General features: G+C 61.2%; 43 protein-coding genes and 1 pseudogene (2 of these 44 cut by a window edge). 24 read left to right on the top strand and 20 right to left on the bottom strand.

Annotated features, from left to right (window positions below; translation table 11 throughout):
- The 3 genes from NA645_RS09670 to NA645_RS09660 form a co-directional block, all read right to left on the bottom strand.
- Positions 1-911, bottom strand: the 5' portion of a protein-coding gene (locus NA645_RS09670; protein WP_256048599.1) for an ABC transporter substrate-binding protein. The gene continues 397 nt to the left of window position 1, outside the view; only the first 911 of its 1,308 coding nucleotides appear in the window; it begins with the start codon at positions 909-911; its stop codon lies off the left edge, out of view.
- 297 nt (positions 912-1,208) lie between these two features.
- Positions 1,209-2,114 carry an AraC family transcriptional regulator gene (locus NA645_RS09665; protein WP_256048598.1) on the bottom strand — a complete coding sequence of 302 codons (906 nt, stop codon included), beginning with the start codon at positions 2,112-2,114 and terminating at the stop codon, positions 1,209-1,211.
- Between the two features lie 173 nt (positions 2,115-2,287).
- Positions 2,288-3,247, bottom strand: a complete 960-nt coding sequence (locus tag NA645_RS09660) for a carbohydrate kinase family protein (protein WP_256048597.1) — start codon at positions 3,245-3,247, stop codon at positions 2,288-2,290.
- A 343-nt stretch (positions 3,248-3,590) separates the two neighbouring features.
- On the opposite strand from NA645_RS09660, the gene NA645_RS09655 reads away from it, so the two are divergent.
- From NA645_RS09655 to nahK, 3 genes are all read left to right on the top strand, one after another.
- Positions 3,591-4,778 (top strand): porin, encoded by a 1,188-nt coding sequence (locus NA645_RS09655; RefSeq protein ID WP_256048596.1) that lies wholly within the window; start codon positions 3,591-3,593, stop codon positions 4,776-4,778.
- A gap of 318 nt (positions 4,779-5,096) precedes the next feature.
- Complete coding sequence (nosP, locus tag NA645_RS09650) at positions 5,097-6,260, top strand: nitric oxide-sensing protein NosP (RefSeq protein WP_336605258.1); 1,164 nt, start codon at positions 5,097-5,099, stop codon at positions 6,258-6,260.
- Entirely contained in the window at positions 6,190-8,856 is a 2,667-nt protein-coding gene (gene nahK, locus NA645_RS09645; RefSeq protein WP_256048595.1) for a hybrid sensor histidine kinase/response regulator NahK/ErcS', read from the top strand. The genes nosP and nahK overlap by 71 nt, the downstream gene beginning before the upstream one ends.
- A 146-nt stretch (positions 8,857-9,002) precedes the next feature.
- Here the strand turns inward: nahK and NA645_RS09640 are convergent, their stop codons facing one another.
- The 3 genes from NA645_RS09640 to NA645_RS09630 all read right to left on the bottom strand — a co-directional run bounded on the left by NA645_RS09640 (position 9,003) and on the right by NA645_RS09630 (position 13,186).
- On the bottom strand, positions 9,003-11,711 hold the full coding sequence (locus tag NA645_RS09640; protein WP_256048594.1) for an AAA domain-containing protein: 2,709 nt from the start codon (positions 11,709-11,711) through the stop codon (positions 9,003-9,005).
- A 206-nt stretch (positions 11,712-11,917) separates the two neighbouring features.
- Positions 11,918-12,583, bottom strand: coding sequence for a response regulator transcription factor (locus NA645_RS09635; protein ID WP_256048593.1), 666 nt, complete (start codon positions 12,581-12,583; stop codon positions 11,918-11,920).
- A gap of 45 nt (positions 12,584-12,628) precedes the next feature.
- Positions 12,629-13,186 carry a PQQ-dependent catabolism-associated CXXCW motif protein gene (locus NA645_RS09630; protein ID WP_256048592.1) on the bottom strand — a complete coding sequence of 186 codons (558 nt, stop codon included), beginning with the start codon at positions 13,184-13,186 and terminating at the stop codon, positions 12,629-12,631.
- 391 nt (positions 13,187-13,577) lie between these two features.
- Between NA645_RS09630 and NA645_RS09625 the strand changes: the two genes are divergently transcribed.
- Positions 13,578-14,243, top strand: coding sequence for a response regulator transcription factor (locus tag NA645_RS09625; RefSeq protein WP_256048591.1), 666 nt, complete (start codon positions 13,578-13,580; stop codon positions 14,241-14,243).
- A gap of 225 nt (positions 14,244-14,468) precedes the next feature.
- Here NA645_RS09625 and NA645_RS09620 read toward each other — a convergent pair whose 3' ends face one another.
- Both NA645_RS09620 and exaA read right to left on the bottom strand, forming a co-directional pair.
- Complete coding sequence (locus NA645_RS09620; RefSeq protein ID WP_256048590.1) at positions 14,469-15,113, bottom strand: pentapeptide repeat-containing protein; 645 nt, start codon at positions 15,111-15,113, stop codon at positions 14,469-14,471.
- A 145-nt stretch (positions 15,114-15,258) separates the two neighbouring features.
- The gene (exaA, locus tag NA645_RS09615; protein ID WP_256048588.1) at positions 15,259-17,130 is read right to left on the bottom strand and encodes a quinoprotein ethanol dehydrogenase; all 1,872 of its coding nucleotides are present in this window, start codon (positions 17,128-17,130) and stop codon (positions 15,259-15,261) included.
- 355 nt (positions 17,131-17,485) lie between these two features.
- Between exaA and pedF the strand changes: the two genes are divergently transcribed.
- The 6 genes from pedF (at position 17,486) to aldA (ending at position 26,220) form a co-directional block, all read left to right on the top strand.
- The gene (gene pedF, locus NA645_RS09610; protein ID WP_256048587.1) at positions 17,486-17,923 is read left to right on the top strand and encodes a cytochrome c-550 PedF; all 438 of its coding nucleotides are present in this window, start codon (positions 17,486-17,488) and stop codon (positions 17,921-17,923) included.
- Positions 17,924-18,094: 171 nt separating this feature from the next.
- Positions 18,095-18,844, top strand: coding sequence for a quinoprotein dehydrogenase-associated SoxYZ-like carrier (locus NA645_RS09605; RefSeq protein WP_256048586.1), 750 nt, complete (start codon positions 18,095-18,097; stop codon positions 18,842-18,844).
- A 60-nt stretch (positions 18,845-18,904) separates the two neighbouring features.
- Positions 18,905-19,834, top strand: coding sequence for a quinoprotein relay system zinc metallohydrolase 1 (locus tag NA645_RS09600; protein ID WP_256048585.1), 930 nt, complete (start codon positions 18,905-18,907; stop codon positions 19,832-19,834).
- A 759-nt stretch (positions 19,835-20,593) separates the two neighbouring features.
- Positions 20,594-22,114 carry an acetaldehyde dehydrogenase ExaC gene (gene exaC / locus NA645_RS09595; RefSeq protein WP_256048584.1) on the top strand — a complete coding sequence of 507 codons (1,521 nt, stop codon included), beginning with the start codon at positions 20,594-20,596 and terminating at the stop codon, positions 22,112-22,114.
- A 463-nt stretch (positions 22,115-22,577) separates the two neighbouring features.
- The gene (locus tag NA645_RS09590; RefSeq protein WP_256048583.1) at positions 22,578-24,764 is read left to right on the top strand and encodes a PQQ-dependent dehydrogenase, methanol/ethanol family; all 2,187 of its coding nucleotides are present in this window, start codon (positions 22,578-22,580) and stop codon (positions 24,762-24,764) included.
- Positions 24,765-24,783: 19 nt separating this feature from the next.
- Complete coding sequence (gene aldA / locus NA645_RS09585) at positions 24,784-26,220, top strand: aldehyde dehydrogenase (RefSeq protein ID WP_256048582.1); 1,437 nt, start codon at positions 24,784-24,786, stop codon at positions 26,218-26,220.
- A gap of 231 nt (positions 26,221-26,451) precedes the next feature.
- On the opposite strand, the gene NA645_RS09580 is transcribed toward aldA, so the two are convergent.
- Entirely contained in the window at positions 26,452-28,404 is a 1,953-nt protein-coding gene (locus NA645_RS09580; protein ID WP_256048581.1) for a sigma-54-dependent Fis family transcriptional regulator, read from the bottom strand.
- Positions 28,405-28,807: 403 nt separating this feature from the next.
- On the opposite strand from NA645_RS09580, the gene pqqA reads away from it, so the two are divergent.
- From pqqA to NA645_RS09540, 8 genes and pseudogenes are all read left to right on the top strand, one after another.
- Positions 28,808-28,879: a pyrroloquinoline quinone precursor peptide PqqA gene (gene pqqA / locus NA645_RS09575; protein WP_115028541.1), complete on the top strand. Its 72-nt coding sequence runs from the start codon at positions 28,808-28,810 to the stop codon at positions 28,877-28,879.
- 48 nt (positions 28,880-28,927) lie between these two features.
- On the top strand, positions 28,928-29,839 hold the full coding sequence (gene pqqB, locus NA645_RS09570) for a pyrroloquinoline quinone biosynthesis protein PqqB (protein WP_256048580.1): 912 nt from the start codon (positions 28,928-28,930) through the stop codon (positions 29,837-29,839).
- A 129-nt stretch (positions 29,840-29,968) separates the two neighbouring features.
- Positions 29,969-30,721 carry a pyrroloquinoline-quinone synthase PqqC gene (pqqC, locus tag NA645_RS09565; RefSeq protein ID WP_256048579.1) on the top strand — a complete coding sequence of 251 codons (753 nt, stop codon included), beginning with the start codon at positions 29,969-29,971 and terminating at the stop codon, positions 30,719-30,721.
- A 54-nt stretch (positions 30,722-30,775) separates the two neighbouring features.
- The gene (pqqD, locus tag NA645_RS09560; RefSeq protein ID WP_256048578.1) at positions 30,776-31,054 is read left to right on the top strand and encodes a pyrroloquinoline quinone biosynthesis peptide chaperone PqqD; all 279 of its coding nucleotides are present in this window, start codon (positions 30,776-30,778) and stop codon (positions 31,052-31,054) included.
- Positions 31,026-32,180 carry a pyrroloquinoline quinone biosynthesis protein PqqE gene (gene pqqE, locus NA645_RS09555; RefSeq protein ID WP_256048577.1) on the top strand — a complete coding sequence of 385 codons (1,155 nt, stop codon included), beginning with the start codon at positions 31,026-31,028 and terminating at the stop codon, positions 32,178-32,180. The genes pqqD and pqqE overlap by 29 nt, the downstream gene beginning before the upstream one ends.
- A gap of 38 nt (positions 32,181-32,218) precedes the next feature.
- Positions 32,219-33,429 (top strand): annotated as a pseudogene (locus NA645_RS09550) (S9 family peptidase); the annotation flags it as partial.
- Positions 33,430-33,545: 116 nt separating this feature from the next.
- Positions 33,546-34,709: an alcohol dehydrogenase-like regulatory protein ErcA gene (gene ercA, locus NA645_RS09545; RefSeq protein ID WP_256048576.1), complete on the top strand. Its 1,164-nt coding sequence runs from the start codon at positions 33,546-33,548 to the stop codon at positions 34,707-34,709.
- The gene (locus NA645_RS09540; RefSeq protein WP_256048575.1) at positions 34,693-36,387 is read left to right on the top strand and encodes a hybrid sensor histidine kinase/response regulator; all 1,695 of its coding nucleotides are present in this window, start codon (positions 34,693-34,695) and stop codon (positions 36,385-36,387) included. Before ercA ends, NA645_RS09540 begins: the two co-directional genes overlap by 17 nt.
- A 69-nt stretch (positions 36,388-36,456) precedes the next feature.
- On the opposite strand, the gene NA645_RS09535 is transcribed toward NA645_RS09540, so the two are convergent.
- Together NA645_RS09535 and xthA are read right to left on the bottom strand one after the other, a co-directional pair.
- Positions 36,457-37,830 carry a substrate-binding domain-containing protein gene (locus tag NA645_RS09535; RefSeq protein WP_256048574.1) on the bottom strand — a complete coding sequence of 458 codons (1,374 nt, stop codon included), beginning with the start codon at positions 37,828-37,830 and terminating at the stop codon, positions 36,457-36,459.
- A gap of 137 nt (positions 37,831-37,967) precedes the next feature.
- The gene (gene xthA / locus NA645_RS09530) at positions 37,968-38,780 is read right to left on the bottom strand and encodes an exodeoxyribonuclease III (RefSeq protein WP_256048573.1); all 813 of its coding nucleotides are present in this window, start codon (positions 38,778-38,780) and stop codon (positions 37,968-37,970) included.
- 145 nt (positions 38,781-38,925) lie between these two features.
- On the opposite strand from xthA, the gene NA645_RS09525 reads away from it, so the two are divergent.
- The 6 genes from NA645_RS09525 (at position 38,926) to NA645_RS09500 (ending at position 48,926) form a co-directional block, all read left to right on the top strand.
- The gene (locus tag NA645_RS09525) at positions 38,926-39,564 is read left to right on the top strand and encodes a GNAT family N-acetyltransferase (RefSeq protein WP_256048572.1); all 639 of its coding nucleotides are present in this window, start codon (positions 38,926-38,928) and stop codon (positions 39,562-39,564) included.
- A 194-nt stretch (positions 39,565-39,758) separates the two neighbouring features.
- The gene (locus NA645_RS09520; protein WP_256048685.1) at positions 39,759-41,435 is read left to right on the top strand and encodes an autotransporter assembly complex protein TamA; all 1,677 of its coding nucleotides are present in this window, start codon (positions 39,759-39,761) and stop codon (positions 41,433-41,435) included.
- Between the two features lie 29 nt (positions 41,436-41,464).
- Positions 41,465-45,124, top strand: a complete 3,660-nt coding sequence (locus tag NA645_RS09515) for a translocation/assembly module TamB domain-containing protein (RefSeq protein ID WP_256048684.1) — start codon at positions 41,465-41,467, stop codon at positions 45,122-45,124.
- A gap of 422 nt (positions 45,125-45,546) precedes the next feature.
- Positions 45,547-46,899, top strand: a complete 1,353-nt coding sequence (locus NA645_RS09510) for an alanine/glycine:cation symporter family protein (protein ID WP_256048571.1) — start codon at positions 45,547-45,549, stop codon at positions 46,897-46,899.
- A 52-nt stretch (positions 46,900-46,951) separates the two neighbouring features.
- Positions 46,952-47,452: a thiol peroxidase gene (gene tpx / locus NA645_RS09505; protein ID WP_256048570.1), complete on the top strand. Its 501-nt coding sequence runs from the start codon at positions 46,952-46,954 to the stop codon at positions 47,450-47,452.
- Between the two features lie 298 nt (positions 47,453-47,750).
- Entirely contained in the window at positions 47,751-48,926 is a 1,176-nt protein-coding gene (locus NA645_RS09500; protein ID WP_256048683.1) for an NAD(P)-dependent oxidoreductase, read from the top strand.
- A gap of 65 nt (positions 48,927-48,991) precedes the next feature.
- Here NA645_RS09500 and NA645_RS09495 read toward each other — a convergent pair whose 3' ends face one another.
- The 9 genes from NA645_RS09495 to NA645_RS09455 all read right to left on the bottom strand — a co-directional run.
- Positions 48,992-49,918, bottom strand: a complete 927-nt coding sequence (locus tag NA645_RS09495; RefSeq protein ID WP_131648750.1) for an EamA family transporter — start codon at positions 49,916-49,918, stop codon at positions 48,992-48,994.
- A 106-nt stretch (positions 49,919-50,024) separates the two neighbouring features.
- Positions 50,025-51,305 carry a TRAP transporter large permease gene (locus tag NA645_RS09490; RefSeq protein ID WP_197444972.1) on the bottom strand — a complete coding sequence of 427 codons (1,281 nt, stop codon included), beginning with the start codon at positions 51,303-51,305 and terminating at the stop codon, positions 50,025-50,027.
- Positions 51,306-51,833, bottom strand: coding sequence for a TRAP transporter small permease (locus NA645_RS09485; protein ID WP_197444973.1), 528 nt, complete (start codon positions 51,831-51,833; stop codon positions 51,306-51,308).
- A gap of 65 nt (positions 51,834-51,898) precedes the next feature.
- Positions 51,899-52,873: a TRAP transporter substrate-binding protein gene (locus NA645_RS09480; RefSeq protein WP_256048569.1), complete on the bottom strand. Its 975-nt coding sequence runs from the start codon at positions 52,871-52,873 to the stop codon at positions 51,899-51,901.
- 88 nt (positions 52,874-52,961) lie between these two features.
- The gene (locus NA645_RS09475) at positions 52,962-53,861 is read right to left on the bottom strand and encodes an SMP-30/gluconolactonase/LRE family protein (RefSeq protein ID WP_256048568.1); all 900 of its coding nucleotides are present in this window, start codon (positions 53,859-53,861) and stop codon (positions 52,962-52,964) included.
- A 40-nt stretch (positions 53,862-53,901) separates the two neighbouring features.
- Positions 53,902-54,726: an NAD-dependent epimerase/dehydratase family protein gene (locus tag NA645_RS09470; RefSeq protein ID WP_256048567.1), complete on the bottom strand. Its 825-nt coding sequence runs from the start codon at positions 54,724-54,726 to the stop codon at positions 53,902-53,904.
- A gap of 457 nt (positions 54,727-55,183) precedes the next feature.
- Positions 55,184-56,704: a tripartite tricarboxylate transporter permease gene (locus tag NA645_RS09465; protein WP_131648756.1), complete on the bottom strand. Its 1,521-nt coding sequence runs from the start codon at positions 56,702-56,704 to the stop codon at positions 55,184-55,186.
- Positions 56,705-56,713: 9 nt separating this feature from the next.
- Positions 56,714-57,202: a tripartite tricarboxylate transporter TctB family protein gene (locus NA645_RS09460; protein WP_131648757.1), complete on the bottom strand. Its 489-nt coding sequence runs from the start codon at positions 57,200-57,202 to the stop codon at positions 56,714-56,716.
- Between the two features lie 67 nt (positions 57,203-57,269).
- Positions 57,270-57,671 carry the 3' portion of a Bug family tripartite tricarboxylate transporter substrate binding protein gene (locus NA645_RS09455; protein WP_256048566.1) on the bottom strand. It continues 567 nt past the right edge of the window, so the window shows 402 of its 969 coding nt (coding positions 568-969); its start codon lies off the right edge, out of view; it ends in the stop codon at positions 57,270-57,272.

The following is a 57,671-nucleotide window of genomic DNA, read 5'->3' as shown; positions in this document are numbered from 1 at the left end:
ATGGCCAGTGCCCAGGAATACAACCAGGCCGAACCCTTATCGGTGTCTTCCTGCGGCGCGAAGGTGAAGCCGACTTTGTCGGCGACCCTGCTCTGCGAGGTGTCGGTGACGAAGGAGCCGGCCACTGTGGCATCGACCCACATGGCGCACTTGCCGGTGTTGAACAGCGCAAGGTTTTCGTTGAAGCCATTGCTGGACGCGCCCGGCGGCCCGTAGTTGCTCAGCAGGTCCACATAGAAGGCAGCGGCCTTGGTCCATTCGGGACCGTTGAATTCTGGCTGCCATTGCTCGTCGAACCAGCGCGCGCCAAAGGCATTGGCGACAGTGGTGACCAGCGCCATGTTCTCGCCCCAACCGGCCTTGCCACGCAGGCACATGCCGTACTGGTCTTGATCGGGCTTGTGCAACTTCTCGGCGAACTCGGCCATCTGCGTCCAGGTCGGACGTTCCGGTATCTGCAGGCCGGCCTGCTCGAACAGGTCGGTGCGGTAGTAGGTCATCGAGCTTTCGGCGTAGAAGGGCAGCGCATAGAGCGTGCCGTCGACCGACAGGCCTTCGCGTACCGAAGGGAACACATCGTCGAGATCGTAATCGGCGGGCAGGTTGGTCATCGGTGCCAGCCAGCCCTTGTCGCCCCACAGCGAGGCTTCGTACATGCCGATGGTCAGCACGTCGAACTGGCCCCCCTGGGTGGCGATGTCGGTGGTCAGGCGCTGGCGCAGTACGTTTTCTTCAAGTACGACCCAGTTGAGATCGATCTCGGGATTCTGTTGTTCGAAGGTCTGGGAGAGGCGCTGCATGCGGATCATGTCCGCATTGTTGACGGTGGCGACCGTGAGGGTTTCGGCCGCGTGGGTCGCGCCGATCATCGCAATACAGGTGGTGCCGAGCAGCAGTTTGACGATTTTCATCCTGGACTCCTCTTCCACGGCCAGGGCGGTGGAAGCGCTTATTGTTTTTGTTGTTGCTCGTGTACTGCGTACGAGCGTCTCGCGAGCATTACAACGCTCGCATCGAGGTGGTTACAAAGCCCTGACCGCACTTCGTTCGATACTTTTTTGTACTTTCATCTGATCGTGCTGGGTGCAGTGATATGCGGCTCGACAACGGTGAAGAGCACGGCGCAGCGGGGTTACCTATACAGAAAGGCAGCGCAAGCGGCGCCTCGGTAGTTGGGAAGCGACACCGCGAAGCGATGACGATGCGTATCAGCCGGCCAGGTTCTGCGCCGTCAGCCGCTGTTCGACCAGCCGGCGATAACACGACGGCGTCATGCCTTTTAGTTGCTGGAAGCGGCGGTTGAAATTAGAGAGGTTGTTGAAACCGGACTCGAAACAGACGTCGGTGACCGGCTTTTCGTTGTCCAGCAAAAGCTCGCAGGATTTGCTGATGCGCAGGCTGTTGACGAACTCGACATAGCAACGTCCGGTGGCGCGCTTGAAAAAGCGCGAGAAGTAGGTGGGCTTCATGCCCAGATGGCCGGCGACTTCTTCGAGCGGCAGTTCGCGCATGTAGTTATCGAAGATGTAGTTGACCGCCATGTTGGTGCGGTCGGCATGGTTCTCATCTCCAAGCTGCACCGAGGTGGTGCCGGAGAGCAGCTGGTAGTCGTCACAGCTCGCAAGCAGCTCGAGCATGATCAGGAAATATCCGAGACGGGTGGCGCCGCGGCTGTCAGCCACTCTCTGCATCAACCGACCGGCCTCAGTAATGGTGCGTCGGCAGCGGAACTCGATGCCATGGCGCGAGCGTTCGAGCATCGGCGCCAGGCTGCGCAGCTCTGAAAAGACGCTGTGGCCCGCTTCGAACAACTCATCGGTGAAATTGACCAGCATGTCTCGCTTGGCGACGATTTCGCCTTCATCGACTTGGCTGATCCAGTTGTGCGGCAGATGCGGGCCGGTGAGAAACAGACTGTCCGGGCCGAAGTTGCCTACGTAGTCGCCAACGAAGACCTTGCCGGTACTGGCGACGATCAGGTGCAGCTCGTACTCCTTGTGGTTATGCCAACGCACCAGATGGCAGGGGAAGCCGTGCTCCCGGTAGATCAGCGAGTTGCCGTGGTGGTCGTCCATCAGCTCGTAGGAGGGGTCGGAGATCTTCAGTCCTTTCATTGCACGCTGCGCCGTACGGTAATTATTGTCAGGAGGCTGGACGTTACGTAATCGATTGTAGGGTGCGCTATGCGCACCGAACGGCGGATGCCGGGAATGAGCTGCACCCGCGTTGCCGGTGCGCGGAGCACACCCTACGATGGCCGACCGGCGAAACGAAACAGGACTTATGGTTATAGACCTTGAACCAAATTCGGCCAGTCAATTTCGTATCGGTAGGGCAGGTCCGGCCCGGTGCGTGAACAGGTGATGGCCGCTGCTTGCACAGCGAATCCGAGCATCGCATCGAGTTGTTCGCGATCCAGTTCGGCAAGCCCCGCCGCGGTCTGGACACGCTGCTCATGCAGATAACTCAATAGCGCCGCCTGGAAGGTATCGCCCGCTCCGACGGTGTCGCGAACCACCGTAGGCTTTGCGGCTGCGTAGAGCTGACCATGCCTACGGCTGAACAGCTGCGCGCCTTCGTGACCACGTGTCAGCAATACCAGCTCACAGCGATCCTTCAGCCAGCCTTGGGCAAGACGCTCGGGTGCCTCGCCGGGATAGAGCAACGCGAGATCCTCGTCGCTGACCTTGATCAGGTGCGCATGCCTGGCGAATGCCTCAACGCGCTCGCGCCAGCGCGGCAGGCTGGGCTCGACGTTGAGGCGTACGTTGGGATCCATGGAGATCAGGCGCCGTTGGCTTTCACGCGCGACCAGCATCTGCAGGGTATCAGCGATCGGCGGCACGACCAGACTGTAGGAGCCGACATGAATGGCGCAGATATCGTCACCCAGCGGCTTGAGGTGCGCTTCCTCGATCAGACGGTCGGCGCAGCCTTCGCCGCGAAAGCTGTAGCGTGGCGAGCCGCCGGCGCCGAGCGCGACCATCGCCAGGGTGGTGGGTGCTTCGAACGGCACCAGGTAGGTATCGACCACGCCTTCGTCGCTCAGGATCTGGCGCAGGCGCTCGCCGAAGCTGTCGCTGGAAATCCCGCCCAACAAGGCTGCCGGCACGCCCAGCCTCGAAAGGCCGACGGCGACGTTGAAGGGCGAGCCGCCAGCAACCGCCTCCAGTGTCAGACGGTTGCTCGGGCCGTCTCCGGTCGCAGTGAATACATCGAACAAGGCTTCGCCACAGATCAGGTACATGACAATCGCTGCTGTTGTTGTTTGAGCCGAGCTTAGTACCCGCTCGGTTCTTCGGACAGTACGACGCGTCCGTCAGACTGATACGTTCTTGTCCTGATACTGGGTTCGTCTAATGGACCCAGACTCCCTAAGCCATGCAGCGGCCACTTGGCCACAAGCGCTACGGCGTAATACCAAAGCGCCAGTGCTCTCGATCAGCGCCGCCTGTGCTCGGGAGGCAATACGGATGACAGGGCCAAAGCACTAGCCATTCGCCGCCATCGCAGCGTATGGGCGCCCAGGTGGCCTTTCCATAATCGCTCCCCGTCACGACTGCCTGTCATCAAATACAGCGGAGAGCGCCATGCACAACAACAAGAAAGCCGTTTCCACCCTGCTGCCTCTGGCCCTGGTCAGTGCCGTTGCCATGTCGGTGAGCCAATCGGCATCGGCTGAGATCGTGCTTTACGACCAGGATGACACCCGCTTTTCCACCGATGGTTACTTCAACACCTTCTACGTTCATAGCGACGTCGACCGTGCCGGCGAGCAGTTCGACCGCAAGCAATCGCGGGTCAAGATGGGCTTCCTGCCCAACTACATCGGCTTCAATTTCAGCAAGCAGGTCGACGATCTCAAGCTCGGCGGCCGTTCTTCGTTCTGGGTGACCATCAACGACAGCGATACCAATGGCACCGAAACCGGCATCGACGTTCGCCAGTTCTACGCCACCGTATCCAACGATGCCTGGGGCGAGGTGCTGTTCGGTAAGGACTTCGGCCTGTTCGCCCGTTCCAACATCCTGCTCGACGAAATGCTCACCGGCTATGGCCAGGTCAGCGACACCCTGGGCCTGGTGGATGGCGGCGGCGTCTCGTTCGGCAACATCGGCACCGGCTATCCGTACCCGTTCCCGACATCCCAGGTCACCTACCGCTCCCCGGTGATGAGCGGGCTGCGCGTCGCTGTCGGCATCATGGACCCGGTGGACACTACCGAGGACACCAACTCCACCCTGGACAAGGCCTACCAGGAAGAGCCGCGTCTGGAAGCCGAGGTGACCTACCAGTTCGAGCTGGGCGGCACCCAGTTCTATAGCTGGATCAACGCCATGCAGCAGAGCTCGGACAACACCGACGACAGCATCGAGGACGTAACCTCCAAGGGCCTCGGCTACGGCGTGCAGGCGAAGATGGGAAGCTTCTCGCTGACCGCCTCGGGCTTCCAGGCCGAAGGCATCAATCCGTTCTTCACCAACAACGCCGGCGAAGCCTTGTTACGCGAGGTGGACAGCGATGGCTACTTGCTGCAGGGCTCCTACCGCTTCGGCAAGAACCGCATCGCGCTGTCCTACGGCAAGACCAAGGACGACGGCAACGGCCTGGGCACAGCCGCCGATTACGAGACCCGCGGCATCGCGCTGTTCCACGACATCAACGACAACCTCAAGCTGGTCGCCGAACTCAACGAGTTCGAGATCGCTGGACGCGATACCGGTGCCGTCGACGAAGATACCCGGACTTTCGCCGTAGGCGCCGCGCTGAGCTTCTGATCCCGGCGGCAAGAAAGGCTGGTACCCGTGAGGGCCAGCCTTTTTGTATTTCGTCTTCTTCAGTGCAAACGGTGCGCGGAGCGCACCCTACGCGGGCTCGAGCATTCGTAGGGTGCGCTCTGCGCACCGATTGAGTTGGCAACGTGCGGATGTTCGTGGCTCGCATAGCGCGCCACCCCGCGCCACCCGCGCACCAACCAAGTCACGTCAGGCCCCGCTACCTAGGCAGGTCTATTCCGGTACTCAAGTAGCATTTTCGTGCCCAATGCACTGACCAAGAATGTGGGCATCCGATACGGGTGGAACGGGAGGCGGTGCGTGAGCGAGCAACAGACGGAAACGATACGCACGGCAATGTCCGAAGCGCGGCTGGCCGAGACGGTGGCCCAAGACCTGGCGCGCCAGTTGATCCATCCGCACTTGGGTTTCGTGCTGTTCTTCTGCTCCGCCGAGTACGACCTGCCGGCGTTGGCCGATGCGTTGCAGCAGTACTTCGGTGGCGTGCGCCTGGTGGGCTGTACCTCGGCGGGCGAGATCACCGCGCAGGGCTACAGCCGCAGTTGCGTCAGTGCCATTGGCTTCGATCACCGCAGCTTCTCGGTTGCCTGCGAGCTGATCGACGAGATGGAGTGCTTCAGCCTGGTCGATGCCCAGCAGCTGGTGGAGCGATTGGGCAGCGTCTGTCGCAGCAATTCCCTGGCACCGATCAAAAACCACAGTTTCGCCCTGACGCTGCTCGATGGGCTCTCTAACCGTGAGGAACAAGTGCTCGCCGCGCTCAGTGCCGCCTTCGGCAGCATTCCGCATTTCGGTGGCTCGGCGGGCGACGACAACCACCTGGCCGACACCCACGTCTATTACGACGGCAAGTTCCACAGCGGCGCGGCCATCGTGGTGCTGATCAATACCTGGCTGGATTTCGAAGTGTTCACCACCCACCACATCCTGCCCAATGACGAGAAGCTGGTGGTCACCCGAGCCGACAGCAACGGTCGCCGCGTCTTCGAGCTGAATGCCGAGCCGGCCGCCGAGGAGTACGCGCGGCTGATCGGCGTGCCGGTCGCCGACCTCGACCACCGCCTGTTCGCCGCGCATCCGCTGGCGGTACGCATCAATGAGCAGTACTACGTGCGCGCGATCCAGAAGGTCAACGACGACCTGAGCCTGACGTTCTACTGCGCGGTGGAGAACGGCATCGTGCTGACGGCCATGCAGCCCGGCCCCCTGATGCCCAATCTCGAAGCGTTGTTCCGGCGGCTCGAACAGCGCCTCGGACCGCCGTTGCTCACCATTGGCTGCGACTGCTTCCTGCGCCGCCTGGAAATCGAGGCCAACGGTGCCAGCGAGCAGGTTTCGGCTTTTCTCAGGCGCCAGCAGGTGATCGGCTTCAACACCTACGGAGAGCAGTTCAATGGCATGCACATCAACCAGACCTTCACCGGTGTCGCCATTGGTCGGCCTGGAGGGCGGGGCGGTCGTTGACCTGCTGGCTCGCCAGGCCGAGCTGGAGCGCGAGAACCGCAAGCTGGCGCGCATCAACGCCGCCCTGATCGAACGGGTCGAGTCCAGCGGCGCCGGGCGTGATGCGCCCTATGCAGCCTTCCAGCATTCGGTGGAACTGGCCGAGCAGGTGCGCGAGCGTACCGATGCGCTGAACCAGGCGATGGCCGAACTCAAGGGCAGCAACCAGTTGCTCAGCGATGCGCGCCTGCGGGCAGAAACTGCCCATCAGCACCTGGTCGATGCCATCGAGAGCATTTCCGATGCCTTCGTGCTGTTCGACCGCGAGCAGCGCATCGTGCTGTTCAATCGTCGTTTCAAGTCGCTGTGGAGCCGCACCCGCGCGCGCATCAACGCTGGCACGCGACTGACCGACGTGCGCCAGCTGGCCGAGAGCACCGGGCTAATCGTCGAGGAACATCGCGGCAAGGGCGACGAGCCGACCGTCTACCGGCTGAGCAACGGCCGCTGGGTGCAGGCCAGCGAACGGCCGACCCGCGAGGGTGGGCTGGTCATCCTCTATACCGACATCACCGAGGTGAAGGTCAGCGAAACCATGCGCCGCGAACAGGCACTGGCGCAGAAGTCGCGCCTGCTGCAGCGTGCGGTCGACAACCTGTCCCAAGGGGTGGCCATGGTCGGCGCCGAAGGCGCGTTGGAACTGTGGAACCGGCGTTTTCTCGAGCTCTGCGGGCTGGCGCCGATCGAGGCGCACCGGCCGTTCGAGGAGGTGATGGCCGAGAGCGAGCTGAAACTCCTGACGCCGAATACCCGGGATGGTCAAGATCGGCCAGTCCGTGAGCTGGAACAGCGCCTGTTCGACGGCCGCATGCTGGAAATCCGCACCCATGCGCTGCCCACCGGTGGCTTCGTCAACACCTTCACCGACATTACCGAACGCTACCGCCACGCCGAGGCGCTGCGCGAGAGCGAGCGCTGGATCCGCCTGATCACCGATCATGTGCCGGCGCTGATCGCCTACGTGTCGTCCGACCTGACCTACGAATTCACCAACAAGGTCTACGAGGAATGGTACCGCTGGCCCAGCGACGGCATGCTCGGACAGAGCCTGCCCGAAGTGCACAGCGGCGAGCACTGGCGGCAACTGGCGCCTTATATCGACCGCGCCTTGTCCGGCGAGAACGTCAGCTTCGAGATGTCCGAACGCAACCATGCCGGCCAGCAGCGCTATATGTTGCGTTCCTACGTACCGAACCGGCTTTCCAGCGGCGAGGTCGCCGGCATCTTCGTGCTGATCCAGGACATCACCGATCGCCGGCGCACCGCCGAGGCGCTGCACCAGGCCTACCAGAACCTGGAGCAGCGGGTTCGCGAGCGTACCGCCGAGCTGACCAGCCTCAACGACCAGCTGTTGCGCGAGATCGACGAGCGCAGCCTGGTGGAAGCGCGATTGCGCGAGGCCAAGCGCGAGGCGGAGCTGGCTAACCTGTCCAAGACCAAGTTCCTCGCCGCCGTCAGCCATGACCTGCTGCAACCGCTGAACGCCGCGCGGCTGTTCACCAGCGCGTTGCTGGAACAGCCGGCAGAGCCCAGCGGCGGACTGGTGCGCAACATCAGCAATTCGCTGGAGGACGTGGAGAACCTGCTCGGCACCCTGGTGGATATTTCCAAGCTCGACGCCGGCGTGATCAAGCCGGACATCGCCCCGTTCGCCGTCAGCGAGCTGCTGGAGAATCTCGCCATGGAGTTCCGCCAGATTGCCGGGGCCGAGCGCCTGCAACTGGATTTCATCCCCAGCTCGGCGCTGGTGCGCAGCGATATCCAGCTGCTGGCGCGCATCCTGCGCAACCTGCTGACCAATGCCATCCGCTACACGCCGCAGGGACGCGTGCTGCTGGGCTGCCGGCGACGTCGGCAGCGGCTGTCGATCGAGGTGTGGGACACCGGCGTCGGCATCGCCGACGACAAGCTCGAGGAAATCTTCCAGGAGTTCAAGCGCGGGGAGGGCGTGCGGCCGAACCAGGACCGTGGACTGGGCCTCGGCCTGGCCATCGTCGAGAAGATCGCGCGCATGCTCGGTCATCGCATTCAGGTCAGCTCGCAGCCGGGGCGTGGGTCCCGGTTCGCCATCGAGGTGCCGCTGGCCAGGCGCGCGCCCCTGCTGCGTGCCGAGCCGACCACCACCGAACTGGTACTCCAGCGCCTGCAAGGCGCGCGCGTCTGGGTGCTGGATAACGACACGGCGATCTGCGCCGGCATGCGCACCCTGCTCGAAGGCTGGGGCTGCGCGGTGACCACGGCGCTCTCGGAAGAAGATCTGGCGCGCCAGGTGGACGACTTCCATGCCGAGGCCGACCTGCTGATCGCCGATTACCACCTGGACAACGGTCACACCGGCATCGACGTGGTCGCCAAGGTCAACGCCCGTCGCGCCAGCCCGCTGCCTGCGCTGATGATCACCGCCAACTACAGCAACGATCTCAAGCAGCAGGTGCGCGAGCTGGGACACATGCTGATGCACAAGCCGGTACGGCCGATGAAGCTTAAGACCGCCATGTGCCACATGCTGGAGCATGGGCTGGCTGCCGGCATATCAGGCGCGCTTTGCGAGTCGTAAGGCTACGATGGATGTTCCGCCTTAAGCTGCGATGGAAGACGACGACAGCAAGCGTGGGTTCACGAACTGGTTGAGCCAGACCGAAGCACCACAGGCTTGACGGCGACGGTCACCGCATCGTCAACCCACCCACCTCACCCACCATGTCACGCGCCGGGCGCGGGGCTCGCCCATTGGGCGATGAACCCGGCGATCCTTTCTTCGATGCGGCTCTCAACGGTGCGCAGGCGCAGGATGGGGATACCGCTTTTCGCCAGGATGCTGTTTTTCAAGGCATCCCGCGCCGCCTGGTCGGGCCGATCGTGGGAGCCGCCATCGACTTCGATCACCCCGAGTGGTTTTTTGCCCACCTTGAAATACAGTACGAAATCGCAACTGGCGCGCGCCATGAAAGCTCGTTCCCGCGCCGTCAAGGCCGGATTGGTTGATGCGGCGACTTGGTTCAACCGGAGCTGGGCGTGACACATCAGCGCCTGGCATGACGGCGCGGACAGGGCCTCGCGCAGCAGTTGCGCCACGATCTGCTCGGACTTGTAACGTGAATCCTCGGGCCGCAACCGGGCATCCAACCGCGCCAGGGACTGGTCGTACTCGCGGTACAGCAGGTCGAAGGCCGACACCACGGGAGCCCGCACGACCTGCTCGTCCTGCGCGTAATACTCGACGTAGCGCATCAGGGCCGCGATGTGGCCGTTGTTGCCGGTGAACACGTCGTCGCCTGTCACCAGGGTGAAGCGGTGCTTGGCCCGCGACACCGCCACATTGACCATGCGCGGGTCATCCACGAAATCCAGTCGCTTGCGTTCCTGGTTGTAGTGTTTCTTGTCCAGCACGGTGGAGAAGACGATCTCGTCGCATTCCCGTCCCTGGAACTTGTGCACGGTGTCCTTGACGAAATCCACTGGCAGGTGTGTGCCAGAGAGGTTGACCTGGGCCCGGAAAGGGGCGATGAAGCCACGGCCATCGCCGTCCAGGCCAATGGGCTCGCCCTCGTCGTCCAGCACCTTGAGCAAGGAGTCCAGTTCCCTGTGGTTGGTGTTCTGCCGGGTGTGGTTACCCTTGGCGGTCACCACCAGGCGCAAGGGCGCTTCGCCCTTGTCCTCGGTCATTGGCACCAGCGCGTTGTCGTAGAACTGCTGGTTGCAGAACTGGATGATCCTGGGATGGCAGCGGTAATGCTCTTTCAATAGCGTCCTGGGCAGAGCGTCCGTGAACACGCCGATGCAGGAGTCGAGCAGGCTGTAGCGCTCGCAATCATAGGCGTCAGTGGGGGCTTGCAGGCCCAGCGCTACGGGAATGTGCGCCAACTGGCGGTTGTCGCCAACAACGACCAGGTTCTTCGCGCAGCCCAGCGCCAGAATACCCGGCACGATATCTTGCAGCGAGGCCTCGTCGATGATCACGTAATCGAGTATCGCGCCCGGCGCGATCGAGTTGACGATTGAATGCGTGCCGCTGCCCAGGATTGGGAAGCGCTGCACGAAGGCATCGAACTGCTTGCGGTAGGTATTGGAATCGAAGCTGTCCGACGGCCGCGCCTGGCGTTGCAGGTGCTGCTTCAGATGGCGCATCGACGCGGTCTTCAACTCATCGAGCAAGACCGTGAAATTTCCGCGCGCCAGCGATGCGCGGCACGCCTGCAGCTCCGCTTCCTTGTCCTGCAGCGCCTTGTCGTAATAGTGCATCTGCAGGGCATGGAAGACCGACAGGCGCGCGTCATCCCGAGCGAAAGGCTTGGTGCGGAAAATCCTGAAATTGAACAGCAGTTCGATGCGGTCCTTGAGGCGGATGCGCTGTTCGCCGAGATGGGCCAGGTAGGCCATCAGGTCGGTGGTCTTGCGAGGCGACAGTCCGTACTTGTCCAGCGAGGCGGCGGCTTGCACACCGCTGTCTGTTTGCCACTGCTGCAGGTAGCGCCGCTCGACGGTCAGCTCGTCGAGCTCGGCCTGCAGTTGCGCCGCCCGGTTGTGATCGTCCAGGTGCTGCTTCAAGCGGGCCAGCCGGGCCTGGATCTCCTCCAGGGGCTGCGCGGGCTCGGGCTCGCTCGATGACCACGGCGGCAGGTCGGCGAAGAAGTCCTTGCGGTTGTCCTGGTTGCCAAGTTTGGCGACCAGGTGGCCCAGGCCGCATTTTTCCAGCTTCTCGTAGACGTTTTCGACAGCCGAATTGTTGTTGGACAGCACCGCTACCGTCTGCCTGCGTAATAGGATATTAGCGAGGATGTTTAGGATGGTCTGGGTCTTGCCCGTCCCTGGTGGGCCCTCGATCACGCTGATCTGCGCACGGAAGGCCTGCTCAACCGCCGCGAGCTGGCTTGCGTTGACGCCGAACGGAAAGATCAGGCCGGTGCCGGGCGCCTGCGTTCCATTTCGTCCCGCGCAATAGGCATGCAAAGCGGTGTCGGCGCTGGCGGGCAGCTTATCCAGTTGGCGCACGACATTGGCGGCGATCTCACGGTCGCTCTTCGACCCCGCGCGATCCCGCCGGGCATGAGCCACTGCCACGAAATAGTTAAAGACCGGCGCCTCCTTCATCGCCGTCAGCGCGGCAAAGCCGATGCCGTCCATCTTGTAGACGTAAGGTTGATCAGAATCTGGATGGAGCACGACGGCATACCGCTCGCCATAGATCGTCGCCTTGGCGATGGGCTTGACGATCGTGCTGCCAGGCTTGGTCAGCAACATCTCGCCCAGTTCACGGGTGGGGGAGATGCGGCAGTCGCTGAGCGCGTGTATGGCCTTGCCCTTTTTTAAGTAGGAGCACCTGAGTTGCAGGCCTTCGCTCTTATCGCTCCAGATCGACCAGTTGGTGATCTCTGCGGTCTTGTCCTCGCCACCCACATGAATCGAAACCATACATCCCTTATTCATCTCCGAATGACATCCGGAGCCGCCCTAACGCCGCACATCGAATGCCGTTGTTTCTCAATAAGGAATTATTACCATCATCGCACCCATAGCCGATAGACGGGCTGTGCTTCCCGGCGAAGTGCCGGGCTGGAGTCATCGTGAAAAAACCGCCCCCCATTACAGCAGCGGTCAAGGATTCACGCTAAGAGGAATCAGCGACGCAGATAAGCGGTGAAGTCGATATCGCCGGCCGAGAGGATCGCCTGCACGCGGTTGTGCACGTTGAGCTTGCGCAGGATCGCCGAGACGTGTGCCTTGACCGTGGTTTCGGCGATGTCGAGGTTGTAGGCGATCTGCTTGTTGGATTCGCCCTTGGTCATGCGTTCCAGCACCAGCAGTTGCTTGCGGGTCAGCGCCTGCAGCAGCTCGGGTGGGATCGAAGGTTCGTTGTAGCTGGTTTGGCGCCGGCCGCTTTTCTGGCTGCGGATGATATCTGAGGGCAGGTAGACGTTACCGTTGAGGATCTGCTCGATGGCTTCGGTCATCTGCGCCCGCGGCGACGACTTGGTGATGAAGCCGACCGCCCCGTAGGTGATCGCCTGCAGCACGATCTGCTTGTCCTGCTCGGCGGAGACGATCACCACCGGGATGGTCGGCGCCTCGTTGCGCAGGTTGATCAGCCCGTTCAGGCCGTGCATGCCGGGCATGTTGAGGTCGAGCAGGACCAGGTCGAGGTCGTCGTGCTCGATCGTCAGTGCCAGCGTGCTGTCGAGGTCGGCGGTTTCCAGGATTTCGCTGTCGGGAAAGCCGTCGCGGATGACGTTGTGGATGGCTTCGCGAAACAGCGGATGGTCGTCGGCAATCAATATTTTGTACAAGGCTGGTCACCTCTTTTTGTGATTATGGTCGGCACGCTTGGTGGATCATTCCGGACCGCTCAGAGCCTCCGGCGCTGCGGGGTTCAGGGGCAGGTTGGCCTGTTCCCAGCCATCCACGCCGTCGCGATACCAGTAAAGGTTCGTATAGCCCAGTGCGTGAGCCCGTCGGGTGGCGTTCCAGCCCAACCAGCAATCGGAGCGGCAGTAGAATACCAGCGGCCGGTCGAAACGACCCCGGCTGATACGGGCAAGGTTCCTGGCGAAATAGTCCGCCCATTCGGGTGTAAGAGCTCCATCTCCGGCATTGGGCAGCCAGACGCTGCCGGGCAGGTTGGTGTGCGCCTCGGTGTCGATGAAGCGGCCGGCCAGCCACTGGCGCCGGTACACATCTACCAGCGCCACATTAGGTTGTTCAGCTAGCAATGCCTGTAGCGACGCGGTATCCAGCGTTTGCGCACCCTCGATGGCAGCTGGCGTCGGGCTGCGGTAATGGGCCTGACGGTAACCGTCGGCTGAAAACAGATCGCTGTCCGTTTCTGCCGACGCTGCCTGGCTGATGCCCAGGCAGGCCAATATGACGATCAGTAACGGTAGACGCGGCATCGTCTGGACTCCTGTGTGCTCCTATGAATGGATTACAGAACAATGGTGCTGCCTTTGAAATCCTACGATGGAGGCGAAAACCGGTACCAAAGTAGTAGATCGCCACGCGTCCATCGCGCGACCAGGGTGAGAGACGTCGGCGGCGCAACCGGAACTGCATAGAAAGTACGGCTCCGGCGGTACCAAGGTAGTAGGCAGGTGAGTGTTTCCAAGCTCTAGCATGTAGTTGTCCGAAGCACGAACTGGCGCCGGAAGCCAGTGAGGTACTAGCCGGGTGCACAGAGCGCACCCTACGGATGTACAAGACCCTTGTAGGGTGCGCTCTGCGCACCATGGACCTGATGGCATGCCGACAGTTGCCTGAACGTCCTTATGAGAAGGCGGCTAGCCTGTGAAAATTCTGCTGGTAGATGACCATGCGATGGTGCGTCAGGGTTGCTCCGCGTTGCTGCGTTCAGTGCTGCCCGAGGTACAGCTGAGCGAAGCCTGCGACGGCGAGCAGGCGCTGGACGAGTGCCAGCGGGACATCCCAAGCCTAGTGATTATGGATATCGGCCTGCCGGGCATCAGCGGTATCGAAACCACCCGACGGCTGCGCCAGCGGCTGCCGCAGCTACGCGTGCTGTTTTTCAGCATGCACGATGAGCTTTCACTGGTTCGCCAGGCGCTGGATACCGGAGCGGCGGGATATATCACCAAAAATGCCTCGCCACAGGTGCTGATCGAAGCCGTGCGACGCGTTCTCTCCGGCCATGCCTATATCGAACAGCCGCTGGCTACTGAACTGGCGCGCAATCCTGGCCACCACGGCTCACCGGACCCGCGTCTGCAAGGCATGACTCAGCGTGAGTTCGAGGTTTTCGTGATGCTCGCCAAGGGCACACCCGCCCGGCAGATCGCCGAGCAGTTGTGTATCAGCGGCAAGACCGTTTCCAACTACCTGACCATGCTCAAGAGCAAACTGCAGGTCGGCTCCCATGCTGAACTGGTACACCTGGCCATCGATACCGGCGTGCTGCGCGTCGGCGAGCGGAGAATGGCATTCGAATTTTCCTGAGGCGACCCGCCGGGTGGAGTGTTTGTAAGGTACGGGCCTGCGTAATGTGCGCTCCGCGCACCACCGAGTCTTAATACATGCGGTGCGCGGAGCGCACCCTACATCGGCGTTGCGAGCGTAGGGTGGCTAGCTACTTGGTAGGCATCTGCCCGGCTCTTCGTAGGGTGCGTTTTGCGCACCATCGGGCCTCGGTAAATGTGGTGCGCGGAGCGCACCTTTTCGCAATTATTTTTCCCAGTCCATCGGACAATCCCTGCAGCCTTCCATGTTGGTCCCCTGGAAGGTTGCGTAGTGTCGGCGTGCGCCCGTGAGGGTGGCGTTTTCGAGGTTGGCGTCGTTGAATTTTGCTTCCTGCAGGTTGGCGTCGGTCAGGTTGGCGCCTTTGAGATCGGCCTTGCTGAGCCAGGTCATCTCGAGGTCGGCGGCGCTCAGATTGCTATCGTGCAGCTTGGCGCCACTCATGCGGGCGAACTCGAGGTAGGCGCCGGTGAGGTTGGCCCCCTTGAACTGTGCGGCCTGGGCGAACAGTCCCCAGCCCTGGATGGCTACCAGTTGGGCATCGGTGAAATTGGCCAGGCGCAGGTTGGACTGCTGCAGGCTGGCGCGGTTGAGCGTTGCGCCGCTCAGGTTGGCCTTCTCAAGGTTGGCCAGGTCCAGAATAGTGTGGCGCAGGTTAGCGCCGGACAGATTGGCGCCGGCCAAGTTGATCTTGCGCAGGTCCTGATTGCTGAGGTCGGTACCGCGTAGGTCGGCGTTGGCGCACTGGCTTTCCGGTTCGAGTGTGCAGCCGTTGATGATCAGCGGTTGGTCGTCGGCGAAAGCCGGGGCAGCAACGAATAACAAGGGAAGGATCAGGCTGGACGGTTTCATATGAGGCCCATGCATTTGTAGGGTGCGCTCTGCGCACCGGATTCAGAATGAAAAGCTGGTGCGCGAATCGCACCCTACGGGCGACGAGAACGGTCGCATCTAGCGAAAAGGCCGTGTCCGCGATGAGGCGGGCACGGCCGGGACATCAGCGCTGAGCGGTCTTGTTTTCCCACTCAGGCAACTTGAACACCCAGAACGAGCCGCCCTGTGCGACCGGCTTGGTCAACTCGGCCATGTCGCCGCCCCACAGTGGTACCGCACCACCGTAGCCGACGGTCACACCGATGTACTGCTCGCCGTCCTGCTCCCAGGTCACGGGCGGGGAGATGATTCCGCTGCCGGTCTGGAATTTCCAAAGCTCGTCGCCGGTCTTGGCGTCAAAGGCCTTGAAGTAGCCATCGCTGGTACCGGTGAACACCAAGTTGCCCTTGGTGGCCAGCACACCGGCCCATAGCGGCAGCTTCTCCTTGTGTTCCCACTCCACCTTGCCGGTGGTGGGGTTCATGGCGCGCAGGATGCCGACGTGGTCGTCATACATGCGCTTGATGCGGAAGCCCTGGCCAAGGTAGGCCGAACCCTTTTTGTAGCTGACTTCCTCGGTCCAGTAGTCCTCCTTCCAATGGTTGGCGGGCACGTAGAACAGGCCGGTGTCCTGGCTGTAGGCCATCGGGTTCCAGTTCTTGCCGCCGAGGAAGGGCGGGGAGACCTCGACCGACTTGCCGTGCTTCTCGCCCGGCTCGGGCTTGGGTGGGCGCTGGCCTTCGTTCTCGATCGGGCGTCCGGTCTCGAGGTCGATGCCCTTGGCCCAGGTGATGTTGTCGACGAAGGGGAAGGCATTCTGCAGCTTGCCGTCCGTGCGGTCGACCACGTAGAAGAAGCCGTTGCGGTCAGCGTGGGCGGTGGCTTTCACTGTCTTGCCGTTCTTGTCCTTGTAGTCGAACAGCACTAGTTCGTTGTTGCCGGAGAAGTCCCAGGCATCGTTCGGCGTGTGCTGGTAGAACCATTTCACTTCACCGGTGCTCGGGTCGACGCCAACCTGGCCGGACGTGTAGAGGCTGTCGTAGTCCTGGGGCTTGCCGTCTTTGGAGGTGCGCGCCCAGCCGTTCCACGGAGCCGGGTTGCCGGCGCCGACAATGATGGTGTTGGTCTCGGCATCGAAACTCGCGCTCTGCCACGGTGCGCCGCCACCCTGGCTCCAGGCCTCGACCTTACCGGTGGGGGAGTTGGGATCGTCCGGCCAGGACGGTGCCTTGATGTCGCCGGTGGGGGTGCTGTCCTTGCCGTTCAAGCGGCCCACATGGCCTTCGACGAAGGGGCGCATCCAAATTTCTTCACCGGTATCCGGATCGCGGGCGAACAGCTTGCCGACGATGCCGAATTCGTCGCCGGAGCTGCCGTGGATCAGCATGACCTTGCCGGTCTCGCCGTCTTTCACGAGGGTCGGCGCGCCGGTCATGGTGTAGCCCGCGCCGTGATCGCCGAATTTCTTGTTCCAGACGACCTTACCGGTGTCTTTATTCAGCGCCACGACGCGAGCATCGAGAGTGCCAAAGTAGACCTTGTCGCCATAAATGGCGACGCCGCGGTTGACCACATCGCAGCAGGGACGGATGTCGTCGGGCAGGCGATGGGCGTAGCTCCAGAGGCGCTTACCGGTCTTGGCATCCAGCGCGAATACCCGCGAGTAGGAGCCGGTGACGTAAATGATGCCGTCGTGCACCACGGCCTGGGACTCCTGTCCGCGCTGCTTCTCGTCGCCGAAGGAGAACGACCAGGCGGGCGTCAGCTTGAAGACGTTCTTGTCGTTGACCTGAGCCAGCGGGCTGAAGCGCTGGGCGTGGGTGCCCAAGCCATATTGCAGGACGTTGTTGGTCGAAATGTGGTCGTTGGCGATGTCTTCCCAGCTGACCGGTTTGGCCTGGGCGGCACCGATCATTGCAAGGCTGCCAGCCAGTGCCAGGCATTGCACGGCGAGGGCGAGGGGACGTTTGCTGCCGGGGTGCGATCTTGTTGTCATGGTTGCGATTCCCTTGGTCGGTTCGGACAAGGCCGCTGTTCGGTCTGTGTAGACGCGGGTCTGACACTGCCGATGGCGGCTTGGCGAATCGATTATTGGAAGCGCGGCGCAGGCGCCGATACGGAAAAATTCCCGCGAACGCCGGGAATATTTCCCAAACGTCTGGTGTTTTGGCCTTGCTCCACAAGTGCTGCTCGACCCACTGCCAAAGGTGGTGGGAAAGCTTGCTACCAAGGGAGGAGTTGCCGGCTTCCAAAGCAGGATTCAGTCGACCCGACACCACCGCCAACATGGCCGCCATGCGCTCCCGGAAGGGGGCTGCCTTGCACGGATTCACGAAACGAGGTGGTTAGTCATGAACAATAAGAACCCTATGCGCGCACTTGTGGCTGCAGGCTTGATCGCTGTAACCGGTCTGGCCCTGGCTCATGGTGATGTCGTTCCCCATGCCGTAGAGACCAAGGGCCTGCCCGCTCTTGGTGAAGAGTGGGTGGATGAAAACCCCTATCGTGAACCGGGCGAGCACCACGACCTTGCTGTAGAAATTGGCTCGTCCGCCTACAACCAGAACTGCGCCCGCTGCCATGGTCTAGAAGCGATCTCAGGCGGCATCGCGCCGGATCTGCGTGAGCTGGAAGCAGATATAAGCGGTGACGAGTGGTACAAGGAACGCGTGATCAACGGCGCCGTACGCGACGGCGCCGTGTACATGCCGCGCATGGCCGATACGCTCAGCCAGGAAGCGCTGTGGGCCATCCGTACCTATATAGAGAGCGAAGCGACCAAGCAGTGATGCGGGTGAAATATGTAGGGTGCGCTCCGCGCACCGCACGCACCGAGTTTGGCGGTGCGCTCCGCGCACCGCACGCACCGAGTTTGGCGGTGCGCAAAGCGCACCCTACGAAAAGCCTTGCAGCCTGTTACTGGCGGGTAGCCCATAGCGATCCGCCGCCGGAGAGACGACATGAACATGCGAATCCTGCTGGCACTCGTGCTGACCGTTCGAACCGGCGGCCTGTTCGCGGCCGACGTCGACCCGCTGCAATCGGTCATGTGGGAGTACCACCACGAGCGCGTGCTGAACGGCGAGCCCTACGTGTTCGACGACCGCGTACAGGTGCTTGTGCCACCCTTCGCCGAGGATGCGCGCCAGGTGCCGATGCACATCGATGCTCGCGCCCTGGGCGATGAAGTGGTGCGTATCGAGGCCTGGGCCGAACTCAACCCCATCCCACGCGTGTTCAGCTTCAGCCCCGGCGAACAGGTACTGCCGCTGGTGGCGATTCGTTTCCGCGTGGAGCAGGCCACGCCCATTCGCGCGGCGGTTCTGACCCGAGATGGCGTCTGGCACGTGGGCTCGGCTCGGGTGGATGCTGCCGGCGGGGGCTGTTCGGCGCCAAGCGTGGTGCGCACTCAGCCCGGATGGGAAAAGCGTCTGGGAAGGGTCGTGGGCGGTCGTTTCGAGCGTAGTACCGGCAGTCGCCTGCGCCTGCAGGTCTCGCACCCGATGGATAACGGCCTGATCAGCGGCATCCCCGAGTTCTTCCTCAACCAGGCCGAGCTGCGCGATACCGACGGCAATGTCCTGGCGACGCTGGAGCTGTATCCCGCAGTCAGCGAGAACCCGACGCTGAGCCTGGAGGTGAAAGGCCAGCGAGGCACCCGCCTGTGGTTGCGTGACAACAACGGCAACGAGTTCGGGGCCACGCTGTAGAGCCCGCCGCTTCCGCAGGGTGCGCTTCGCGCACCGATTCTTTCCAGCCAGGAAAACGATATGCGCCTGCTTGCTCTATTCGTCTTCTTCTTCATTGCCCCGCCCATATACGCCCAGCTGAATTATCAGCTGCAACCGCGACAGATCGCCGAAAACGTCTGGCTGCTGGAAGGCTCGACGGACAACTTCGACCCACGCAACGGCGGCAATATCGTCAACACCGGCTTCATCGTGACGTCGGCCGGTGTCGTGGTGATCGACAGCGGTCCTTCCAGACGCTACGGCGAAGCCATGCGCGCTGCCATCGCCGAGGTTACCGACCGACCCGTCATCAAGGTGCTGCTGACCCATCATCATCCCGACCATGTGCTGGGCAACCAGGCATTCGCCGATGTGCCCATCGCCGCACTCGCCGGAACCACCGAGCTGCTGCGCGAGCAGGGCGATGCCATGGCCGAGAACATGTACCGGATGGTCGGCGACTGGATGCGCGGCACCGAGGTGGTACTGCCAACCGAAACGCTGGAACCCGGCGTGCTGGACGTGGGGGATCACAGGCTGCGTCTGCTGCAGTTGCACGGGCACACCGGTGCCGACTTGGCGGTTCTCGATGAAAACAGTGGCGTGTTCTTCGCGGGTGACATGCTCTTCCATCAACGCGCCTTGACCACGCCCAACAGCCCCGGCTTGGAGGTGTGGCTGGCAGACCTCGACCGTTTGCAAGCCACACCGTGGAAACTGCTGGTGCCCGGCCACGGCCCGCTGAGCCGCGACAACGCACCGTTCGAGCAGATGCGCGACTACTTGGGCTGGCTCGACGGCCTGCTGCGCGACGCCGCAGCCAGCGGCGCCGACATGAATGAAGTCATCCAGAGCCCAATCCCCGAGCGCTTCTCCGGCATGAGCCTGACGCGCTACGAACTGATCCGCAGCGTCAGCCACCTCTATCCGAAATACGAAGCCAGACAGTTGCAACGGGTGGATGAGTAGAGGAGGGCGCTCGGCTGTAGCACCGAACCTCACGACGAAGCCCCCGGTGCGCAGAGCGCACCCTACAAGGTTGAGCCGCAGCGTCAGCAATCTCTATCCGAATTACTAAACCCGGCAGTTGCAGGGGGTGGATGAGTAGAGGAGGCACTCGGTTGTAGGGTGTGCTCCGCGCCCCCTGCAGGCTAGGCCGGAGCTCATGCAGAGTTATTCACCAAAGGCTCTCTCGATATCGTCTGAATGCAGAATGGATAGCGCGCCTAAACTCGATGATCGCTTGGCGCAACAGTTGACGGGTTTGCGTTTGGTGCAGTACTGGCCAGCGGTGTTGGGTGATTACCGTAAAGAAATGCAGCCCGCCTTCATTCTGCGGGCGACGATAGTTGGACATTCCCTGTCTCCTTCATCAATTGGAGCAAGAGCGTACGGCCTGGCTAAGGCCGACACCATGTTAGCTATGCATGCTTGTATTTCTCTCTGCTTTTTGAACACGGTGCGCGGAGCGCACCCTACGAGTTTCGATAGTTTCATGCACCGGATTTGTGCGCTCCGCCAGCTCCCAGGTGCCGACGTGTAGGGTGCGCTCCGCGCACCGGACATTGCATCGAAGCTCCCCAGCGCCCTTGGCATCTACTACCAAATGAGGAGCGCCTCGCTGCCATGGGCGCATACCGGGGGTGGTGGGGCGCTGCCTAAGATCGGTCCATGCCCTGCGTCCGTTCTGGCGCAGGCTCTGACACGCAGAAGAAAGAGAGGCCCATCATGATCTACGCCCAACCCGGTACCGCAGGCGCCGTCGTTTCCTTCAAACCCCGCTACGGCAACTACATCGGCGGTGAATTCGTACCGCCGGTTAAGGGTGAATATTTTGTCAACACCTCGCCAGTGAATGGCGAAGTGATCGCCGAATTCCCGCGCTCCGGCGCCGAAGATGTAGAGAAGGCCTTGGACGCCGCCCACGCCGCGGCCGATGCCTGGGGTAAGACTGCAGTGCAGGACCGCGCGCTGATCCTGCTGAAGATCGCCGACCGTATCGAAGCGAATCTGGAAAAGCTTGCCGTCGCCGAGACCTGGGACAACGGCAAGGCGGTGCGCGAAACCCTCAATGCCGACGTGCCGCTGGCCGCCGACCACTTCCGCTACTTTGCCGGCTGCATCCGCGCTCAGGAAGGCAGCGCGGCCGAGATCAACGAGCATACCGCTGCCTACCATTTCCATGAGCCGCTGGGCGTGGTCGGGCAGATCATCCCGTGGAACTTCCCGCTGCTGATGGCGGCCTGGAAGCTAGCGCCGGCGCTGGCCGCCGGCAATTGCGTGGTGTTGAAGCCCGCCGAGCAAACCCCGCTGTCGATCATGGTCTTCGCCGAAATCATCGACGGCCTGCTGCCGCCGGGCGTGCTGAACATCGTTCAGGGCTTCGGCCGTGAAGCGGGTCAGGCGCTGGCCACCAGCACCCGCATCGCCAAGATCGCCTTCACCGGCTCGACGCCGGTGGGCTCGCACATCATGCGCTGCGCCGCCGAGAACATCATTCCGAGCACCGTCGAGCTAGGCGGCAAGAGCCCGAACATCTTCTTCGAAGACATCATGAATGCTGAGCCCGCGTTCATCGAGAAAGCCGCCGAGGGTCTGGTGCTGGCGTTCTTCAACCAGGGCGAGGTCTGCACCTGCCCGTCGCGTGCGGTCATTCAGGAATCGATCTTCGAGCCCTTCATGGACGTGGTGATGAAGAAGATCCAGCAGATCAAGCGCGGCAACCCGCTGGACACCGAGACCATGGTCGGCGCTCAGGCGTCCGAGCAGCAGTTCGACAAGATCCTCTCGTACATGGAAATCGCCCGCCAGGAAGGCGGCCAGATCCTCACTGGCGGTGCTGCCGAGAAGCTGGAAGGCGGCCTGGCCAGCGGTTATTACGTGCAGCCGACCCTGATCAAGGGGCACAACAAGATGCGGGTGTTCCAGGAGGAGATCTTTGGGCCGGTGGTGGCCGTCACCACATTCAAGGACGAGGCCGAAGCGCTGGCGATTGCCAACGACAGCGAATTCGGCCTGGGCGCCGGCGTCTGGACCCGCGACATCAACCGTGCCTACCGCATGGGCCGTGGGATCAAGGCCGGGCGTGTCTGGACCAACTGCTACCACCTCTACCCGGCACACGCGGCGTTCGGTGGTTACAAGAAATCCGGCGTCGGCCGCGAGACCCACAAGATGATGCTCGACCACTATCAGCAGACCAAGAACCTGCTGGTGAGCTACGACATTAACCCGCTGGGCTTCTTCTGATTGGATGGGCTCCGGCGTGCGCTCCCGAACGCGCCGGTTACTTGGCAGGCACCGAGGGTGCCGAGCCTTTCCGGGCCGTCATCCCCGTGACGACCGGACGGCTCGTTTCGCGGCGCGGCCTTTTGGCCGCGTTTTTTTTTCAGAAGAACGCTGTAAGAACGTGCTGCGTACTCATCCAACTCGAATAACCGTTCGATTCGCGGGCTCTGGTTCTGCACTTGAAGCGCTTTCGGCAGACCACTGTTTTCATTCCTGACACAACTGTTCCATTCCTCGCTTCGCCTGTTCCTTTCCTGGTGCAGCTGCCCGCCTGCCAGCGCAGTCATTTCTGCTTTCATCCAATCATCAGGCCCAGTATCCACGCGCCCTCCAGCGATAAAGCGTAACGCTGGCATAGCCATTGCGATACCGCAGGGACCGTGGCGCGATGCTGCGGCCCCTAATAAGAACTGGAGACGCATAGATGAATCGTACTGGCCTGCAAAGGTGTGGAGGCGCAGAGCCGCCACCAGCCGCCTCGTTCGTTAAAAGCCTGTTCACCGTGCTGGCGTTGAGCGCAGCCTGTTCTTCGGTAGCGCTAGCGGCTGATGTCGACGGCAAACGCATCGCCAATGCCGACGCTGAGCCCGGCAATTGGATGAGCCACGGTCGTGACTATGGCGAGCAGCGCTACAGCCCGCTGAAGAACATTACTGCCGAGAACGTCGACGAGCTGGGGCTAGCTTGGAGTTACAAGCTCGACATCGACCGCGGGGTGGAAGCCACGCCTATCGTGGTCGATGGCGTGATGTACACCACAGGCCCGTTCTCAATCGTCTACGCGCTGGACGCCCGCAGCGGGGAGCTGATCTGGAAGTACGACCCGCAATCGGACCGCTCCCGCGCTGGCGAAGCCTGTTGTGATGCGATCAACCGCGGCGTTGCTGTGTGGAAGGGCAAGGTCTACGTCGGCGTGCTCGATGGTCGCCTAGAAGCCATCGACGCCAAAACCGGCGAACGCGTCTGGTCGGTAGACACCCGCAACGACAAAGCGCGCAGCTATACCATCACCGGCGCGCCGCGAGTGGTCAACGGCAAGGTCGTGATCGGCAATGGTGGCGCTGAGTTCGGCGTACGCGGATACGTGACCGCCTACGATGCCGAGACCGGCGATCAAGCCTGGCGCTTCTTCACCGTGCCGGGCGATCCGGACAAGCCAGCCGAAGGCAAGGGCATGGAGATCGCGAAGAAGACCTGGCACGGTCGCGCCTTCGTTGAGCAGGGCGGCGGCGGCACCGCCTGGGACTCCTTCGCCTACGATCCCGAACTGAACTTGCTGTATATAGGCGTCGGCAACGGCTCGCTGTGGGACCCGATCTGGCGCAGCGAGGGCAAGGGCGACAACCTGTTCCTGTCCTCCATCGTCGCGGTCAATGCCGACACCGGTGAGTACGTCTGGCACTACCAGACCACACCGGGCGATGCCTGGGACTACACCGCCACGCAGCACATGATCCTTGCTGATCTCGAAATCGAGGGCAAAGAGCGCAAGGTGCTGATGCAGGCGCCGAAGAACGGTTTCTTCTACGTCATCGACCGCGCCACTGGCGAGCTCCTGTCGGCCGAAAACATCGTGCCGATCAACTGGGCCAAGGGCGTCGATCTGAAGACCGGACGCCCTATCGTCGACGACGAAGCCGCGGCCTATTGGAAGGGTGAAAAGAAGGCCAAGCTGGTCCAGCCCGGCTTCTGGGGCGCGCATGACTGGCACCCGATGTCTTACAACCCGGACACGGGTCTCGTGTACATCCCTGCGCACATCATGTCCGCTTGGTACGAACACGTGCCGGACGCGCCGGCGCGCAACAAATTCAAAAGCATGTATCAGCTGGGCCTGAAGACCGGAATGATGCCCGAGGACCCCGAAGGTCTTGGCAAGTACGCTGATACTTGGTCCGGCAAGCTGATCGCCTGGGACCCGGTAAAACAGCAACAGGCCTGGGAAGTGCCCTACGTCACCATCTTTAACGGCGGCACGCTGACCACCGCCGGCAACCTGGTGTTCGAGGGCAGCGCGGACGGGCGAGTGATTGCCTACGCGGCTGACAACGGCGACAAGCTCTGGGAACAGCCCGCCGCGAGCGGCGTGATGGCCGCGCCCATCACCTACAGCGTCGACGGCGAGCAATACGTGACCTTCATGGCGGGCTGGGGCGGCGCCTTCTCCACATTCGCCGGAGCCCTGTCGCTGCGCGCCGGCGTGCAACCTTATGCGCAAGTGCTGACTTACAAGCTCGGCGGTACGGGCGAATTGCAGGAACCGGCACCACGGGCAGACGCACCCGAGCCGCCACCGCTGACCGCGGACGTCGCCACGGTCGAAGCCGGCGCCAAGCTCTACGACGGTTATTGCTCACAGTGCCACGGCATCCACGCGGTCAGCGGTGGCGTGCTGCCGGACCTGCGCATGCTCACGCCGGAGAAACACGAGCAGTTCCTCGGCATCCTCCACGGCGCCCGCATCCCCGATGGCATGCCGTCGTTCGCAGAAGCCTTCGATATGGAGCAGATGGGGCAGATCCATCAATACCTGATCAAGCGCGCCCACGACCGACTCGAACACGGCCCGGATGACCTGCCGCTGCCTGCCAATAAAACCGCTAGCAACTAACCCTATTTAGGAGATCGACATGACCGATGCAATCACCTACCAGAACTACATTGACGGTGCCTTCGTTGGCTGCGACAACCTCGTCGAGGTCCGTAACCCGGCCACCGGTGTTGTGCTGTCCCGTGTGCCGGAATCCGATGCTGGCACCGTCGAGCGCGCCATCGCTGCTGCCCGTACGGCGCAGAAAGACTGGGCGAAGAAGCCTGCCATCGAGCGCGCCGGCTACCTGCGCGCAATCGCCAGCAAGATTCGCCAGAACGCCGAGCGCCTGGCCCGCGTGATAACCGAAGAACAGGGCAAGATCCAGAGCCTGGCACTGGTGGAGGTCAACTTCACCGCCGACTACATGGATTACATGGCCGAGTGGGCGCGGCGTATCGAGGGTGAAATCATCACCAGCGACCGCCCAGGTGAGAACATTTTCCTGTTCCGTAAACCGCTGGGCGTGGTGGCCGGCATCCTGCCGTGGAATTTCCCGTTCTTCCTGATCGCGCGCAAGATGGCGCCGGCGCTGGTCACCGGCAATACCATCGTGATCAAGCCCAGCGAGGAAACGCCGAACAACTGTTTCGAATTCGCCAAACTGGTTGCCGAGACCGACTTGCCGAGGGGCGTCTTCAACGTGGTCTGTGGCAGCGGCGCCGGTGTCGGTAGCGCGCTGACCACCAGCAGCGGGATCGACATGATCAGCTTCACCGGCAGCGTTGGCACCGGCTCGCGGATCATGGCCGCTGCGGCGCCCAACGTCACCAAACTCAACCTAGAGCTGGGCGGCAAGGCGCCTGCGATCGTAATGAACGATGCCGATCTGGAGCTGGCGGTCAACGCCATCCGCGCCTCGCGAATCATCAACACCGGCCAGGTGTGCAACTGCGCCGAGCGCGTCTACGTGCAGCGCGGCGTGGCCGACCAGTTCATCGAACGCATCGCCGGCGTCATGGCCGAAACGCGTTACGGCGACCCGATCGCGCAGGCGGATGTGGAGATGGGCCCGCTGATCAACGAGGCAGGGCTACGCAAGGTCGAACAAATGGTCAGAACCGCCCAGAACCAGGGCGCCCAGCTGATCACAGGCGGCCAGATCGCTGACCTCGGCCAGGGCTTTCACTACCAACCGACGATTCTTGCCAACTGCTCGCAGGACATGGAAATCATGCGTCAGGAGATCTTCGGCCCGGTGCTGCCGATCCAGATCATCGACGACCTGGACGAAGCCATCGCCCTGTCCAACGACTGCGAGTACGGCCTGACTTCGTCGATCTACACCCGCGACCTGTCTACCGCAATGAAAGCGGCCGCCGGACTGGATTTCGGCGAAACCTACATTAACCGCGAGAACTTCGAAGCGATGCAGGGCTTTCATGCCGGCACTCGCAAGTCGGGGATCGGCGGGGCGGACGGCAAACACGGGCTCTATGAGTACACCCGTACGCATGTGGTTTACATCCAGCAGTAAAGGTAAGGGCCGCCTTGGGCGGCCTCATACCCATCTTCCTTCCCAGGGTAAGACCAGCGAACCGGGACTCGCCCTGGAAAGCCGCGGAAAGCGCGGACCTCGAACTGCCGAGCACCATTTCAGTGAAGAACGGCGCGAGGATGGCGAGGCACGGAAAGCCTTCCTAGGTTTCGCCATTCGCGGTCAGCTCGCTCCCATGGCGTGCTGAGCCGTCTCTCCTGCAACTTAGAGCTAAAACATCTCATTGGGCTGGACGATGCCGTGCTTTTTCATCTTGCGGTACAGCGTCGAGCGGGATACGGAGCTGGCTTCGGCTGCCGCGCTGATGTTCCAGCGGTATTGCCGCAAGACTGCCAGCAGATGGCGCGCTTCGTCGTTGCCCAACTGGTCGGCCAGGGTGGCTGCTGGCGCCGTCGGCGCCGCCGGCGCGGGAAGGGACGGTTGATGCAGCTCGGCAGGTAGGCAATCGCAATCGATCACACCGTCTTCGGCCAGGGCCACGGCGTAACGCAGCGCGTTGAGCAACTGGCGGATATTGCCAGGCCAGGGATGGTTGAGAAGGCGCTGGCGTGCCGCTTCGTCCAGGCGTAATCCATCAGCGTCGGCCTGAGCGCTGAGCAGGTTGTGAATCAGCTCGGCGCGGTCGCTGCGCTCGCGCAAGGCCGGTAGCGCCAGGGTCATGCCGCTGAGTCGATAGAACAGATCCTCGCGGAACAGCCTGGCCTGGATCATCCCGTGCAGATCCTGATGCGTGGCGGACACCACCTGCACATCCAGCGGCACCGGCGTCTCGGCACCCAAGGGAAAGATCTCTCGCTCTGCCAGCACCCGCAGCAGACGGGTTTGCAAATGCGCCGGCATATCGCCGATCTCATCGAGAAACAGGGTGCCGCCGTTGGCCAGCTCCAGCTTGCCCTTCATGCCTTTCTTGCTGGCACCTGTGAAGCTGCCGCTACGGTAGCCGAAGAGTTCGCTCTCGATCAGAGTTTCCGGGATGGCGGCACAATTGAGGGCGATGAAAGGGCCGCCTCGTCGGGCGCTGGCCTGATGGACGGCCCGTGCGAAGGCTTCCTTGCCGGTGCCGGTCTCGCCAGTGATGAGGATAGGGATACCTTTATCGATCACCTTGCGGATGCGCCGCACGCCCAGTTGCAACTGCGGGTCGCTGCCGCCGAGATGTTCAAGGTCGGGATGCTCGCTTGCCGGGGTGCGAACGCCGGCATCTGACGTTGAACGCGCGGAGCGAAAATGATTTGCAGGAATGCGCAAGCCAACATCCATCAGCGCCTCGCCCTGCAGGGAGCGCAGGCGCACGCCACGGGCTCCGCCGTTGGTCATGCTGAGCAGTTCGTCGACATTGGCCGGCAGCAGGCTGTCGATGGGTCGGCCGAGCAGGGCGCTTCCATGGCCTTGTTCGTAGGCGACGAAGGCGGCGCGGTTGGCACCGATCACCCGCCCTTGTTCATCCAGGGCCAACAACTGCTCGTTGGCGAGGTCGGTGATGTCGTCGCGGGGCTTGATGGCCAAGGTCAGGCGATCACGGTAGCTCTGATGGAAGTGAGCGTTCTCGATCAGCCGCGCATACATGATCACCAATTGCAGGGTCAGGTATTGCGCTTCCTTGGGGCCGTCGCTGTTCAGGCAGGTGGCGTTGAGGCAGCCGCGCAGTTGGCCTTGGGAGTCGAAGATCGGCGATACCGAGCAGCTCAGGCGGAAGTTCGTGGCGAGGAAGTGCTCCTCACGGTGGATGGTCAGCGCTTGGGCCGCGGCCAGGGCAGTGCCGATGCCGTTGGTGCCGGCGACCGATTCGTCCCAGCGCGCACCGATGATTAGCCCAGACTGAGTGTAGAGGTCGCGCTGTGCGGGCAGGCGTGCATCCAGCGTGACGCCGCCCTCGTCGCTGAGCAGCACGGAGAAGCCGGCTTGCACGACGCGCTTGGCCAGGCCGGTGACGCCCTGGCTGGCGACAGCCAGATACTCCTGATGCTGAGCCTGGTGCTGGCGGATCTCGGCAGCGGTGAGAATGTTCTTCTCGCAGCGTCCGCGTGGGTTGAGGCGGTGCTGGGTAACGCTTCGGTACCAGGACTGAGCAATCAAGCCGTCCGGTTGAATGCTGCGTTCGGGAAAGTGATGAGCCACGAAGGCTGCGAGTTCGCTGGCATTATCCGAAGCATGCAAATTCATGTGATCCTCATTGGCCGATGACGGACCTGGGGGCACGTCTCGACGTCTTGTTGTTTTTTGTCGAACCAGCGGCTGACCGAACACTTCAACCATAGACTTCTTCGGCGGCGCCTTCTGTCATCCATCCGTCGGAGATGGCACGGATACAGCAAGTGATATGCCGGGAGCATTCGGCGTCACCGCAAGTCCCGAGCTTGGGCGGTAGAGGCAGGCCGCAGAGTGCGGGCGTCGGCACAGCCGTCGCAAGAATGCGACAGGTGGAGCGGACAGGCGTACAGGTGTCGCTGACACGCTACCAAATCAGGACCGAAACTCGTTCGAAAGTAGCATTCGGGGGTGTCGGGCCTGATGGTTAACTCAAATCTGCCGGAATTCTCCGGCTTCATAAGAAGAGGAACGACCCATGTGGACTAAACCCGAGTACAGCGATCTGCGCATTGGTTTCGAAGTGACCATGTACTTCGCCAATCGTTGACTGTTCCGCCCCGGCTTCGGCCGGGGTTCTATCAATCGGGGGAAGCGCATGTTCATCCAGATTCTCGGTTCTGCTGCAGGCGGTGGTTTCCCTCAGTGGAATTGCAATTGCTCCAACTGTGCCGGCCTGCGCGCCGGTACGTTGCGCGGACTGGCACGTACCCAGTCGTCGATTGCCATCAGCGATAACGGCGTGGACTGGATTCTCTGCAACGCATCGCCGGATATCCGTGCGCAACTGGAGGCCTTTCCAGTGTTGCAGCCGGCACGCAAGCCGCGCGATACGGCCATCAGCGCAATCATCCTGCTCGACAGCCAGATCGATCACACCACCGGCCTGCTGACCCTGCGCGAAGGCTGCCCGCATGAGGTCTGGTGTAGTGAGATGGTGCATCATGATCTGACGACCGGCTTTCCGCTGTTCAACATGCTCGAACATTGGAATGGCGGGCTGAAGTGGAATCCCATCGCGTTAGAAGGCAGTTTCGTCATTCCGACCTGCCCGAACCTTTCCATCACACCGATCCCGCTGCGCAGCTCGGCACCGCCATATTCGCCGCACCGCAACGATCCGCATCCTGGCGACAACATCGGCCTGTTCATCGAAGACCGTCGCACCGGTGGCACGCTCTTTTACGCACCGGGCTTGGGGAAGGTGAGCGAGACGCTCCTGAGTACCATGCGCACGGCCAACTGCCTGCTGGTAGACGGCACGCTCTGGCGCGACGACGAAATGCGCGTGTGCGAGGTGGGTACAAAGCTGGGTAGCGAGATGGGCCATCTGCCGCAAAGTGGCCCGGGCGGCATGATCGAGGTGCTCGACGGTCTGCCGGATCCGCGCAAGATCCTCATCCATATCAATAACACCAACCCGATACTCGACGAAGATTCGCCCGAACGAGCCATCCTTATCGAGCACGGCATCGAAGTAGCCTTCGATGGCATGAGCATCGAGTTGTAGCTGCGCCGGATGTAGGGTGCGCTTCGCGCACCGGACTACTTCGGAATTGATGGTGCACAGAGCGCACCCTACGAGAGCAATCCTTCCCACGCCGTGTATTACCAACTGGGAATAGCAAAGGAAGCCGCGATGACCCTGCCAGCAATGACCCCAGCCGAATTCGAACAGGCGCTGCGTGCCAAGGGCGATTACTACCATATCCATCACCCTTTTCATCGAGCGATGTACGCGGGTCAGGCCACTCGTGAACAGATCCAGGGCTGGGTGGCCAACCGTTTCTACTACCAGGTCTGCATTCCGCTGAAGGATGCGGCGATCATGGCCAACTGTCCGGATCGCGACGCGCGCCGCGAGTGGGTCCAGCGCATCCTCGATCATGATGGCGCGCCCGGCGAGGAGGGTGGCATCGAGGCCTGGCTGCGGCTGGCCGAGGCCGTGGGGCTCGACCGCGAGCAGGTGCTGTCGCAGGAGCTGGTGCTGCCCGGCGTGCGTTTCGCGGTGGATGCCTATGTCAACTTCGCGCGCCGCGCCTCCTGGCAGGAGGCGGCCAGCAGCTCGTTGACCGAGCTCTTCGCACCGACCATCCACCAGTCGCGGCTGGACGCGTGGCCTCAGCATTACCCCTGGATCGATGCCTCCGGTTATGACTATTTCCGCAAGCGCCTGAAGGAAGCGCGTCGTGACGTCGAGCACGGGCTGCGCATCACGCTCGGCCATTACCGCACGCGTGACGCGCAGGAGCGCATGCTGAACATTCTTCAGTTCAAGCTGGACGTGTTGTGGAGCATGCTCGATGCCATAAGCATGGCCTACGAACTGGGCCGCCCGCCTTACCACACCGTGACTCGTGAGCGGGTTTGGCACAAGGGCATTACGTTGTGAGTGCGAAACCCCGCGCCGCTTGTATGGCCACCCGTATTTGGCGAGTGAACTGACATGAACGAGAACATTCTGCTGAAAGTCCCGGTCTTCCGCCGCGGTTATCGCTTCCAGTTCGAGCCGGCGCAAGGCTGTCACGTTTTGCTCTACCCCGAGGGGATGATCAAGCTCAACGACAGTGCCGCCGAGATACTCAAACGGGTCGACGGCTCGCGAACGGCAGGAGGGATCGTTGCCGATCTGCACGGGAGCTTCCCCGACGCGGAGGGCATCGAAGAAGACATCCTGGCATTCCTGGAGGTGGCCGTTGAACGATTCTGGATCGAGCTTCGTTAAACCCGGCTACGAACCCGGCCCGCCGTTGTGGCTGCTGGCAGAACTGACCTATCGCTGCCCGCTGCAATGTCCGTACTGTTCCAATCCGCTGGATTTTGCTCGCAGCCATGACGAGCTGAGTACCGCCGAGTGGGTCGAGGTGTTCCGTCAGGCCCGCCAGATGGGCGCAGCGCAGCTGGGTTTTTCCGGAGGCGAGCCGCTGGTGCGCCAGGACCTGGCCGAGTTGATCAAGGCCGCCCGTGACATGGGTTACTACACTAACCTGATCACCTCCGGCATCGGCCTGACCGAAGAGAAGATAGCCAGCTTCGCCGAGGCCGGACTGGACCATATCCAGATCAGCTTCCAGGCTGCCGACGAGGAAGTGAACAACCTGCTCGCGGGCTCGAAGAAGGCTTTCGCGCAGAAACTGGCCATGGCGCGTGCGGTGAAGCAGCACGGCTACCCGATGGTGCTCAACTTCGTCACCCATCGGCACAACATCGACAACATCGAACGCATCATCGAGCTTTGCCTGGAACTGGAAGCGGACTTCGTCGAGTTGGCCACCTGCCAGTTCTATGGCTGGGCCGAGCTGAATCGCGCCGGGCTGTTGCCAAGCAAGGAACAATTGGAGCGGGCTGAACGCATCACCAACCAATGGCGCGACAAGCTGGCCGCGGACAATCACCCCTGCAAGCTGATCTTCGTGACGCCCGATTACTACGAAGAACGCCCAAAGGCCTGCATGAGCGGCTGGGGCAATCTATTTCTCGACATTACCCCCGACGGTACGGCGTTGCCGTGCCACAGCGCGCGTCAGCTGCCGGTGGAATTTCCCAACGTTCGCGAGCAGAGCATCGAACACATCTGGCGTCATTCCTTCGGTTTCAACAAATTTCGTGGCTACGACTGGATGCCCGAACCCTGCCGCAGCTGCGACGAGAAGGAACAGGACTTCGGCGGATGCCGTTGCCAGGCGTTCATGCTCACCGGCGACGCCGCGAATGCCGACCCGGTGTGCAGCAAGTCGGCGCAGCACGGCAAGATCCTCGCTGCTCGCGAGCAGGCCGAGGCGGGCGCGCTGGGCCTCGATCAACTGCGCTACCGCAACGAAAAGGCCTCAAGGCTCATCCTCAAGGTCTGAGCACGGCGCTTGCTGGCCGCTGAACGATGGATGCATGCATGAGCAAAACCGCTGTTCCCTATGGTTCCTGGCCCAGCGAGTGGAGTACCGAGCGGGCTGCCTCAGCCAGCCGGGACTTCGCCGAGCTGCGCGCTGGCCATGGCGGGCTGTTCTGGATCGAGTACGACCCGGCGGATGCGCGTTGCACGCTCTGGTATTGGCGTGAAGGGCAGGTGAGCTGCCCGACATCGGCCGGCTTTTCGGTGCGCAGCCGCGTCTATGAATATGGCGGTGGCACCTTCTGCCTGACCGCGCAGGGGTTGCCTTCGTCAACGAGGCGGATCAACAGATCTATATCCAGGATCAGCCTGATTGCGGTCGCGAAGGTGCGCGAAGCGCACTACGAGATGCCGCTCATGCTGACTGAACGGGACGAGTGTCGTTACGGCGACCTGCAATTCGATCGTCGTGGCAATGCCATCGTTGCGCTGGAAGAGCGCCATGGTGAGCCGGGCGTCGAGCACCGCCTGGTGAGCCTTGGCCTCGATGACGGCGCGCGGCAGGTGTTGGTCGAGGGCGCCGATTTCTATTCGTCGCCCACGCTCGACCCGGAAGGCCGGCGCCTGGCCTGGATCGAATGGAGTCGCCCTGAGCAGCCTTGGACCGCAACCCGTTTGTGCTGGGCCGAGCGCTCGGCCGAGGGGCTTTGGGGTAATGCTTGTTGCCTGGCGGGCGCTGATGGCCAGGAGTCTTTGCAACAGCCGCGCTTCGACGAAGACGGGGTGTTTTTTGCCTTAGCGATCGCAACGGTTGGTGGCAACCCTGGCGCGAGAGTGCAGGGCGGCTCGTGATGCATGAGCTTGGCGGTGGCGGTGCGCGGAGCGCACCCTACAAGAGCCAGCCCGAACCACCCGTAGGGTGCGCTCTGCGCACCAAGGACTTCGACTGCGCTCCGGCACCCTGGCAGCTGGGTACGATCAGCTATCAGCCTCTGGCCGGCGGCGGTCTGTTGTTGACTCATATGCGCGACGGCTTTGGCCTGCTGTTCGAACATGAAGTCGGGGGCGGTGCGCGACAGCTGGCCAATGATTATTCCCGCTGTCGCCAGTTGGCTGTCGACGACCGCTTCTTCTATTGCATCGCCGGCTTACCAGATCGCACCGTCCCGGTGCTGATGATCGACCGGGGCAATGGCGAAACGAGCGTGCTGACCGGCGGTGAGCAACCGCTGCTCGGTACCCAGCTTTCGTGCCCGCAGAGTCTGTATTTCCGGGTTGCGCAACGAAACGGGACGGACCTGCGCACGCTATTCCTTGGATGCATTGCTTTACCTAACCAATCCAGTAGGCTTGCGCGGTTGTTACAAAAATAATAAAGGCCACGGTGATGAGCCCGAATATCAGCCTCCAGCGTAAATTCGTTTCCCCTGAAATCATCTTCGGTGCCGGCTGCCGCCACAGCGTCGGTACCTGTGCCAGCAACTTCGGCGCGCGCAAGGTACTGGTGGTTTCCGACCCCGGTGTGGTGGCCGCTGGCTGGGTGGCCGACGTGCAGGCCAGCCTCGAGCGGCAGAACATCGAACACCACCTGTTCTCGGACGTATCGCCCAACCCGCGTTGCGAAGAGGTGATGCTTGGCGCCGAGGTCTATCGCAATGAAGGCTGCAACGTGATCGTCGCGGTGGGCGGCGGCAGCCCGATGGATTGCGCCAAGGGCATCGGCATCGTGGTCGCCCACGGTCGCCATATCATCGAGTTCGAAGGGGTTGATACCCTGCGAGTGCCCAGCCCACCGCTGATCCTGATCCCCACCACGGCCGGCACCTCGGCGGACGTTTCGCAGTTCGTGATCATCTCCAACCAGGACGAGCGGATGAAGTTTTCCATCGTCAGCAAGGCGGCGGTGCCGGACGTTTCGCTGATCGACCCGGAAACCACGGCGAGTATGGATCCCTTCCTGTCCGCCTGTACGGGTATCGACGCGCTGGTGCACGCCATCGAGGCGTTCGTCTCCACCGGCAACGGCCCGCTGACCGATCCCCACGCGCTGGAGGCCATGCGGCTGATCAACGGCAATCTGGTGCAGATGATCGCCAATCCTGCGGATATCGCCCTGCGCGAGCAGATCATGCTCGGCAGCATGCAGGCCGGGCTGGCGTTCTCCAACGCGATTCTGGGCGCCGTGCATGCCATGTCTCACAGCCTCGGCGGTTATCTCGATCTGCCTCACGGACTGTGCAACGCGGTGCTGGTCGAGCATGTGGTGGCGTTCAACTACGACGCTGCGCCGGATCGCTTCAAGATCGTCGCCCAGACGCTGGGTATCGATACGCGCGGCCTGAACCACCGGCAGATCCGCGAGCGCCTGGTGCAGCATCTGATCAGCCTCAAGCAATCGATCGGCTTCAAGGAAAGCCTCGGCCTGCACGGCGTTGACCTGTCGGACATTCCCTTCCTGTCGCAGCATGCAATGCAGGACCCCTGCATCCTCACCAACCCACGTTCTTCGACCCAGCGCGATGTCGAGGTCGTTTATGCCGAAGCCCTTTGACGACCAGCAGGCGCTGACTCAACTGCTCGGCTTTGGCAGCCATTCGGCGCGCAAGAGTCATTACCCGGAGCTGCTGAGCCGTCTGGAAGAGCTGGAGGCCGAGCGCAACCGCTACAAGTGGCTGTTCGAACATGCGGTGCACGGCATCTTTCAGGCCAGCCTGCAGGAGGGCATACGTGCGGCCAATCCGGCCCTGGCGCGCATGCTCGGCTATGAAAGCCCCGAGGCTGCGCTGTGGGCGCTCACTGATCTGTCGCACCACCTTTTCATCGGCGGCGAAGAGGAGCTGCTGCAGATTCGCCATACGCTGACCATTCAACAGGGTCTGTTCGGTTATGAGACCCGGTTGCGGCGCCAGGACGGCAGTTTCATCGACGTGATGATGAACCTGCTGCTCAAGCCGGACGAAGATGGCCTGGTGGAAGGCTTCGTCGCCGACATCACCGAGCGCAAGCAGGCTCAGTTGCGGCTTCTGCAACTCAATGAACAGCTGGAGCAACGCGTCGCCGAGCGTACCTGCGAGTTGCGCGAAGCCCGCGACGCTGCCGAAGCGGCCAACCTCAGCAAGGACAAGTACCTGGCCGCGGCCAGCCACGATCTGCTGCAACCGTTGAATGCGGCGCGGCTGCTGATTTCCACCCTTTGCGAGCGCAATCTACCGAGCGCAGAGCGCAATCTGGTCCAGCGGGCGCATCAGGCATTGGAAGGCGCCGAGGATTTGCTCACCGACCTGCTGGACATTTCCAAACTGGACCAGAGCGCGATCAAGCCGGATCTCGACAGCTATCGCCTCGACGAGGTGCTGTTGCCGCTGGTTTCGGAGTTCCAGCCGGTCGCCGAGGCGGCGGGGCTGCGGCTCGTTCACTTCATTCCGCGCTACGCGATCCGAACCGATTTCCGCCTGCTGAGCCGCATCCTGCGCAACTTTCTCAGCAATGCCTGTCGTTACACCGAACACGGCCGGGTATTGCTCGGCGCGCGCAAGCGCGGCGGTTCGCTGCGCATCGAGGTATGGGACAGCGGACGTGGCATCGCCCAGGATCAGCTGCAATCGATCTTCCTCGAATTCAATCAGCTCGGGGTGGAACGTGCCGCCGAGCGGCGGGGCGTCGGCCTGGGGCTGGCCATCGTCGAACGCATTGCCAAGATGCTCGACTACCGCATCCAGGTCAGGTCGCAACCGGGGCGCGGCTCGGTTTTCAGCATCGAGGTGCCACTGAGCGAGTCAATGCCCAAGCGCAACCTCGAGACGCTGGTCAGCGTGCCGCAACTGGGCGATCCCTTGCCCGGGCGACGGCTGCTGGTGCTGGATAACGAGCTCAGCATCCTCCACAGCATGTCTGCACTACTTGGCCAGTGGGGCTGCGAAGTGCTCACGGCGACCGACCAGATCACCGCGCTTACCGTGCTGGACGGCCGGGCGCCGGAGCTGATTCTGGCCGACTATCATCTCGATCAAGGCGTCACCGGCTGGGAAGTTGCGCAGGCATTGCGCGAGTGGTTCGGCGTTGCGATTCCGGTGGTGATGATCACCGCCGATCGAAGCGACCAGTGCCGCAAGCAATTACAAGGCCTCGGCGTGCCGGTGCTGAACAAGCCGGTCAAGGCCGGCAAGATGCGCTCGGTGCTTAGCCACCTGCTTGCTGGTGAGCCTTCGGCCAATCCGCCCGCGGCGTAATGAGGTCGGCTGCAGTCGGGACTTGCGCATCTTGCTTCACAGTTCGGCGGATCGCTGGTTAAAGGCGACTCAGTAGACCCAGACCTCGACACGCCTGTTCTTGACGCGGCCCGACGGCGTATCAGAAGCAACTGGAAGTTGATCACCCAACCCGTTGATATCTTTAACCAGAATGCCGCCGCGCGCTAATTCGCGACGCACCGCCATCGCGCGGAGTTTGGATAGAAGCTCGGTACGTGCCGAGTCCCCTCGTGCATCGCCGAAACCCACCAGCACCGCCGCGTTCATCTGTTTGTCAGCACGCTGGAGATAATCGGTCAAGCGTCCGATATCACGTTGAGCCTTGTTATCCAGCCGTGCGCTGCCCTCGTCGAAACGAAAGTTGACGGTCAGCCGCCGGGCATCGTTGGCCAGGTCTTGGTAAAGCTGTGGCATGTCGGGTTGGGCCGGCAGCTTTATCGCAGTGATTGCCTGTGCGACGTAGCCGGCCTTTTCGACGATGGTCTGCCCGGCGGCGCTATGGGCAAAGTCAAGATAGGCCCGTGTCCAGTCCGACTGGGCGGCAGGCTTGGCGTAGAGGAACAGACGACGCGACAGCGGATAGTCTTCTGTCGCGACCAACGCGGTGGACGGAGGCATGGGTTGTGAGTTGCCGTCGGCAATTGCCAGCGCCTTGGCGCTTCCCACCGAGGCGAGTCCCACGAAGCCGATAGCACCAGGGCGGCTGATAACCGTTTGGGAAAGCTGGTCATTGGATTCATAACGCAAGGCACTACTGGCGAGCTTCTTGTCCTGCGTGCCGAGTACCAGTTCCTTGAAGGTGTCATAGGTGCCGGACTGATCGTCGCGTGCGTGCAGTTCGACAGCCAGATCATCGCCGCCCAGCTCGCGCCAGTTGCGAATCTCGCCAGCGAACAGGCCCGCGACTTGCGCGACGCTGAGTGAGGCGATTCGGTTGTTCGGGTGGACGATGATCGCCAAACCGTCGATGGCGATGATCTGCTCGGACTGTGCGCTGCGCAGGTCACCGAGGCTGGCCAGGCTGTCGTATTCACTGTCCTTGATGGGGCGCGATGCGGCGGCAAGATCGGCGGAACCTTCTCCGAGTCCGGCAAAGCCAGTGCCTGTGCCGTGAGCGGCAACCAGGGCGTACAGCGTGCGCCCGGTTTTGCTGTCGACTGCGCTTATCCGCTGCTCGTTTTCCCTGGTGGAAGCGATCTTTATCGACTGCAACCCCTGCGCCTCGAACAGACCGGCGGTCAACATGGGCGCCAGTTTGGCGCCGACGGTGTTCGACCCATGGATGCTCAGTACCGGCTGATCCTTTGCAGGTAACGCCGGCACGGCTCCGTTTACCGAGAGAGGAGATGCACAGAACAGGGCGAAAAACGCCAGGCATAACACCCGTTTCCCTGTGGTGCGTGCGGACGTAAAAGGTGCCATGCAGCGAATCTCCCTTTCAAAGAAGCGGGGAGATTAAGACGCTTTGTTTACCGTTATGTGACCGCCAACCTGGATGATGTCAATCTGTGCATCAGTCCCCCCGCTGCACAACGCGGCGGGTATAGTCGAACCGCGGCTCAGTTCAGCTCGATCCAGACCGGGCAATGGTCGGAGGGCTTCTCCATGCTGCGGATGTCGTAGTCCACGCCGCAGTCGATCACGCGCTGATGCAGGCCGGTGGTGGTCAGGATCAAGTCGATGCGCAGCCCGCGGCGTGGGTCGTCTTCGAAACCACGGCTGCGGTAGTCGAACCAACTGAAGCGATCAACGACTTCCGGGTTGAGCGTACGGAAGCTGTCCTGCAAACCCCAGTTCTTCAGTCGTGCCAACCATTCGCGTTCTTCCGGCAAAAAGCTGCACTTGCCTGTACGCAGCCAGCGCTTGGCGTTCACGTCGCCGATGCCGATGTCGCAATCTTCAGGCGAGATGTTGAAGTCGCCCATGACCGCTACCGACTGATCGGGCGTGAAACGCTCTTCCAGCAAGGCTTGCAGATCCGCGTAGAACTTCGTCTTGGCGGGAAACTTAGTCGGATGGATGCGGCTTTCACCCTGTGGGAAATAGCCATTCATGACGGTCACCGGCTGGCCATTGGCATCGGCGAAGCGGCCCCAGATGAAGCGCTTCTGCGATTCTTCCCCATCGCCAGGAAAGCCTTTGTGGACTTCCAGCGGCGCCTGCCGCGACAGCAGGGCGACGCCGTAATGGCCTTTCTGACCATGGAAGTGCACGTGATAGCCAAGCGCTTCGATCTCGGCCTGAGGGAACTGCTCGTCTGCGACTTTGGTTTCCTGCAGACCGATGACGTCCGGCTGATGCTTTTCGATAAGCGCAGAAAGCTGATGAGGTCTTGCGCGTAAGCCATTGATATTGAAGGAAACGAGCTTCATAGGTTCGGGCTCCGGAAAAACCGCGATTCTAATCGTTTCGGGCTTTGCGGCGCGAGTCGTATCAGCCGGTCGCAATAAGCGGCACGACCACGGTACGGGTGCTAACGTGAATTCAGCGCTCTACAACATAAGAAAGAGAACCGCCATGCCGATGCCTGCTGAAGTACAAACGCTGGACAGTGGTTACGCCAGGGAGGCGCGCTCGCTTCTGTACAACGCCTATCGACACGAACCCACCTTTGCCTATCTGTTCGAATCCGATCGGCCTGGATATGACCAGCGCGTGCGCGCAACCGTGCGCGAGTTGGTCAATCAGCATTTTCTGCAGGACCAGCCCGCGCTAGGGTTGCTGGCGGACGATAGGCTGATCGCCGTGGCCTTGATTGCGCCGCCGCAGCGTCGTCTGGATGTCACCGAGAGTTGGGTCTGGCGCATGCGCATGCTGATGACCGCGGGCTTTCGCTGCACTCGGCGATATCTTGATTACCACGCCGCAGTGCTCGGCTGCCTGCCGCCGGGCGCCTTTCACGTGCTGCCATTGATGGCCGTTCATCCGCAGTTTCAAGGGCAGCACTACGGCGAGCAGTTGCTCGAGGCGCTGCATAACTGGTGTGCCGTGGACGCGGCCTCGCAGGGGCTGGTGATCGATACGGGTAATCCGCGCTACCTGAATTTTTATGAACGTCAGGGTTATCAGGAGATCGGTCAGGTTGCGATCGGGCCGGTGGTCGAGCATGTGTTTTTCCATCCCGCGCCGCGCCAGGTCGAAGCCAGCCGAGGTTGATGGCGAATTTTGCGCGTTGCGCATAGTCCAACCGGGGATTTTTGACGAAGTTTTTCAATGCCTTGCCTAACGCTGTATGTACCGTGCTACACGCATTCATGCCAAGCCGAGCTTCGGTGTCTGTCGTGCTAGCATCGCTCGCCATGCGTATTTCCACAGTCGGCCGGCTCGTTGCCATCGGCCTAGCCTCGTTTATGTCCACTGGCATTCATTCAGCGGAGCTCGATGTCCGGATCGAGCCGTCCAACCGTGCGCTACGCGAAAACGTCGAAAACTACATCGGCGATCTGGGCGACCGTAACGAGCGGGAATTGCTGCGCTACAGCCGTATCGCCCAGGAACAGGCGGAAAAAGCGCTGCAGGCCCTGGGTCATTACAACGGCGAGATCGAATCCGAAGTCAGCGGTGGCGAGAATCCGCAGCTCATTCTGCGTATAAACCCCGGCGAGCCGGTTCGGCTGCGCAACATCACCCTGCGCGTGGATGGGTCAGCCAGTGAATTGCGAACGTTCCGTGTGCCCCGTAACACGCTCAGGTCCGGCGAGGTGCTCAATCACGGCCTGTATGAAGAGGTGAAGCAGCAAATCCTTAATCAGGCCTCGCGTTACGGATTCTTCGAAGGTCGTTTCACGAATCAGCGCCTGACCATCGACCCGTCGATCAACGCCGCGGACGTCGAGCTGGTGTTCGAAAGCGGCCCGCGCTATGTGCTGGGGAATGTCAGCTTCGAAGGTGATTCGCCCTTCGATCCCGATCTGCTGGCGCGGATGGTGCCGTTCGAGGCGGGCACGCCCTACGACTCGGAACTGGTGGCCGAACTCAACCAGGCGATGCAGGCCAGCGGCTATTTCGAAGGGGTACGGGTCGACGCCAACCCGGCCAATGCCCAACAGCAGCGCGTTCCTGTCGCGGTGCAGCTGACCACGCGCGATCCCAGAACCCTCGGGCTGGGGTTGGGATTTTCCACCGACGTGGGACCGCGCATGCGTCTGGATTTCCTCCGCCATTGGGTCAACCCGCAGGGCCACAGTTACGGCGTCGAGACCGAACTCTCGGCCCCGCGTCAGAATGTGGGGCTCTGGTACGACGTGCCGCTGGACCCGCCGCTGACCGACAAGCTGCGCTATGCGGCGGGTTACCAATACGAGGAGCTGGGTGACAACGACAGCCTTAGTGAGCTGCTGACAGTCGGCCCCGAGTGGCATCGGAAGCTGCCCAGTGGCTGGCAGCGGGTCTGGTCGCTCAAATGGCGCCATGAACAATATGAGCTGGGCGATGATACGGGTGTCAGCACGCTGTTGATGCCCGGCGTCTCCTATAGCTATCTGCGCAGCGACAACCGTATCGACCCAAGCCGTGGCTACCGCCTGGAGTTCGAGCTGGCTGCGGCGAAGGAAGGCCTGCTGTCCGACGCGGATCTGATCCATGCAAACACCACGGTGAAAGGCCTGATCACCCTCGCGGACCGCCATCGCTTCCTTGGTCGGGTGCAAGTCGGCGGCAACTGGACCAACGAATACACCAACGTGCCGCCGTCACTGCGCTATTTCGCGGGCGGCGATCAAAGCGTGCGCGGTTACGACTATCAGAGCCTGTCGCCGACCAACTCGGACGGCGACCGCATCGGCGGTCGTTACCAGCTGGCAGTCAGCGCTGAGTATCAATATTCGCTCACCGACAAGTGGCGAGTGGCGACCTTCATCGATCAGGGAAACGCGTTCAACTCGCTGGAGCTTCCGTCGCTCAAAAGCAGCGTAGGTCTGGGCGTGCGCTGGGTTTCGCCGGTCGGGCCGATTCGTGTCGATCTGGCCCATCCGTTGGACAGTGACGGCGGCGTGCGGCTGCATTTCTCCATGGGGCCGGAGCTTTGAGGCGTACCGCGAAAATTGTCGGCTGGGTAATGCTCGGCCTGGTGACTTTACTGCTACTGATTCTGCTGACCGTAGGTGCGGTACTGGGCACGCACACAGGGAGTCGTTGGGTCCTGAACAAGGTGCCTGGGGTGGAAGTGGAACAATTTCACGGACGTCTGGGTGGTGAATGGCAGGCGGAACGGCTGACATGGCAACAGGGTTCCAATCGTGCGGCGGTGGATGCGCCGCGAATGGCGTGGTCACCGATGTGCCTGTTGCGCATGACGCTGTGCATCGAGGAACTGGTCGTCGGCGACATCGCTCTGCAATTTCCGCCAGCGCCTGAGCACGACGCGCCAAGCGAGCCGTTCAGCCTGCCGGACATCAAGCTGCCGCTGGAGCTGCGGATCGAGCGCATTGAAATCGGCGAGCTTCGGCTGAATGACGTCCAACAACTGCGAAATCTGCAGCTGCGTGCCGACTGGCGAAAAGACGGGCTGGATATCGATGCCTTGCGGGTACGCCGCGATGATCTTTCATTGGATCTGGCCGGCCGCTTGCAACCGAACGGCGACTGGCCGTTGGAATTGAGCGGCACGGCTGCAATCCGTTCACCTGACTCGCAACCCTGGGCGTTGATGCTTGCGATGAACGGCGAGCTGCGCGACCAGTTGCATTTGAATGTCGAAAGCCAGGGTTACCTCGATGCCAGGCTCAGCGGCCAGTTAAGCCCGCTGGCGTCTGAGCTGCCGGCACAGCTACGGGTGGTGGTGGAGCGCTTCAAGGCGAGCCCTGAACTGCCCGATGCACTGCGGCTGGACACCCTTGAGCTCAGCGCCGAGGGCGATCTGGAGCAAGGCTATCGGCTGGTTGGTGACGGACGCTTGCAAGGCGAGGGCGGTGCGGTGGCCATTGTGCTGAACGCGCTGGTCGACGCCAAACATGCCGAGGTCGAAGCGCTTCAGCTGAATGCCGGTGAAGGACAGCGGATCAGCTTGAGTGGCCAGGCCGATTGGCAGGAGGGTATGACGGGCGAAGCCGAGCTGGCGTGGCGCGATTTCCCCTGGCGCAGGCTTTATCCGGACGTCGAAGAGCCGCCCGTGGCGTTGCGCACGCTCGATGCGCAAATCCAGTACGACGACGGCAACTACCTGGGCAATTTCGATGCGGCGCTGACCGGGCCATCCGGTGATTTCACGCTGCGAAGCCCTGTCAGCGGCGACCTTGAAGTCGTGCATCTACCGCAGCTGGAATTGCAGGCCGGGCAGGGCAGAGCTGCCGGTAATCTCAGCGTGGGTTTCGCGGATGGCATCGACTGGAACACTCGCCTGGACATGAGCGAGCTCGATCCGTCCTACTGGGTCGCCGAGTTGCCGGGCCAACTGGCCGGCACGTTGAGCAGCCGTGGCGCCATGCGCGACGAGCAGCTGCAGGCCGAAGCACGTCTGGATCTCGCTGGAACGTTGCGTCAGCAACCGTTGAAACTACAGCTGGAGGCGAGCGGGCAGGGCGCCGCCTGGAATGTTCCGTTCATCGAGCTGCGTCTCGGCGACAACCGAATCCAGGGCAGCGGGCGCTGGGCCGAAACGCTGCAGGCGAATCTTGAACTCAACCTGTCGCGACTGGCGCAGCTCTGGCCTGATCTGCAGGGTCAGTTGGCCGGCGACCTCAAGCTGGCCGGTACGCCGCAAGCGCCCGAGGGCACGCTGGCCCTCGAAGGCAGTCAGGTGGCATTCCAGCAAAATCGCATTGAGCGTCTGGAGCTGGCCGCCCGCCTCGAACAGGGCGAGCGTGGACAGCTGCGACTGGTTGCCGATGGATTGCGGGCAGGCGATACCGAACTGGGCCGGCTACAGGTGACGGGGGACGGCTCTCAACAGGCGCACCAGGCCGATCTGCAACTACAGGGGCCTTTGCTGGACCTGTCTCTGGCGCTGGATGGCGGACTGAAGGGCGGGGATTGGCGAGGGCGCTTGCTGCGGGCCGAACTGGATGCTCAAGGCCAGCAGTGGGCGCTTCAGCGACCCGCATCGCTGGAGCGGCTGGCCAACGGTCGGATCACCTTTGGCGAGCACTGCTTCGGTTCAGGTCCCGCCACGCTGTGCGCCGAAGATCAGCGGCTTCTGCCCGACCCGCGACTGCGGTATCGGCTACGCGACTTTCCGCTCGAATCGCTTGCCGAGTATCTGCCGGACAATCTGAACTGGCAGGGCGAGGTCAACGCCGACCTGTCGCTGGACCTGCCCGCCGCCGGCCCTAGCGGCACCATTCGCATCGACGCCGGCCCAGGCACGTTGCGCATGCGCGATGGCGACCGATGGCTGGATTTCCCCTACGCAACCTTGGCTTTGAACAGCGAACTGACGCCCAAACGTGTCGATAGCCGCTTGCGCTTCGAGGGCGGCGAGCTCGGCGAACTCGATGTGAGCCTGCAGATTGACCCGAGTACCGAAGAGAAAGCCATCTCGGGAAGCTTCCTTCTGAGCGAATTCGATCTATCCGTAGCCAGGCCCTTCGTCGCTCAGGTCGAGCGGTTGGATGGGCAACTGAACGGGCGTGGCGAGTTGTCCGGCAGCTTGCAGGCGCCGCAGGTCAACGGCGAGCTGAGATTGAGCGACGCCGAGATTGCCGGCAGTGAGTTGCCAGTCAGTTTCGAGCAGCTGCATATTCGTGCGCTCATCGAAGGCGAGCACGTGCGAGTCGACGGTGACTGGCGCAGCGGCGAACAAGGAAGAGGGGAGATTGCCGGAACCCTGAATTGGACCGATGCGCTGGATCTAGACATGCGTATAAGCGGCAGCCGGCTCCCGGTTATCGTCGAACCCTATGCCGAACTGGAAGTCGAGCCGGATCTACGATTGGAGCTGGCCGGTGACCAATTGGCGGTAAGTGGAAAGGTCTTGGTGCCACGTGGCGATATCCAGGTTCGTGACCTGCCTCCTTCGACGGTCAGGGTGTCCGAGGATGCGGTAATCGTCGGCACGGAAGCCGAGGACGCGCAGACGCCGTTGGCCATTCGCATGGATATCGATGTCGAGGTGGGCCAGGATCGTCTGCGTTTCTCTGGCTTTGGTCTCACCGCGGATCTGGCGGGTTATCTGCACATCGGCGACAACCTCGACGCGCGTGGCGAGCTCAATCTCAACAATGGGCGTTATCGAGCCTATGGCCAGCGTCTGACCATTCGCCGCGCTCAGCTGCTGTTCACCGGCGTGCTGTCCCAGCCATTCCTGAATATCGAGGCGATACGGCGGATCGACTCGGACAACGTCATCGCCGGTCTACGCATCACCGGCAGCGCCGAGCAGCCAAGGGTCGATGTGTTCGCTGAGCCGGCGATGAGCCAGGAGCAGGCGTTGTCCTATCTGGTGCTGGGAAGGCCGCTGGGAACCGATTCCGGTGAGAACAACATGTTGGCGCAGGCCGCGCTTGGGCTTGGCCTGGCGGGCAGTGCGTCGATCACCGGGAACGTTGCGCAACGTCTGGGGATTCAGGATTTCCAGCTCGACACCGAAGGAAGCGGCACGGAGACCAGCGTGGTCGCCAGCGGGCGCCTGACCGATCGCCTGACGCTTCGCTACGGCGTCGGCGTATTCGAGTCGGCCAACACCGTTGCCCTGCGCTATCAGCTGACCAAACGCATTTTTCTCGAAGCCGCAAGCGGGTTGGCCAGCTCCCTTGACGTTTTCTACCGACGTAATTTCTAACGTCACGGTGCGGTATCCGCTTCTTGAAAAATATATTGAGTGGACTGGCGGCGGTGCCGCCTTAGGCTACTCTGGTGGGCTTATGTAACCGGCAAGTCGGCGTGACTCAACGGTCGATCTACAAGCCCTCCAGCGTCTTTTCGATGCTGCGCGAATCGCGTGCAATCGACGTCGCGCCAAGCGCTTGTGGTGGTGGTAGGATCGCTCGGTCGCTCCTTGTGTCGCAGCTATTACAGAGGCCTTGGCATGGGCCCTGCAAGTTGTCGGTAGTCACCCAGCACATGAAGTTCAGGGTCATTACCGGGTCGTTTCGGTTAGTGGTAGAAGACGGCAGTGATGCCTTCTGGCGTTGTGCTTCTACTGCGCTCCAATGCGGGCCGCTCGGGCAAGGATGTCTAACATAATCAATAAGGGTGCTTTGAATGGAATTTCTGCAAAACCTGGTCAATAGCGTCAACGGTCTCGTCTGGGGACCGCCCATGCTGGTGCTGATTCTAGGCACTGGTTTCTTCCTCATGGTCATGCTCAAGTTCATGCCTCTGGTGCGTATCGGCACCGGTTTCGCCCTGATCTGGCGCGGACGCGTCAAGGGCGATGAAGACACGGGCGAGATCAGTCCATTTCAGGCACTCATGACCTGTCTGGCGGCCACCGTCGGTACCGGTAATATTGCTGGTGTCGCCACCGCCATCTTCCTCGGTGGGCCGGGTGCGCTGTTCTGGATGTGGTGTACGGCGCTGGTGGGCATGGCGACCAAGTACTGTGAAGTGGTGCTGGCCGTGCATTACCGCGAGAAGGATGACCGCGGCGAGCATGTCGGTGGCCCGATGTATGCCATCAAGAATGGTCTGGGCAAGAAGTGGCTGTGGCTCGGTGGGGCATTCGCGATCTTTGGTGGGCTGGCTGGCTTCGGCATCGGCAACATGGTGCAGGTGAACAGCATGGCGCTTGCGCTCGAAACCACCTTCTCGGTGCCGCTGTGGGTCACCGGTCTGGTCACTATGGTGGTTGTTGGTCTGGTGATTCTCGGCGGTATCAAGCGCATTGGCGCGGTGGCCGCTGCACTGGTGCCTTTCATGTGCGTTGCCTACATCGTTGCCGGTATCGTCGTGTTGGTGGTCCATGCCTCCGAGATCCCGGCGGCCTTCGATCTGATCTTCACCCACGCCTTTACACCCATCGCAGCCACTGGCGGGTTCGCCGGTGCGGCGGTCATGGCCGCTATTCGCTTCGGTGTAGCGCGCGGTATCTTTTCCAATGAGGCAGGTCTGGGAACAGCAGGTATTGCCCAAGCGGCCGGCACTACTAAAAGCTCTGTGCGCTCCGGAATGATCGGCATGATGGGTACCTTCATCGATACCATCATCATCTGTTCCATTACCGGTCTCGCGATCGTTTGTTCCGGCGTCTGGACCAGTGGCGAAAGCGGCGCGGCATTGTCTGCTGCAGCCTTTGAATCGGCTATGCCTGGATTCGGTGGCGCCGTATTGACCATCGCTCTGGTGGTCTTCGCCTTTACCACCATTCTGGGCTGGAGCTACTTCGGCGAAAAATGCTGGGAATTCATGATGGGCACCAAAGCGATCTGGCCATTCCGCGTCGTCTGGGTGCTCGCAGTGCCCTTCGGCGCGATCGCACAGCTCGATTTCGCCTGGTTGCTGGCAGATACCCTCAACGGTTTGATGGCGATTCCCAACCTGATTTCCCTGATTCTGCTCAGCCCTGTCGTGGTCAAGTTGACTAAGGAATACTTCGCCCGCAAGCAAGCAATCTAAGCAAACTGGGCCGCAGGGCATTCTTGTGGCCCATGACTGAGAGGAGTTTTAAATGACAGAAGTAACTCTGAAAGGCGCCCCGATCCAGGTCGCCGGTACGTTCCCGCAGGCCGGCCAGAAAGCCAGGCCATTCGGCCTGGTGGGAGGCGATCTTTCCGATGTCACACTGGAAAGCTTTGCTGGCAAACGCAAGGTTCTGAATATCTTCCCAAGTATTGATACCCCGACTTGCGCCACTTCGGTGCGCAAGTTCAATGCTCAGGCCAACGAACTGGCCAATACCGTGGTGCTTTGCATCTCCGCCGATTTGCCATTCGCGCAAAAGCGCTTCTGTGGTGCTGAAGGTTTGGAAAATGTAGTGAATCTGTCGACCATGCGTGGCCGCGATTTCCTCGAAGACTACGGCGTGTTGATCGCCAGCGGTCCGCTCGCCGGGGTATCCGCACGCGCGGTCGTGATCCTGGACGAGCAGGACCAGGTGCTCTACAGCGAATTAGTGCCGGAGATCGGCAGCGAGCCGAATTACGACGCAGCTATCGCCGCACTCAAATAAGAGGCCATTAGAGAGGCGGTGCAACGCCGTCTCTCTAGTAACTGATTACTGGCGACAATAAACCCCACTCATCCCTTATCAGTCCGCGCCAATGTCAATTGGCTGCTAGCCGCTCCTCCCCTTATTTTCCTCATGCTGATGTGCCCGACATTGTTATCGCGATGGCGATAGGCCAGATTTTGTTTGCTTCCCGCAAAATCTTTCTATGCTGTTGTGGTCTTAGCTTTCATTGCCAAACTGAATGGATTCGCTCATGCCACTTTCGCCTCCTAAAAAGATCGGTATTTCGGGCACAGGAATGATCGCCCACTGCCTCATCCGCCTAATCGACCGGCACTATCAGGACATGCATGTTTCTCGCGTGCTCACGCGGCGGCCGTTGAGTTCGTTCACCGACTTTCCACTCGCTGAGCGGCTCACCAATTCCATCGATCATCTCATCGACGAGGTTGATTTGATCATCGAATGCAGCGGTGACGTCTTCCACGGTACGGAGGTCATCGAGCGTGCATTCGAAGCAGGGTTACCGGTCGTTACGGTGAACGCTGAGCTGCAGGTGACGACAGGTTCCTATCTGGCCGGGAAGGGCCTGCTCACCGAGGCAGAAGGTGATCAGCCGGGCTCACTGGCGGCATTGCATGAAGAAGCCTTGATGATGGGTTTCAGGCCGTTGGTATACGGCAACATGAAGGGCTATCTGAATCACGATCCAACGCTGGAAGACATGACGTTCTGGTCGAAGCGCCAGGGCATCAGCATCGATCAGACGACGTCCTTTACCGATGGCACCAAGGTACAGATCGAGCAGGTGATCGTCGGGAATGGCTTGGGTGCAAGCATTACCAAGCAGGGCCTGGGTGGGATGGCGTCAACCAACCTGACCGAAACCGGCAACGTGCTGGGCATGATGGCTGATCGTTTCGGCCACCCCTTCGTTGACTACATAATCCCGTCCGGCTACTCGGCCGGAGGCGTGTTTCTGGTCTGCCGGCATGATGATGACCAACAGGCTGCCCTGGAATACTTCAAACTCGGGCCAGGTCCCTATTACACCTTGGTGCGACCGTTCCACCTGTGCTCACTCGAGGTTGGCAAAACGGTACGCCGTGTGCTCAATGGCGGTGGCGTGCTGTTGAACAATTCAACTACACCGACGCTCGGTGTGGCTGCGATAGCCAAGCGCGCGATGCGTCCAGGTGAGCTGATCGAGCGCGGCATTGGCGGTTTCCAGTTCCGTGGTGAGGCGGTGAAGCTCGACGAGAATCCCGATCACGTGCCGATTGGACTGTTGCACAAGACAGCGCTGAAGCGTGCGATCGAGCCGGGCCAGTTGATCACATTCGATGATGTCGACATTCTGCCGAGCCGTGCTCTAGACATCGTCATGCAGCAGCGTGCGGAACGCATCGCCAGGAGCAAGCAAACATCAGGAGCGAGCCGGGAAACAGGCGGGATGGTAGCGACAGGCAGCTGAACGCTGCTTTCGAAAAGAAGGCCGCGAATGCGGCCTTCTTTGTATCAAAGGGAATTACTGCTGCATCAATCCTTACGGTAAGTCAGCATGACGATGCCGAAGATGACGATGGCGCCCCCGAGAATCTGACCCGCCGCAAGCATCTGATCGAGCACCAGCCAGCCCATGATCAAGGTCGCCAAGGGTTCTATGTTCATCACCGGTGCGTTGCGCGACATGTTGAGCCTTGGCACGGAAACAAACAGCGTAATGAATGCCGCGCCATAGAGCCCGACCAGCACTGCCAGCGCTGTCCAGCCGGTGCCACTCTGCGGCAACGACAGCCCGCCAGGCAGCAGGCCGCTGGCCCCGGCAAGGTTGGCGCTGCTGAATACGATCAGCATGGTCAACAGGCTGCGGACCGATCCGCGTACCTGCGACAGCTTGTGGTCGGTGATCCAGAGCGCTAGAGCGAAAACGCTGGCGGCACAGAATGCGAGCGCGACCCCGAGAATCCATTCTGGTCCTGCGTCTTCGCTGGAAGAGAGGCGTGCCGGCACTTCCAGGACGAATATCAGGCCGACCAGTATCAAGCCCATCAGCAACGCAGTGCGCGCTGTGGGGCGCGCCCCTCCCAAGGCCCATGTCAGCAAGGCCAGCAGGATCGGGAACACATTGGCCACCAGTAGCGCCAATGCCACAGGAACCCGCGCCACGGCTGAATACAGACAGATGCTTTGAGTGGCGATCAACAAGCCCAACAGCAACTGCCAGCGCCAGGCACCGGGCGCCAGGCGGATGCTCTGTCGCTGCCAGAAAACCAGCCCGGCCAGAACAATGAGCGTACCGCCCGAACGCAACAGGATTGCCAACAACACGCCCGCGCCGTCATCGAAGGCAACCCGCGCCGCGACATGGTTACCGGCGAACCCGCAGCCGAGGCAGACGAGTATCAACACTGCGATATGGCGCGGAAAAGTTACGGGTACGTCGGGAGTAGCTATAGCAGTCATGTCGAGTTCCGATCCTAATAATCAAACGCCAGCCCTATAGGCTGGCGTAGGTGAACATTGAGCGGTGAGACCGCCCGGCCCTGCGAACAGGGCGGGCGGCGTCGCGTTACAGCACTACACTCGGCAGCCACAGGGAGATTGCCGGAATGTAGGTGACGGCCATCAGCACCAGGAACAGCGCGGCATAGAAGGGTAACAGCGCCTTGATGGTGTTTTCGATGGTGACCTTGCCAATGGCGGCACCGACGAACAGCACCGCTCCCACCGGCGGGGTGATCAGCCCGATACCGAGGTTGACCAGCATGATCATGCCGAAATGCACCGGATCGACCCCGATATCGGTGATCACGGGCATCAGGATCGGTGTGAGGATGAGAATAAGCGGAGCCATATCCATCAGCGTACCGAGTGCCAGCAGCATGAAGTTGATGCACATGAGGATCACGTAGCGGTTGTCCGACAGGGTCAGGAACATCGATGTGATTTTCGAGGGGATCTGCATCAACGTCATGATGTAGCCGAAGGCACCTGCGAAGGCGATCAGGATCATCACTATCGACAAGGTCCGCACTGTGCGATGCAACAGTTTGGGCAGTTCGCGCCATTTGTAATCGCGGTAGATGAACATGGTCACGAAGAATGCCCAGAGCACTGCAATCGCCGCGGACTCGGTCGCGGTGAAAACACCGCTGAGAATGCCGCCCAGGATGATCACCATGGTGAACAGCCCCCAGAGCGCATCGACGCAGATTTTCAGTGCCTGGCGTAGTGGAATGACTTCGCCCTTGGGGTAGTTACGCTTTTTGGCGAATATCAGGCAAAGCCCCATCATCACCGCGCTGAGCAGCAAGCCTGGGCCGATACCGGCGATGAACAGTGAGGCGATGGAAACGGTGCCACCAGCGGCCAGCGAGTAGAGCACCGAGTTGTGACTTGGTGGCGTCAACAGCGCCTGGACCGAACCGCTCACGGTCACGGCGGTGGAAAACTCACGGGGATAGCCCTTGCGTTCCATTTCCGGAATGAGGACAGAGCCGACCGAGGCCGTATCGGCCAGGGAAGAGCCGGAGATAGCGCCGAAGAAGGTCGAGGCCATGATATTGACCAGCGACAACCCGCCTCGGACAAAGCCAACCAGCACGCTGGCGAAGGCCACCAGGCGCCGAGACATGCCGCCTTCGGCCATGATGGCGCCAGCCAGCACGAAGAATGGAATAGCCAACAAGGAGAATTTGTTGATGCCGCCAGCAATCTGAATCATCACTGCGTGCAAGGGAATATCGATCCACCAGGCGCCTGCCAGCGCAGCCAGGCCCAGCGAATAAGCGACGGGGACGCGCAGGAAAATCAAGACGATGAAGCTGCCTACCAGTATGAGCGCATCCATTTAGAGTGTTTCCTTGCTGTCTTCGAAAAGCTCGAAATTGACCGAGCGACGATGGCGTTGATCGCCGAAGCAGAGCTTCTCAACGATGAAGATCAGACTCAGGAAGCCGCCGATGGCAATGGGTGAGTAAGCGATGCCCACGCGTAGCGTTGGCAAGGTGCTCATATATTGATTCCAGGTGGCGACGCACAGTTTGATGCCCCAGATCAGCATGAACAGGCAGATTGCGGCCATCAGGAACTGAACCAGAAGATCAATGTAACGCTGCCAGGAAGCGGGCATGCGATCCGTCAAAGTGGTGACCGCCATGTGCGCACCGGCACGATAGCTGGCCGCCGCGCCGACGAAGGTAAAGATGGCCATCAGCAGTATCGCCACTGGTTCGGGCCAGCCGGCACCGGTGCGCAGTACATAGCGGGCAAAAATGCCCCATGGAATGATCAGGGCCATGGCCGTAATGGACAAACCGGCAACCCAGATACAGCTGAGGTAGATCACGTCATTGACGCGTAGTAAGGAATTTTTCATGAGGCTTCACCGCGAGCACGACGCCGGCTGCGGGCCGGCGTCGCGAGGTTCTTCTGAACGACCTATTACTGGACGGCTTCGATACGCTTGATCAGATCGGTGTAGGCGGCGCCGTACTTTTCGCGTACCGGGGCGGTGGCATCGTAGAAGGGCTTCTTATCGACTTCGATGAACTCCACGCCTGCGGCTTTGAGCTTTTCTTCGCTGCTGGCGGATTTTTCATCCCAGAGCTTGCGCTCTTCCTGCTGCGCTTCCTTAGCGTACGTCTTCACCAGTTCCTGTTGCTCCGGGGTGAGCTTGTTCCATGCCGTCTTGGACATGACGATAGGCTCGGGAAGAATCAGGTGACCGGTCAGGGTGTAGTGCTTGGCATTGCGGAAGTGGTTGTGCTCGAGCATGGTCGGCGGGTTGTTCTCGGCACCGTCGATCACGCCGGTCTGCAGGGCGCTAAAGATCTCACCGGTGTCCATTGCCACGCCCTGAGCGCCCATAGCGTTCAGGGTATCGATGAACAGCGGGTTGCCGATCACCCGAATCTTCATGCCCTGAAGATCCTCGATTTTACGTACCGGCTCCTTGGTGTAGAGATTGCGGACGCCGCCATCCATCCACGCCAGACCGACCATGTTGAATTCGGATTCAGTGATCTTGTCGAGAAGCTCCTGCCCGATTTCGCCATCAATGACCTTTCGCATGTGTTCGTGATCGCGGAACACGAACGGCATGTTGAAGGCGTTGACGTCGGACACCACCGGACCGAGCGTGCCGAGGCTGACGCGCGTCATCTGGACGGCGCCGATTTGGAGCTGTTCGACCACTTCTTTTTCCGAGCCCAGCACGCCGCCGGAGAACATCCGGTATTTCAGCTCGCCATCGGTGGCGTCTTCGAGTTTCTTGCCCAGATTCTCCATGGCCACGACGGTCGGATAGCCTGCTGGATGGACCTCGGCCATTTTCAAGGTGGTCGCGGCTTGTGCGAGGCCCGGCAGACACAGGGCGAAGGGAAGCGCGGCGATGAGCAACTTGCGTTTGAAGTTCATGTGAATCTCCATCTTGTTGTTGTTGATGTTGCAGCGTTGCGAGCGACAAGGTCGGGCGACTGCGGGCCTGTCCTTGGTGGGTGAAGCGTTAGCGGAAGCGGGGTTCCTCCATTCCGGCGACGCCGGGTTGCAGCGCGAATACGCCGCCAGCTAGTGGCTGGTCGGAGAGGTCACCGCCTGGGCGAATGGATGTGACGAACAGAGTGTCCAAGCCAGGGCCGCCAAAGGCGCACATGGCAGGTTTCTTTACCGGCACTTCGAGCGAGTGGTCGAGACGACCGTCAGGTGTGAAGCGATGAATCAGGCCTGCGTCGTTACCGCAGATCCAGTAACAGCCGTCGATGTCGACGGCTGCGCCATCCGGGCGACCGGGATACTGGTTCATGTCCACGAACAGCCGGCGATTGCTCGGCGTACCACTTTCGATGTCGTAATCGAAGGCCCAGATTTTCTGCACGGTGGGGTGGGAGTCCGACAGATACATGGTGCGGCCATCGGGACTGAAGCCGAGTCCGTTGGGTACGATGAAATCGTTCAGGCGTGCACTGAGCGGATCACTGTCGACGGCACCGTCGAGCCGATACAGCGCGCCTGCGGAAATGCCGGCGGCCATATCCATGACCATGGTTCCCGCCCAGAAGCGCCCCTGGCGGTCGCAGCGGCCATCATTGAAACGCATGTTGCCGTGGCCATGCTGCACACCGGCCAAGCGTGTGGCGTGAAGGGAGCCGTCGTCCTGCGGAGTAAGATCGAAGTAGCCGTTTTCCATGCCGGCGACCCAGCGATCGCCTTCACCCTCACGGCGAGCGATGCAAGCGATCATCTGGTCGGCTGTCCAACGGGTTACCTTGGCGTCCGCCGCCTGCCAGCGCAGCAGGTGGCGGTTGGGAATATCGACCCAGTAGAGCGCTTGTTCATGCGCGACCCAGACCGGACTTTCTCCGGTGGCGTTCTGCGCATCGACTATCAGTTCTGCTTGGTTTGCCATGGCGATTCTCTTGTCGTTGTTCTCGGCGTGGCGGGAAGAGTCAATCGTCGAACGGACCTGCTTCGCAGAAGGCGCCGCCCTGGTAGATCAAGGCAGGATCATTGGCAGCGTAGGGCGGTTGCGCTTCAACCTTTTCGCGGAACACCTCGGATGTGTCCTTGGGTTCGAAGCCCAGATGGGCCGCCATGTGGTTGTCCCACCAGACGTCACGGTTCGCCGATGCGCCGTAGACAACGGTGTGCCCGACGTTTGGGGTGAATAGCGAACGCTCGATCAGGTCGGTCAGGTCGCGGTAGCTCAGATAGGTGGCCATCATTCGGCGGTTGAGTGGCTCGGGGAAGGAAGACCCGATGCGGATGCTGACGGTCTCGATGCCGTAGCGATCGAAGTAGAAGCTTGCCATGTCCTCACCGTAGGACTTGGACAGGCCGTAGTAACTGTCCGGACGGCGTGCGACGCTGGCGTCGATTTTTTCGGTCTGCTTGTAGAAGCCGATCACATGGTTGGAGCTGGCGAAGACAACGCGTTTGATGCCGTGCTTGCGTGCGGCTTCGTAGACATGAAACACGCCGCGAATGTTGCCTTCGAGAATTTCCTCGAAAGGCCGCTCGACCGATACCCCACCAAAATGCGCAATGGCGTCGACGCCTTCGCAGAGGGCATGTACCGCGGCTTTGTCGGCGAGGTTACAGGTCACTACCTCTTCGTGAGGGCCAGCAGCGGGCTCCATCGAGGCGATATCGGAGAGGCGAATGATATTGGCGTAAGGGCGAAGCGTTTCGCGTAGCACCTTGCCCAAACCTCCTGCCGCTCCCGTTAGCAGGAGGCGATTGAAGGGTGTGGCAGTGGTTGTCTTACTTGTCATGAGGATCTGCCTATCGCTTATTGTTTTGATGTCATCGGTTGTCAGATGACTTGTGCTCGATTATTTGCGTCGCCGTAGGTGTTTGTCAACCCGCTGAGCAAATAACGCTTCATCAAACGATCTATGAAATAGCCTTCCACCGGCTAGGTACTGGAGGTCACGAAATAACCATCCAGTGCGGACTTGCGAGCACTCCGCCAGTAGCATCGACCACCACGCTAACTATCCGTACGGCGTTTTCACATCCCACTAAAGTCGTGATGGCCAGCACACCGGCGTGTAGCGAGAAAGCTCCGGTATTCCACTCAGGTTGTATGATGACGGGGTCGCGTGACAAGCTCTGGCCGAGTGCATCGGCAAACCCTTGTTGGCAGCTTCACCAAACAAAGGACCGCGCCAAAGGGCGCGGTCGGCGGTCTAGCACAACTCCCAATCTCTGCCGCAACTGGGGGTTGTTTCAGGCGCCCTGCAACTTGGTTACGGCACTCCTTTGGTGGCGCAGCGCGGTCACTAGATGCCATAGCACCGACGCAAGCGCCAGCAACAGGAAACTGGCCGAGATCGGATTCGTTAAAAAGCCCATGAAGTCACCATCCGACAGCATCAGGCCGCGACGCAGATTGGTCTCGGCCATCGGGCCCAGGATGAAACCAATGATGAATGGCGCCGCGGGCATCCCGCCTTTGACGAAGCCGTATCCGATCAGGCCGAACAGCAGAATGGTCCAGACATCGAACACGCGACTGCTCAAGCCGAAAGCACCTACCACGCATAGAACCAGGATGATCGGCAGCAGAATATGCTTGGGCACTGCCAGTAGTTTGATGAAGATTCGTAGCCCATAGAACTCCAGCACCAACATCAAAACCGAGGCCAGGATCAGTGCTGCGAAGATGGTGTAGACCAGCTCGCCCTGGCTGATGAACAGCAGCGGTCCGGGCTGAATACCGTGGATCATGAAGCCACCGAGCAGGATCGCGGTGACGGTATCGCCCGGTATGCCGAGCGTCATCAGCGGAATCATGGCGCTGCCGATGCCTGCGTTGTTCGCGGTTTCACTGGCGACCACGCCTTCGACGGCGCCCTTGCCGAACTGCTCGGGATGTTTGGAGCGCTTCTTCGCAATGATGTAGGAGACGATGTTCGACGTGCCTGCGCCGATACCCGGCAGGATGCCGATACCGATACCGATCAATCCTGAGCGGAACGCGTTTGGAATCTGCCCGAAAAACTCCCTGAGTGAAAAGCCGAAGCCCTTAACGTTCTTCATGCTTACAGAGGCGACCTTGGTTTTGTGCGCTGCCCGGCCGGTCTCGGCGATCTTGATCACCTCTGCCACCGCGAACATACCGATCATGACCGTCAACATGGCGAAGCCGCCGTTCAGGTTCGGCGAGTCGAAGGTGAAGCGGCGAATGGCGTCGACTGGCGCGATGCCTACGGTGGAGAACGCAAAACCCAGGACGCCAGCATAAATGCCTTTAAGCAGCGAGCCGGTGGAGAGCGTCGCAATCAGCGTTAGCGAGAAGATCGCAATGGCAAAGTATTCGTGCGGCCCGAAGCGCAAGGCGATTTTGGCCAGTGAAGGGGCAATCGAAAGCAGGGCGACGATGCTGAAGATGGTGCCGAGAAAGGAGAACACCACACCCACACCAAGCGCCTTCAACCCTTCACCTTTTTCCATCATCGGCCCACCATCGAAGGTGGTGGCGATGGAGGCGGGCGTTCCGGGAATCTTCAGCAGAATCGCCGAAATCAAGCCTCCCGAGGTGGCGCCAACGAACAGCGCGACCAGCAGCGACAGCCCGGCGGCAGGACCCATGGCATACGTGAGCGGCAGACAGAGCGCAATCGCCATCGTCGCCGACAATCCGGGGACCGCACCAAAGACGATGCCGACGGCTACGCCAAGCGTGATCAGGATGAAAATGTAGGGGGAAAAGACCGCGGCGAAGCCGGTCTGGAAGAGTTCGATCATGTCCGTCTCCTAGAATTTCAAAAAGCCGGCCGGGAGCATCAGATCGAAGCCCTGGCGGAAGGTGACGAAAATGACGGCCGATGACACCAACGCAATGACGATATAAGCGACATGGTTGATCTTCCGCTCGCGCGGAGTGATCACGATGAACTGCGCATACAGATACAGCACAGTCATGATCGGAAAGCCGACTTTCTGCAGCAACGCAACGTACACGGCGATCAATCCCAGTGTCTTGAACACTGTGGGGTAGTCCGGCGGCGTGCTGTCGGGTAGTTCTGCATCTGCGTCTGGGTCTGCCGGGGGCTGTGTGGCCTTGGTCGCGGTCAGCAGTTGCAGCACACCGAGCAGGCATAGCCCGATCGACAGAACGTAGGGAACGGTGGAAGCGTCAATGGCGCCTTTGCGCGGAAGGTTCATGGTCAGGAACAGGTAGAACAGGCCGGCGCCCAGCATCAGCGCTCCGACCAGTAACTCCTTTCTCTTATAGGTATGCATGGCGATTCTCGTATCGGAGGGAGAATTGCCGGGCGCAGGGCGCGTGCCCGGCATCGTGTCGCGGTGCTTACTTGCTTTGGCGCAACTCGTCCTTGTATTCCATGAAGTCTTCGCGAGTGTTCTTCAGGCGCTCTATGGACTCCTCCTTGCCGAAATAGCTGACTGGCTGTTTGAAGGATTTGCGCAACTCATCGGCGTACTCGGGCATTTCGGTGATCTGTTTCACGATGCCTGCCATTTTGTCCACGATGGCCGGGTCGGTGCCGTCCGGAAAGGCAACGATGTAGGGCTTATCCATGACGAAGTCGACGCCTTGCTCTTCGAACGTCTTGACGTCTCCGAGCAATGGGTTGCGCTCGTCGTTGGGTTGACCGAGAGCCACCATCTCGCCGCTGGCAATGTAGTCCTGAACGGACCCGTAGCTGATTGCGGCGAGGTCGATACGGCTACCCAACAGCGCGACGACCTT

The organism is Stutzerimonas stutzeri, assembly GCF_024448955.1.
GTDB classification, from domain to species: domain Bacteria; phylum Pseudomonadota; class Gammaproteobacteria; order Pseudomonadales; family Pseudomonadaceae; genus Stutzerimonas; species Stutzerimonas stutzeri_AQ.
Note: the sequence above shows the minus strand (reverse complement) of the source record. Positions and strands in the feature narration are given on the sequence as shown.

What these genes read in the sequence shown, in the direction of transcription:
- NA645_RS09510 (WP_256048571.1), top strand. Translation starts at nt 45,547, where the DNA reads ATGGAATTTCTGCAAAACCTGGTCAATAGCGTCAACGGTCTCGTCTGG.
- NA645_RS09485 (WP_197444973.1), bottom strand. Translation starts at nt 51,833, where the DNA reads ATGAAAAATTCCTTACTACGCGTCAATGACGTGATCTACCTCAGCTGT.
- NA645_RS09515 (WP_256048684.1), top strand. Translation starts at nt 41,465, where the DNA reads ATGCTCGGCCTGGTGACTTTACTGCTACTGATTCTGCTGACCGTAGGT.
- exaC (WP_256048584.1), top strand. Translation starts at nt 20,594, where the DNA reads ATGATCTACGCCCAACCCGGTACCGCAGGCGCCGTCGTTTCCTTCAAA.
- NA645_RS09520 (WP_256048685.1), top strand. Translation starts at nt 39,759, where the DNA reads ATGTCCACTGGCATTCATTCAGCGGAGCTCGATGTCCGGATCGAGCCG.
- NA645_RS09600 (WP_256048585.1), top strand. Translation starts at nt 18,905, where the DNA reads ATGCGCCTGCTTGCTCTATTCGTCTTCTTCTTCATTGCCCCGCCCATA.
- pedF (WP_256048587.1), top strand. Translation starts at nt 17,486, where the DNA reads ATGAACAATAAGAACCCTATGCGCGCACTTGTGGCTGCAGGCTTGATC.
- NA645_RS09460 (WP_131648757.1), bottom strand. Translation starts at nt 57,202, where the DNA reads ATGCATACCTATAAGAGAAAGGAGTTACTGGTCGGAGCGCTGATGCTG.
- NA645_RS09465 (WP_131648756.1), bottom strand. Translation starts at nt 56,704, where the DNA reads ATGATCGAACTCTTCCAGACCGGCTTCGCCGCGGTCTTTTCCCCCTAC.
- NA645_RS09620 (WP_256048590.1), bottom strand. Translation starts at nt 15,113, where the DNA reads ATGAAACCGTCCAGCCTGATCCTTCCCTTGTTATTCGTTGCTGCCCCG.
- tpx (WP_256048570.1), top strand. Translation starts at nt 46,952, where the DNA reads ATGACAGAAGTAACTCTGAAAGGCGCCCCGATCCAGGTCGCCGGTACG.
- pqqB (WP_256048580.1), top strand. Translation starts at nt 28,928, where the DNA reads ATGTTCATCCAGATTCTCGGTTCTGCTGCAGGCGGTGGTTTCCCTCAG.
- NA645_RS09605 (WP_256048586.1), top strand. Translation starts at nt 18,095, where the DNA reads ATGAACATGCGAATCCTGCTGGCACTCGTGCTGACCGTTCGAACCGGC.
- NA645_RS09525 (WP_256048572.1), top strand. Translation starts at nt 38,926, where the DNA reads ATGCCGATGCCTGCTGAAGTACAAACGCTGGACAGTGGTTACGCCAGG.
- pqqC (WP_256048579.1), top strand. Translation starts at nt 29,969, where the DNA reads ATGACCCTGCCAGCAATGACCCCAGCCGAATTCGAACAGGCGCTGCGT.
- pqqD (WP_256048578.1), top strand. Translation starts at nt 30,776, where the DNA reads ATGAACGAGAACATTCTGCTGAAAGTCCCGGTCTTCCGCCGCGGTTAT.
- xthA (WP_256048573.1), bottom strand. Translation starts at nt 38,780, where the DNA reads ATGAAGCTCGTTTCCTTCAATATCAATGGCTTACGCGCAAGACCTCAT.
- NA645_RS09640 (WP_256048594.1), bottom strand. Translation starts at nt 11,711, where the DNA reads ATGGTTTCGATTCATGTGGGTGGCGAGGACAAGACCGCAGAGATCACC.
- NA645_RS09490 (WP_197444972.1), bottom strand. Translation starts at nt 51,305, where the DNA reads ATGGATGCGCTCATACTGGTAGGCAGCTTCATCGTCTTGATTTTCCTG.
- NA645_RS09535 (WP_256048574.1), bottom strand. Translation starts at nt 37,830, where the DNA reads ATGGCACCTTTTACGTCCGCACGCACCACAGGGAAACGGGTGTTATGC.
- NA645_RS09665 (WP_256048598.1), bottom strand. Translation starts at nt 2,114, where the DNA reads ATGAAAGGACTGAAGATCTCCGACCCCTCCTACGAGCTGATGGACGAC.
- NA645_RS09475 (WP_256048568.1), bottom strand. Translation starts at nt 53,861, where the DNA reads ATGGCAAACCAAGCAGAACTGATAGTCGATGCGCAGAACGCCACCGGA.
- NA645_RS09470 (WP_256048567.1), bottom strand. Translation starts at nt 54,726, where the DNA reads ATGACAAGTAAGACAACCACTGCCACACCCTTCAATCGCCTCCTGCTA.
- NA645_RS09655 (WP_256048596.1), top strand. Translation starts at nt 3,591, where the DNA reads ATGCACAACAACAAGAAAGCCGTTTCCACCCTGCTGCCTCTGGCCCTG.
- NA645_RS09590 (WP_256048583.1), top strand. Translation starts at nt 22,578, where the DNA reads ATGAATCGTACTGGCCTGCAAAGGTGTGGAGGCGCAGAGCCGCCACCA.
- nahK (WP_256048595.1), top strand. Translation starts at nt 6,190, where the DNA reads ATGGCATGCACATCAACCAGACCTTCACCGGTGTCGCCATTGGTCGGC.
- NA645_RS09630 (WP_256048592.1), bottom strand. Translation starts at nt 13,186, where the DNA reads ATGCCGCGTCTACCGTTACTGATCGTCATATTGGCCTGCCTGGGCATC.
- NA645_RS09540 (WP_256048575.1), top strand. Translation starts at nt 34,693, where the DNA reads ATGCCGAAGCCCTTTGACGACCAGCAGGCGCTGACTCAACTGCTCGGC.
- exaA (WP_256048588.1), bottom strand. Translation starts at nt 17,130, where the DNA reads ATGACAACAAGATCGCACCCCGGCAGCAAACGTCCCCTCGCCCTCGCC.
- aldA (WP_256048582.1), top strand. Translation starts at nt 24,784, where the DNA reads ATGACCGATGCAATCACCTACCAGAACTACATTGACGGTGCCTTCGTT.
- NA645_RS09660 (WP_256048597.1), bottom strand. Translation starts at nt 3,247, where the DNA reads ATGTACCTGATCTGTGGCGAAGCCTTGTTCGATGTATTCACTGCGACC.
- NA645_RS09580 (WP_256048581.1), bottom strand. Translation starts at nt 28,404, where the DNA reads ATGAATTTGCATGCTTCGGATAATGCCAGCGAACTCGCAGCCTTCGTG.
- NA645_RS09495 (WP_131648750.1), bottom strand. Translation starts at nt 49,918, where the DNA reads ATGACTGCTATAGCTACTCCCGACGTACCCGTAACTTTTCCGCGCCAT.
- NA645_RS09500 (WP_256048683.1), top strand. Translation starts at nt 47,751, where the DNA reads ATGATCGCCCACTGCCTCATCCGCCTAATCGACCGGCACTATCAGGAC.
- NA645_RS09480 (WP_256048569.1), bottom strand. Translation starts at nt 52,873, where the DNA reads ATGAACTTCAAACGCAAGTTGCTCATCGCCGCGCTTCCCTTCGCCCTG.
- ercA (WP_256048576.1), top strand. Translation starts at nt 33,546, where the DNA reads ATGAGCCCGAATATCAGCCTCCAGCGTAAATTCGTTTCCCCTGAAATC.